At 34.1% G+C, this 57,671-nt stretch carries 37 protein-coding genes and 3 pseudogenes (1 of these 40 cut by a window edge); 25 read left to right on the top strand and 15 right to left on the bottom strand.

The features are described 5' to 3' along the window. Positions 1–1,065: the 5' portion of a single-stranded-DNA-specific exonuclease RecJ gene (gene recJ, locus JBKA6_RS01525; RefSeq protein WP_096685190.1), read on the bottom strand. It extends 636 nt beyond the left edge of the window; 1,065 of the gene's 1,701 nt are visible here — the first part of the coding sequence; the start codon lies at positions 1,063–1,065; the stop codon falls past the left edge of the window. A 126-nt stretch (positions 1,066–1,191) separates the two neighbouring features. Between recJ and JBKA6_RS01520 the strand changes: the two genes are divergently transcribed. The 7 genes from JBKA6_RS01520 (at position 1,192) to JBKA6_RS01490 (ending at position 12,625) form a co-directional block, all read left to right on the top strand. Further along, positions 1,192–3,165: a protein-disulfide reductase DsbD family protein gene (locus JBKA6_RS01520; RefSeq protein WP_096685188.1), complete on the top strand. Its 1,974-nt coding sequence runs from the start codon at positions 1,192–1,194 to the stop codon at positions 3,163–3,165. Between the two features lie 99 nt (positions 3,166–3,264). Next, positions 3,265–5,205, top strand: a complete 1,941-nt coding sequence (gene thrS / locus JBKA6_RS01515; protein WP_096685186.1) for a threonine--tRNA ligase — start codon at positions 3,265–3,267, stop codon at positions 5,203–5,205. A 7-nt stretch (positions 5,206–5,212) separates the two neighbouring features. Next, positions 5,213–5,767, top strand: coding sequence for a translation initiation factor IF-3 (gene infC, locus JBKA6_RS01510; protein ID WP_096685181.1), 555 nt, complete (start codon positions 5,213–5,215; stop codon positions 5,765–5,767). Positions 5,768–5,790: 23 nt separating this feature from the next. Then, the gene (gene rpmI / locus JBKA6_RS01505; protein WP_096685178.1) at positions 5,791–5,988 is read left to right on the top strand and encodes a 50S ribosomal protein L35; all 198 of its coding nucleotides are present in this window, start codon (positions 5,791–5,793) and stop codon (positions 5,986–5,988) included. A gap of 92 nt (positions 5,989–6,080) precedes the next feature. Further along, positions 6,081–6,425 (top strand): 50S ribosomal protein L20, encoded by a 345-nt coding sequence (rplT, locus tag JBKA6_RS01500; RefSeq protein WP_096685176.1) that lies wholly within the window; start codon positions 6,081–6,083, stop codon positions 6,423–6,425. A gap of 142 nt (positions 6,426–6,567) precedes the next feature. Next, the gene (locus JBKA6_RS01495; protein WP_096685174.1) at positions 6,568–7,317 is read left to right on the top strand and encodes a Bax inhibitor-1/YccA family protein; all 750 of its coding nucleotides are present in this window, start codon (positions 6,568–6,570) and stop codon (positions 7,315–7,317) included. Positions 7,318–7,732: 415 nt separating this feature from the next. Next, entirely contained in the window at positions 7,733–12,625 is a 4,893-nt protein-coding gene (locus JBKA6_RS01490; RefSeq protein ID WP_096685172.1) for a hypothetical protein, read from the top strand. 66 nt (positions 12,626–12,691) lie between these two features. On the opposite strand, the pseudogene JBKA6_RS07755 reads toward JBKA6_RS01490, so the two are convergent. Continuing rightward, positions 12,692–12,918, bottom strand: a pseudogene (locus JBKA6_RS07755) (transposase); the annotation flags it as partial. A 231-nt stretch (positions 12,919–13,149) separates the two neighbouring features. On the opposite strand from JBKA6_RS07755, the pseudogene JBKA6_RS01485 reads away from it, so the two are divergent. Beyond that, positions 13,150–13,889, top strand: a pseudogene (locus JBKA6_RS01485) (IS982 family transposase); the annotation flags it as partial. An 85-nt stretch (positions 13,890–13,974) separates the two neighbouring features. On the opposite strand, the gene sov reads toward JBKA6_RS01485, so the two are convergent. From sov to JBKA6_RS01460, 5 genes are read right to left on the bottom strand one after another with little or no spacing between them, the layout of a single operon-like run. After that, a complete protein-coding gene (gene sov, locus JBKA6_RS01480; protein WP_096685170.1) occupies positions 13,975–21,141 on the bottom strand; it encodes a T9SS outer membrane translocon Sov/SprA in 7,167 nt (2,388 codons plus the stop codon). Further along, entirely contained in the window at positions 21,131–21,718 is a 588-nt protein-coding gene (ruvA, locus tag JBKA6_RS01475; protein ID WP_096685167.1) for a Holliday junction branch migration protein RuvA, read from the bottom strand. The genes sov and ruvA overlap by 11 nt, the downstream gene beginning before the upstream one ends. A 19-nt stretch (positions 21,719–21,737) precedes the next feature. Continuing rightward, complete coding sequence (locus JBKA6_RS01470) at positions 21,738–22,691, bottom strand: phosphoribosylaminoimidazolesuccinocarboxamide synthase (RefSeq protein ID WP_096685162.1); 954 nt, start codon at positions 22,689–22,691, stop codon at positions 21,738–21,740. Positions 22,692–22,740: 49 nt separating this feature from the next. Then, positions 22,741–23,991: a cation:proton antiporter gene (locus JBKA6_RS01465; RefSeq protein WP_096685158.1), complete on the bottom strand. Its 1,251-nt coding sequence runs from the start codon at positions 23,989–23,991 to the stop codon at positions 22,741–22,743. 16 nt (positions 23,992–24,007) lie between these two features. Further along, positions 24,008–24,856 carry a universal stress protein gene (locus JBKA6_RS01460; RefSeq protein ID WP_096685155.1) on the bottom strand — a complete coding sequence of 283 codons (849 nt, stop codon included), beginning with the start codon at positions 24,854–24,856 and terminating at the stop codon, positions 24,008–24,010. Positions 24,857–25,007: 151 nt separating this feature from the next. Between JBKA6_RS01460 and lysS the strand changes: the two genes are divergently transcribed. The 10 genes from lysS to JBKA6_RS01410 all read left to right on the top strand — a co-directional run bounded on the left by lysS (position 25,008) and on the right by JBKA6_RS01410 (position 35,039). Next, positions 25,008–26,501 carry a lysine--tRNA ligase gene (gene lysS, locus JBKA6_RS01455; RefSeq protein ID WP_096685153.1) on the top strand — a complete coding sequence of 498 codons (1,494 nt, stop codon included), beginning with the start codon at positions 25,008–25,010 and terminating at the stop codon, positions 26,499–26,501. 58 nt (positions 26,502–26,559) lie between these two features. Then, on the top strand, positions 26,560–27,651 hold the full coding sequence (locus JBKA6_RS01450) for a 3-dehydroquinate synthase (protein WP_096685151.1): 1,092 nt from the start codon (positions 26,560–26,562) through the stop codon (positions 27,649–27,651). 156 nt (positions 27,652–27,807) lie between these two features. Further along, on the top strand, positions 27,808–29,280 hold the full coding sequence (proS, locus tag JBKA6_RS01445) for a proline--tRNA ligase (RefSeq protein WP_096685149.1): 1,473 nt from the start codon (positions 27,808–27,810) through the stop codon (positions 29,278–29,280). A 3-nt stretch (positions 29,281–29,283) separates the two neighbouring features. Next, positions 29,284–29,709: a SufE family protein gene (locus JBKA6_RS01440; protein WP_096685146.1), complete on the top strand. Its 426-nt coding sequence runs from the start codon at positions 29,284–29,286 to the stop codon at positions 29,707–29,709. A 146-nt stretch (positions 29,710–29,855) separates the two neighbouring features. Then, on the top strand, positions 29,856–30,620 hold the full coding sequence (locus tag JBKA6_RS01435; RefSeq protein ID WP_096685143.1) for a ParA family protein: 765 nt from the start codon (positions 29,856–29,858) through the stop codon (positions 30,618–30,620). A gap of 4 nt (positions 30,621–30,624) precedes the next feature. Next, a complete protein-coding gene (locus tag JBKA6_RS01430; RefSeq protein WP_231952067.1) occupies positions 30,625–31,485 on the top strand; it encodes a ParB/RepB/Spo0J family partition protein in 861 nt (286 codons plus the stop codon). Positions 31,486–31,503: 18 nt separating this feature from the next. Further along, complete coding sequence (locus JBKA6_RS01425; RefSeq protein WP_096685137.1) at positions 31,504–32,163, top strand: DUF5683 domain-containing protein; 660 nt, start codon at positions 31,504–31,506, stop codon at positions 32,161–32,163. Positions 32,164–32,166: 3 nt separating this feature from the next. Then, a complete protein-coding gene (gene dapB, locus JBKA6_RS01420) occupies positions 32,167–32,868 on the top strand; it encodes a 4-hydroxy-tetrahydrodipicolinate reductase (RefSeq protein WP_096685133.1) in 702 nt (233 codons plus the stop codon). A 27-nt stretch (positions 32,869–32,895) separates the two neighbouring features. Continuing rightward, the gene (gene lepB, locus JBKA6_RS01415; RefSeq protein WP_096685129.1) at positions 32,896–34,416 is read left to right on the top strand and encodes a signal peptidase I; all 1,521 of its coding nucleotides are present in this window, start codon (positions 32,896–32,898) and stop codon (positions 34,414–34,416) included. Further along, on the top strand, positions 34,413–35,039 hold the full coding sequence (locus tag JBKA6_RS01410; protein ID WP_157776866.1) for a WbqC family protein: 627 nt from the start codon (positions 34,413–34,415) through the stop codon (positions 35,037–35,039). Before lepB ends, JBKA6_RS01410 begins: the two co-directional genes overlap by 4 nt. Positions 35,040–35,095: 56 nt before the next feature. On the opposite strand, the gene ccsA is transcribed toward JBKA6_RS01410, so the two are convergent. From ccsA to bcp, 5 genes are all read right to left on the bottom strand, one after another. Next, positions 35,096–38,230 (bottom strand): cytochrome c biogenesis protein CcsA, encoded by a 3,135-nt coding sequence (gene ccsA / locus JBKA6_RS01405; protein ID WP_096685123.1) that lies wholly within the window; start codon positions 38,228–38,230, stop codon positions 35,096–35,098. Between the two features lie 6 nt (positions 38,231–38,236). Further along, a complete protein-coding gene (locus JBKA6_RS01400) occupies positions 38,237–39,010 on the bottom strand; it encodes a diadenylate cyclase (RefSeq protein WP_096685120.1) in 774 nt (257 codons plus the stop codon). Positions 39,011–39,033: 23 nt separating this feature from the next. After that, positions 39,034–40,221 carry an HD domain-containing protein gene (locus JBKA6_RS01395; RefSeq protein WP_172843089.1) on the bottom strand — a complete coding sequence of 396 codons (1,188 nt, stop codon included), beginning with the start codon at positions 40,219–40,221 and terminating at the stop codon, positions 39,034–39,036. A 77-nt stretch (positions 40,222–40,298) separates the two neighbouring features. Beyond that, complete coding sequence (gene recA, locus JBKA6_RS01390) at positions 40,299–41,318, bottom strand: recombinase RecA (protein ID WP_096685115.1); 1,020 nt, start codon at positions 41,316–41,318, stop codon at positions 40,299–40,301. A gap of 2 nt (positions 41,319–41,320) precedes the next feature. After that, positions 41,321–41,773, bottom strand: coding sequence for a thioredoxin-dependent thiol peroxidase (gene bcp, locus JBKA6_RS01385; RefSeq protein ID WP_096685112.1), 453 nt, complete (start codon positions 41,771–41,773; stop codon positions 41,321–41,323). A 153-nt stretch (positions 41,774–41,926) separates the two neighbouring features. On the opposite strand from bcp, the gene purE reads away from it, so the two are divergent. Next, entirely contained in the window at positions 41,927–42,388 is a 462-nt protein-coding gene (purE, locus tag JBKA6_RS01380) for a 5-(carboxyamino)imidazole ribonucleotide mutase (protein ID WP_172843124.1), read from the top strand. A gap of 11 nt (positions 42,389–42,399) precedes the next feature. On the opposite strand, the gene JBKA6_RS01375 is transcribed toward purE, so the two are convergent. Continuing rightward, the gene (locus JBKA6_RS01375; protein WP_096685109.1) at positions 42,400–45,357 is read right to left on the bottom strand and encodes a UvrD-helicase domain-containing protein; all 2,958 of its coding nucleotides are present in this window, start codon (positions 45,355–45,357) and stop codon (positions 42,400–42,402) included. A gap of 256 nt (positions 45,358–45,613) precedes the next feature. Between JBKA6_RS01375 and JBKA6_RS01370 the strand changes: the two genes are divergently transcribed. From JBKA6_RS01370 to JBKA6_RS01350, 5 genes are all read left to right on the top strand, one after another. Beyond that, positions 45,614–48,352: a 2-oxoglutarate dehydrogenase E1 component gene (locus JBKA6_RS01370; RefSeq protein WP_096687321.1), complete on the top strand. Its 2,739-nt coding sequence runs from the start codon at positions 45,614–45,616 to the stop codon at positions 48,350–48,352. 68 nt (positions 48,353–48,420) lie between these two features. Continuing rightward, positions 48,421–49,617 carry a 2-oxoglutarate dehydrogenase complex dihydrolipoyllysine-residue succinyltransferase gene (gene odhB, locus JBKA6_RS01365; RefSeq protein WP_096685107.1) on the top strand — a complete coding sequence of 399 codons (1,197 nt, stop codon included), beginning with the start codon at positions 48,421–48,423 and terminating at the stop codon, positions 49,615–49,617. Between the two features lie 10 nt (positions 49,618–49,627). Continuing rightward, positions 49,628–51,907, top strand: coding sequence for a ribonucleoside-diphosphate reductase subunit alpha (locus JBKA6_RS01360; protein WP_096685106.1), 2,280 nt, complete (start codon positions 49,628–49,630; stop codon positions 51,905–51,907). Positions 51,908–51,941: 34 nt separating this feature from the next. After that, the gene (locus JBKA6_RS01355; protein ID WP_096685104.1) at positions 51,942–52,928 is read left to right on the top strand and encodes a ribonucleotide-diphosphate reductase subunit beta; all 987 of its coding nucleotides are present in this window, start codon (positions 51,942–51,944) and stop codon (positions 52,926–52,928) included. A gap of 1 nt (position 52,929) precedes the next feature. Further along, positions 52,930–53,229, top strand: a complete 300-nt coding sequence (locus JBKA6_RS01350; RefSeq protein ID WP_157776864.1) for a thioredoxin family protein — start codon at positions 52,930–52,932, stop codon at positions 53,227–53,229. Positions 53,230–53,443: 214 nt separating this feature from the next. Here the strand turns inward: JBKA6_RS01350 and JBKA6_RS08045 are convergent, their stop codons facing one another. Further along, positions 53,444–53,587 carry a BT4734/BF3469 family protein gene (locus tag JBKA6_RS08045; RefSeq protein WP_096685095.1) on the bottom strand — a complete coding sequence of 48 codons (144 nt, stop codon included), beginning with the start codon at positions 53,585–53,587 and terminating at the stop codon, positions 53,444–53,446. Positions 53,588–53,641: 54 nt separating this feature from the next. On the opposite strand from JBKA6_RS08045, the pseudogene JBKA6_RS01340 reads away from it, so the two are divergent. Then, positions 53,642–54,335: pseudogene (locus JBKA6_RS01340) on the top strand (IS1595 family transposase). Positions 54,336–54,349: 14 nt separating this feature from the next. Here JBKA6_RS01340 and mfd read toward each other — a convergent pair. Then, positions 54,350–57,505, bottom strand: coding sequence for a transcription-repair coupling factor (gene mfd, locus JBKA6_RS01335; RefSeq protein ID WP_231952065.1), 3,156 nt, complete (start codon positions 57,503–57,505; stop codon positions 54,350–54,352). Positions 57,506–57,671 lie beyond the last annotated feature (166 nt).

The following is a 57,671-nucleotide window of genomic DNA, read 5'->3' as shown; positions in this document are numbered from 1 at the left end:
GTGCCAAGAAGGACTATACACTACGGTCGTTTTCCTTTGAGGTTCCACCATTTCTAAGGCCTGTTTGGCAGTAGTTTTTTCTAATTCCTTTCTGTATGCATTAAATTCTTCTATAATTTCTATAAGGGTTTTGACTTGATCTTCATCCTTGGATAGCATTAATTCAACAGCTACAGATCCGTGATCTATTCTTCCAGCGGCATTTATTTTTGGGGCTATGCCAAAGACTACATCTTCTACAGTGACCTCTGTTTTATTAAATAATTTTATAAAATAACGAAATCCTAAACGGGGATTTTTGTTTAGTTGTTTTAACCCTAAAAAAGTTAAGACTCTATTTTCTCCAGACATAGATACAATATCTGAAATTATACTAACTGCTACCAAATCTAAATAATTGGTCAATTGTTCAAAATCAAACCCCTTGTCTTGGTTTATGCCTTGTATCAACTTGAAACCTATAGCACAACCACTGAGTTCTTTATAGGGATAATTGCAATCTTTTTGTTTAGGATTTAATATTATAGCATCGGGCAACTTATCACTAGGAGTATGATGATCGCAGATTATAAAATCTATATTTTTTTCTTTAGCATATTCAATTTTATTATTCTCTTTTATACCACAATCTAGAGCTATTATAAGTTCGATATTTTTACTTTTTGCATAATCTATGCCTTTATATGATATCCCATATCCTTCACTGTCTCTATCGGGTATATAAAATTCTATTTCATCTGTAAATTGCTTTAAAAAACTATATGTCAAGGCTACTGCGGAGGTGCCATCTACATCGTAATCACCGTATATTAAGATTCTTTGAGAAGAATCGATAGCACTATTTATCCTGTCTATAGCGTCCTTCATATTTTTCATTAAAAAAGGGGAGTGCAGATGTGAAATATCAGGACAGAAAAAAACTTTAGCTTGATCAAAAGTTTCTATTCCTCTCTGTATCAGGAGTTTACTTATAACTGTGTCTATATTTAATTCTTTGGATAATCTCGTGATTTTGTCTATTGGAGGATCGGGTTTGAAAATCCATTTTGTTTTAGGTTTTTCCATTAATATTTAGGTTGTTTTAAAAGTTTTGCTGAGCAAAGATAATTTGATAAACATTAGTCTATTCTGTTTAGACATTAGCGCAGAAAAAATAATTGATACATTTGCAGATCTTTAAAAAGCTAGACTATGAAAGGTATTTTTAGCACTATTATTTTATTTGCATCATTTCTGTTTTCTACAGCCCAAATTTATGATCCTGTAAAATTTAGCATTTCGGCAACTAGAATATCTGAGGATCAAGTGTGTTTGTCCCTTAGAGCTAAAATCCAAGACGGATGGCATATGTATTCTCAACATTTAGATGAGGGGGGACCTATTCCTACTTCTATTAAATTTTTAAATTCAGATGGAAATTATGAGATTATAGGCAGCACCTTAGAGAGCAAGTCTATTTATAAGCACAGTGAATTATTTTCTATGGATGTGAGATATTTCTCTGGGGAAGCTGTATTTAAACAAAAAATTAAACTGTTGACAAACGAGCCGTTTAAGGTCATAGCCGAGGTTAGGTATATGGCTTGTGACGATACTAACTGCATTCCTCCTCAAAGTGAAGAGCTAGTGTTTAATATAGATGATAGTTTAAAAGGTTCTTGTAAGTTGGATCAAGTGGATAATAATTCTACAAATATCACTTCAGATACAAAAGCTGATACTCACAAATTAAGTTGGTGGATGATATTTATCACGGGTTTTACAGGAGGATTTTTGGCCTTGCTCACTCCATGTGTATTCCCTATGATACCTCTAACGGTGAGTTTTTTCACCAAGCAGAGTGAAAGTAAGGTAAAAGGGATTAGAAATGCCATTGTATACGGAATATCTATAATAGTGATATATGTACTTTTGGGTTATTCTGTCACTGCTGTATTTGGTCCTAATGCTTTGAATGCTCTGTCTACCAATGTTTGGTTTAATCTATTATTTTTCTTGCTGGTAGTAGTATTTGCCATATCATTCTTGGGGGCTTTTGAGATCACCATACCTAGTTCTTGGACTAATAAAGTTGATAAAATCTCAGATAGAGGAGGTCTTATAGGAATATTTTTCATGTCTTTTTCCCTAGCTCTAGTCTCTTTCTCTTGTACTGGCCCTATAATAGGGACTCTATTGGTTGAAACTGCTATATATGGCGGGGTGTCTGGTCCTCTAATAGGGATGTTTGCCTTTTCTTTAGCATTGGCCCTCCCTTTTACTGTTTTTGCTCTTTTTCCAAATTGGCTCAAATCTATGCCTAAGTCTGGCGGGTGGTTAAACTCTGTAAAAGTGATATTAGGGCTTTTAGAGTTGGCTTTAGCTCTGAAGTTTTTATCTAATGCTGATATGGTTCTTCAGTTACATTTATTAGAAAGAGAAGTGTTTTTAGCTATATGGATAGTTATCTTTTCAATAATGGGGTTTTATCTATTGGGAAAGATTCAATTTCCCCACGACACTCCTTTGCAAAAAGTATCTGTGATGAGATTATTTTTTTCTATAGTAGTATTTTCATTTGTAGTATATATGATTCCTGGCTTATGGGGGGCTCCGCTCAAATGGATAAGTGCTTTTCCGCCTCCTCAACACTACAGTGAGTCTCCTATCGGCTTTAGTTCTAATTCAGCATCTGTTGGTAGACCAAGTTGCAATGGTTGTGATAATGCGCAAATGCATCTAGGTCCTAGTGGTATTTATGTATTTCACGATTATCAAAAGGGATTGGATCATGCTATAAAAACTAATAAGCCTATATTGTTAGATTTCACAGGGCATGCTTGTGTAAATTGTAGAAAAATGGAGGCTGAGGTATGGTCTGATAAAAGAGTTAATACATTACTAAGAGATAAATTTGTGGTTATATCTCTATACGTAGACGAACAAAAGGAATTGCCTGAAGATCAAAAGTATATATCCGAGCACACTCAAAAAAAGATAGAGACTGTAGGAGCTAAGTGGAGTGAATTTCAAACTTATAAGTATAAAACTAATGCTCAGCCTTATTATGTTTTATTAAATCATAAATCAGAGAAGTTGAACTCTCCTAGGGCCTACAATACTAATGTTGATGAATATCTAAATTGGATGAAAGAGGGGTTGAAAAACTTCAGATTGCAAAAATGATATTTTACTAGTTATTGTTTTATTAGATTATTTTTATACGCTGAAAAAACACTTTCTAGTGTACCTGTTGGATTTTAATTATAAATTACTGTTATAGAGTTGGTTAAGATTACTTTTTTAGATGGTGCAGTCAAGCAATATCCCAAGGGAATTTCTGTTATCGATGTGGCCAAAGATATAAGCGAAGGCTTATCTAGGAACATACTATCTGCTAAGTTGAACGATAGGGTAGTGGAGGTATCTACTACTATAAATGAGGATTCATCAATATGTTTTTACACTTGGGATGATAAACAAGGCAAGAGAGCCTTTTGGCATTCATCGGCTCACCTTTTGGCTCAAGCTCTAGAGCAGTTGTATCCAGGAATTAAATTAACTATAGGTCCAGCCGTAGATAATGGGTTTTATTACGATGTGGATTTTGGAGAAAATGTTTTTTCTGAAAGTGATTTTGAGAAAGTAGAGAAGCTCATTTTAGATAATGCTAGAAATAAGTCTCCTTTTAAAATTTATCACGTCAGCAAGGCGGAGGCTTTGTCTACATATGAGAATAATTCATATAAAACAGAGTTGATAGATGCATTGACAGATGGAGAGATAACTTTTTGTACTCACGATAATTTCACAGATTTGTGCAGAGGAGGTCATATTCCCAATACAGGACTTGTAAAGTCTGTAAAAATAATGAGTGTAGCTGGAGCTTATTGGCGAGGAGATGAGAAAAATAAGCAGTTGACTAGAGTTTACGGCATCTCTTTTCCAAAGGCTAAGTATATGACAGAGCATCTAAAATTCTTAGAAGAAGCTAAAGCTAGGGACCACAGGAGGTTAGGAAAAGACTTAGAGCTATTTATTTTTTCTAAGAGGATTGGTCAAGGGCTTCCTCTTTGGCTTCCTAAGGGATATGATCTGAGAGAGAGATTAGAGACTTTTTTGAAAAAAATACAAAGGGATTCTGGTTATGAGATGGTGTACACTCCTCATATAGGCAGTAAGGAATTATATATGACATCTGGTCATTACGAAAAATACGGGGAGGACAGTTTTCAGCCTATTAAGACGCCAGTAGAGGATGAGGAGTTTTTATTAAAACCTATGAACTGTCCTCATCACTGTGAGATATTTAAGAGCAAACCTTATTCTTATAGAGATTTGCCAAAGCGATTTGCTGAATTTGGAACTGTCTATCGATATGAGAAAAGTGGAGAGTTACATGGGTTATTTCGCGTGAGAGGTTTTACCCAGGACGACGCTCATATATTCTGTACTACAGAACAACTTAAAGAGGAATTTAAGAAAGTCATAGACATGGTTCTTTACGTTTTCAGATCTTTGGGATTTGGGAATTTTAAAGCTCAAATATCTCTTAGAGATGAGTCTAATCCTCAAAAATATATAGGTAGTGATGAAAATTGGGAAAGAGCTGAAAGCGATATAATAGAAGCCACAAAGGAGAAAGGTTTAGATTATTTTATAGAGTATGGAGAGGCAGCTTTTTACGGTCCTAAATTAGATTTTATGGTAAAGGATGCCATTGGCAGAAGCTGGCAATTGGGCACCATACAGGTAGATTACAATTTACCTGAGCGCTTTGATTTGTCTTATACAGGCACTGATGACAAGCAATACAGGCCTGTTATGATCCACCGTGCTCCTTTGGGTTCTTTGGAGAGATTTATAGCTATTTTAGTAGAGCATACTTCGGGTCATTTACCTCTTTGGCTTATTTCTGTTCAAGCCATTATTTTGGTTATAAGTGATAAATATGAAGATTATGCAAAAAAAGTTTTGCAATTGCTAAAAAATTACGAAATTCGCGCCGAAATAGACTTAAGGGCTGAGAAGATGGGTAAGAAGGTTAGAGATGCTGAAATTGGAAAAATCCCTTTTATGTTGATAGTAGGTGCTCAAGAGCAAGAGGATAATCTCGTGTCTGTTCGAGAACATGGGCAAGGAGATTTGGGTGTTTTTACTGTGGAAGGTTTTTCTAATCTGATAAATGACAGGATAAACTCAGAGTTGAATCCTGAAAAAACGTAATACTGTAGTGCTTAGAAAAAAAACAAAGGATTGGGGTAGACAGCCGAGTAAGAGAAATGAACACAGGATTAATTCTGATATAATATCAGAAAAGGTCAGGTTGGTCGGTGACAATATAGAGGAAATTGGTGTTTATAGTACTTCTAAGGCCATGTCTATGGCTAACAGTATGAGTTTAGATTTGGTTGAGATATCATCTCAGTCGGATCCGCCAGTTTGCAAAATTTTAGATTACGATAAGTTTCTTTATCAAAAGAAGAAAAAGGAGATAAAATCTAAGGTCAGTAGCAAAGTAGTCATTAAAGAGATACGATTTGGCCCTAGGACTGACAGTCATGATTTTGAGTTTAAGAAGAAGCATGCCATAGAGTTTTTAGAGAGTGGTGCCAAGCTTAAGGCTTTTGTCTTTTTTAAGGGTAGGGCTATAATCTATAAAGATCAAGGTGAGATTTTACTCTTAAAGTTGGCTCAAGAATTAGAGGAATATGGCAAGGTAGATAAGTTGCCTAAGTTAGAAGGTAAACGTATGATTATGTTTATGTCTCCTAAGAAAAAAAGTTAAATGTTATAAAATATAGAGTTTATATGCCAAAAATTAAGACTAAATCTAGTGCCAAGAAGAGGTTCAAACTAACCGGTACGGGGAAGATTAAGCGAAAGCATGCTTTTAAGAGTCATATCTTAACTAAGATGTCTACTAAGCGTAAGAGGAATTTGACTTATTCTGGTCTTGTCAGCGCAGCTGATCAGAATAATATTAGGATTCAACTTTGTTTGAAGTAGTTATTGTTTTTTTAATTTAATCGTGTAAAAGAGCTATGAATTAAAATCTCACTTTTTTCAGTGAGTGCCTTTCACAAAAATTTGTTGTAATCATGCCAAGATCGGTAAATGCTGTTGCCTCTAGGAACAGGAGAAAAAAAATAATAAAACAAGCCAAAGGTTATTTTGGTAGACGTAAAAATGTCTATACTGTGGCTAAAAACGCTGTTGAGAAGGCTTTGTCCTATGCTTATAGAGATCGTAGAGCCAAGAAGAGAAGTTTTCGTTCTCTTTGGATAATGAGAATAAACTCTGGAGCTAGGCTCAGTGGACTCTCTTATTCTAAGTTTATGGGTAAGGTTAAGGCTAACGGCATTGCCTTAAATAGAAAAGTCTTAGCAGATTTGGCTATGAATCACCCTGAGGCTTTTAAAGAAATAGTTAAAAAAGTAATCTAGTTCTAAGAGAGAACTGGATTACTTTTTTATTTCGTCCAAATAGACTTTTTTTTGGAAAGGCGGTTGTTCTGCTATTGTGTTTGTAGAGATTTGTGTAGATTTGTGCAGGTAAGTTAGTTGAAAAGTTCAAATAAAATATAAGATGAATATAATTAGAAATACTTCAAATCCAGCATTTTCTGAGAGTTCTTTAAAAGATGTGAATTTCGGTTATAGTGGTGTTGATGGCATTATGACTTTAAACGGCACTGTAAATAAGACTTTTATTTCCTTGTTGATACTTTTGGCCTCTGCTACATTTGTATGGAATAAGAGTTTTGAGGGCGAGGATGTATATATGTACATGATGGGCGGTTTTTTTGTCACTATAGCTTCTTTTTTATTTATCATATTCAACAAGAGGTTAGTGCACATATTTGTTCCTATATATGCCGTAGCTGAAGGTTTATTATTGGGAGGCATTTCATCTCTTATGGAGATGAGGTATCCTGGCATAGCTTTTCAGGCTGTAGGTCTTACAATTGGGACTTTTTTGTTTATGTTATTCGCCTATAAAACAGGGACTATAAGGGCTACTGAAAAGTTTAAATCCATCATGACAGTAGCTATAGGCGGTGTTTGTTTAGTTTACTTTGTTGGTATGATCTTGAGCATGTTTGGTGTCAATATGTTTTTCCATGGCAATTCTATGATTAGTATAGTATTCAGTTTAGTAGTTGTGGTAATAGCTGCATTGAGTTTAATACTAGATTTCAGTAGAGTTGAAGAGAGCGTGAGCAATGGAGCTCCAAAGTATATGGAGTGGTATTGTGCTTTTGGACTTATGGTTACTTTGGTATGGCTATATATGGAAATCCTTAGATTACTTAGCAAGCTGCAGAGTAGAGAATAAAACTCTTCGTATAGCGATTTTTGTAAAATGAGCCCATGTTATTTAGATAGCATGGGCTTACTGTATTTTTTAAGAGATATTATAGTTAAATCTTCTTCAAATTATTTTAGGTGATAGGTAACCTGAGTTGGATTAATAAAAAGCGTTTGAATCCTTTGAATTTATTGGAGTTTAAGATATTACTGGTGTGGTTATTGGAGTCCTTTTATACTTATGAGGCGATTTAGTAGAAACTTGATACTTTTTGGACAAAAACATTCTATTTATAACAAATATAAGCCTCTTAAATCTCAGTTAATTCAAGACTTTAGGGTGTTTTAAGTAAGTAAATTATTAATTGAACCCAGGTTTAATTAGCTACCACGCTAGTATAAATGTAAAAAAAAATCTAATTTTGTTGCTTTAGCTAATATATATGACAATACTTTTAGACCATATAAAAAGAAGACTGGTGTTTTACTTTGGATTTATACTTTTTTCATTTCTAAGTATAGATTCTATTTCTAAGAATTTTCCTGATAAGTTGAGTTATCAGTTAGTGATTAGGAAAGATGATAAATTGTTAAAAGAATCTACAGTTAGTATTCGTATTTCTATATATTTTTTAAATGGAAAGATAGAAGATGTTGTATACTCTGAAGTTCATTGGAATGTTAAAACAGCTAAGAATGGCTTAGCTACTCTAAATATAGGAGAAGGTATTAGATCTGAAGGATTTTCAGATTCAAAATTGTCTGATTTGTCATGGTCTGAGTATTCATATTATATTAAATCAGAGATAGATCTGACTGGTAAAAATGATTATAGCAATGCTCTTATAAAAAAGAGTCAAATGCTTAGTGTCCCTTATGCATTTTATTCTGCAAATAGCCCAAAAACAAATGTTATAGATAATTTGAGATCTAGAGTTGTATCAGCTGCTCTATCTGCTAGTCAAGGAAGGGTTTTAGAAGAGAAAAAATTAGACAAAATAGATATTGCTGATAATTTAGATGGAGGGGTTGGTAAAGTTTTATCAGCGCATCAAGGATATCTGCTTAAGCAGATGATAGACATAAAGGCAGAAAGAGGTCCCCAAGGTGAAAGAGGTGAAAGAGGTGAAAGAGGTGAAAGAGGTGAAAGAGGTGAAAGAGGTGAAAGAGGTGAAAGAGGTGAAAGAGGTGAAAGAGGTGAAAGAGGTGAAAGAGGAGCCCCAGGGGCAGAAGGAAAACAGGGCGAGCCTGGTAAAGATGGTAATCCAGGCCCTGCAGGAGAAAAGGGACCAGCAGGACCAAGAGGAGACACTGGTGCTCAAGGTAATACAGGTCCTCAAGGGCTAAAAGGTGAAGATGGAGCACCAGGTAGAGATGGAGTAGGAGGGGAAACCGGCCCGGCGGGCCCCCCAGGCGCTACAGGTCCAGCAGGTGCGGCTGGTAAAGCTGGCATTAACGGGAAAGACGGCATCCAAGGTCTTCAAGGACCAGCAGGACCCCCTGGAGCTAAAGGAGACCAAGGTGAAAGAGGACCAGCAGGACCCGTCGGGCCTGCTGGTAAAGATGGTGTAAATGGCAAGGATGGTGAACAAGGTTTACAAGGACCAGCGGGTCCAATAGGAGAAAGAGGCGAAAGAGGAGAGCGAGGTGAAACAGGTGCAGCAGGTCCAACAGGGGCGCCAGGTGAAAAAGGTGATCCTGGTAAACAAGGTCCTGCTGGTAGAGATGGAGCAGATGGAGCAGCAGGTAAAGAAGGAAAACAAGGCCCACCAGGGCTAACAGGGCTTCGGGGTGAAACAGGGCCAGCAGGTGCAGCAGGGCCTCAAGGGGCAGTAGGTCCAGCAGGTCCTACTGGTAAAGCTGGCATTAACGGGAAAGACGGCATCCAAGGTCTTCAAGGACCAGCAGGAACCCCTGGAGCTAAAGGAGACCAAGGTGAAAGAGGAGCAGAAGGACCCGTCGGGCCTGCAGGTAAAGATGGAGCGCAAGGACTACAAGGTCCAATAGGACCAGCAGGAGCAAAGGGTGAAACAGGAGCGCAAGGAGATCAAGGGCCTCGAGGGGAAAAAGGAGACAGAGGTCCAGCAGGTCCAGCGGGGCCTACTGGTGTTCAAGGGCCAAAAGGTAAAGATGGCGCTACAGGTGCAGCAGGGCCTCAAGGGGCAGTAGGTCCAGCAGGTCCTACTGGTAAAGCTGGCATTAACGGGGAAGACGGCATCCAAGGTCTTCAAGGACCAGCAGGACCCCCTGGAGCTAAAGGAGACCAAGGTGAAAGAGGACCAGCAGGACTCGTCGGGCCTGCTGGTAAAGATGGTGTAAATGGCAAGGATGGTGAACAAGGTTTACAAGGACCAGCGGGTCCAATAGGAGAAAGAGGCGAAAGAGGAGAGCGAGGTGAAACAGGTGCAGCAGGTCCAACAGGGGCGCCAGGTGAAAAAGGTGATCCTGGTAAACAAGGTCCTGCTGGTAGAGATGGAGCAGATGGAGCAGCAGGTAAAGAAGGAAAACAAGGCCCACCAGGGCTAACAGGGCTTCGGGGTGAAACAGGTCCAGTAGGGTCTCAAGGGCCAGCAGGTCCTACTGGTAAAGCTGGCATTAACGGGAAAGACGGCATCCAAGGTCCAATAGGACCAGCAGGTCCTCGAGGGGAAAAAGGAGACACAGGAAACACAGGGGCAGTAGGTCCAGCAGGTCCTCAAGGTAACCAAGGTATTCCTGGTGCTAAAGGAGAGCAAGGTCCAGCAGGACCAAAAGGAGACAGAGGACAAATTGGTCCGCAAGGCTCTCCAGGGCCTCCTGGCAAGCCAGGACCAGAAAAAATTATTGATAGTTTAGACTCTGATGATGACAAAAGTGCCTTATCAGCTAATCAGGGGAAAATCCTAGATGAAAAAATAAAAGAAGCACATACGCTTATAAAAATAGGTACTAATAATATTATAACTAAATGGTCTGGTAACGGCAATAACGGAACTTCTGCAGGCAGTGGAAGTGGTGGTAATACTTTTTTAGGTATAGGGTCTGGTGGAGTAGTAGGTAAAGCAAATAACAACACAGCTGTTGGTTGGGAATCCCTAAAAAATATCACCTCTGCACATAGGAACACTTCTTTTGGCGCATGGTCTCTTAGATATAATACTACTGGCAGCTGTAATGTTTCAGTTGGCTCGAATTCTCTCCAAAAAAATACTACTGGCAGCTATAATATTTCAGTTGGCGATGCTTCTCTCCTAAATAATACTACAGGTAATAATAATGTTTCAGTTGGCGATAGTTCTCTCGAAGAAAATACTACAGGCTATAGTAATGTTTCAGTTGGCAGATACTCTCTTAAAAAAAATACTATTGGCAATTTTAATACTTCAGTTGGTGTGGGTTCTCTCCAAGATAATACTACTGGCAGCTATAATGTTTCAGTTGGTCTGAGTTCTCTCCAAGATAATACTACTGGCATCAACAATACATCAGTTGGCATAAAATCTCTCTACTTTAATACAACTGGCAACGAGAATACTTCGGTAGGTTCATATTCTTTAAATAGGATAAAAGATGGAGATAAAAATGTAGCTATAGGATCTGTTGCTGGTTCTATAACAGCTGATGGTGTAGTAAATCTCAAGAAGTCAAATAATTCTATTTTCATAGGAGCTAATTCTAAAGCTAAAACAGATACCAGCCTCAATGAGATAGTTATAGGGACTTACGCGTTAGGAAAAGGAGATAGTACTGTAGTCATAGGTAAGGAAGGTAGTATTATATCTACTCATTTAGGAGGTTTATTGCACAGTGGAGGTTTTAACAAAAGAAGTAAAATGATAGGCGTTACTTATGAAGTTAGCGATGTAGTTATTTACGATGGGATTTTTTATAAGAGAACAGGATCTTCTATCACTATCCCTGTCACTGGCCCTAACCCTATCCCACCTTCTGATCCTAATTGGGAAGATATTAGTTCTTATAACCTACGAAAAGTAGGGACTAATAATCTCATAACTAAATGGTCAGGAAATGGCAGTAATGGAACTAGTGGAGGTACAGGTACTGGTGGAAGTAATATTTTTTTAGGCGTAGAATCTGGTAACGCAATAACTACTGGCTATTCTAATACTTCAGTTGGCAATAGTTCTTTCAAAAATAATACTACTGGCAACCGTAATGTCTCAATTGGCAATGTTTCTCTAGAAAAGAATACCACTGGCTATTATAATACTTCAGTTGGCCATAGTTCTCTCAAAGAAAATACTGATGGCAATAACAATACTTCGGTAGGTTCATATTCTTTAAGTAATATAGTTAGAGGAAATAAAAATATAGCTATAGGAAGTAGCGCTGGTTATTATATTGCTAATGGATCAACAGCTCTCACTGAATCAAATAATTCTATTTTCATAGGAACTGATGCTAAAGCGAAACAGAATGTCAGCCTCAATGAGATAGTTATAGGTTATGGAGCAATAGGGAAAGGAAATAATACAGTATTTATTGGGGGTATAGGTACTCAAAGAACATATTTAAAAGGTCAAGTTATTCTAGAGGGATTTTTATCCGAGTCAAAAAATGGAACATATCTTGAAAACAACGCTTCGCGTACATTAGATGGGATTTTGAAAAGTGCAAATCAAGACATTTCTCTATATGCCAAGTATAGTATTGTAACAGAGAAAAAATTTTTAGCTACATCAGATAAACGTATCAAGAGTATAAAAGGTATCTCGAATAGAAGAGAAGATTTAAAGAAACTCTTGGATATAGAGATTACAGATTATACTATGATAGATAGTATAGAAAGTGGAGTTAGACCATTTAAAAAAGTAATAGCTCAGCAGATAGAAAGTATAGTTCCAGAAGTTATAGATATAAATAAAGGTATTATCCCTAATGTATACGAATTAGCTAAATCAATAAGCTTTTCTAATGAAGGAAGTACTATTACAACAAACAAGGTTCACAATTTTTCTATTGGAGATATTGTTAAGATTATAATAGAAAGTGAAGGAACCAAAGAGGTAAAAGTAAAAGCCGTTATAGATCCTAATACATTTTTAATAGAAGAAGTTTTAGATTCTAATAATAAGGTTTTTGTTTATGGTAAAGAAGTAGACGACATGCGATCAGTAGATTACGATGGACTTACCACTTTAAATATTTCAGCTACTCAAGCTGTTTATGAAGAGCTTCTTTATACTAAGAAAAAACTTTCTGTTACAAATGAAAAGCTTTCTGCTACTGAGGAAAAGCTTTCTAGTGCCCAACAGAAATTAGATATTTTAATTAAAGTATTAAGTAAATCAGATGTCCTTAGTAAGGAAGATATCAAAGTTTTGATAAAAGAATAGATATTCATTATAGACCCTATCGATTAAAATGTGTAAATAAAAAATAACATATTTTTTTGTTTTCATTCATAGTCGAACTCTTTTGTCAAGAAGAGTTAGAAATTGATTCAGTGTTATTCCCCAATTCAGTATCGGTTTTGAACATTTTTTTTAGCCTCCCCAAGAGCTAAAAAAATAGATTTTATAACAACAGCAGCAGTTGGAAATCATAGTTCGTTTTTGGTGTATTTTATGATTTTTACATTGAGATTTTCAATCAAATTTGTCGTGTAAATAAAACTCCTGATTTCTAAATTGAGGTTTTTGTTTTAGGCATCCTATCGCTGTTGGTTCTTCATGATTGGGGATTTCATAATTATTAACCTGAGTTGGATTAATAAAAACACTTGAACTTTTTGAATTTGTTGGAGTCTAGGAACCTGAGTTCGATTAATAATTAGGTGTAAAATAGTCAATAAAAACAATGGACTTAGAGTAAATTAACGCTCTAAAATTCAACGTTTTAATTCTAAAAAAAAACAGGCATGATAACTTGCTCGAAAATCACAGAAATATTTTGTTTAGTTGATGAATTCTGTAAAAAATATTCTCAAGTTATTGATAAAGCCCTTTTGGGGAGTAAATCAAAACGCCCATGCAGAATGAGCTCTAGACAAATAATGACCATAATGATTATTTTTCAACACAGTAGCATGAGAAATTTCAAGCATTTTTATTTGAATTATTTACAAAAATACATGACTAAAGAATTCCCTAAAACCGTATCATACAACAGATTTGTGGAATTAATGCAACAAAATTTATTGCCTCTTACCTTTTTTTTAAAGACATTCTGTTTAGGAAAATGTACTGGAATTTCATTTGTAGATTCCACTACAATTCGTGTTTGTAAACAATAAAAGAATAAGTAGAAATAAGGTATTCAAAGGCATTGCTAATGTAGGAAAATCAACGATGGGCTGGTTTTATGGATTTAAACTTCATATCATCATAAACGACCGAGGAGAAATACTAAATTTTCGCATCACAAGAGCTAATGAAGATGATAGAACGCCATTAAAAAACGAGCGTTTTTTGACTAAAATATTTGGAAAACTCTTTGGTGATAAAGGATATAAGCAAAAATTTAAGAAAAAATCTCTTTGAAAAAGGTGTAGAATTGATTACCTCAGTTAAAAACAATATGAAAAATGCCCTCATGCCAATGATTGATAAACTATTACTCAGAAAGAGATCAATCATAGAAACCATCAATGATCAGCTGACACTATCCTGAAAAGTGTAGCGATAAATACCAAAAATTAAAAAACCACCTCCTTTAATTAAGGAGGCAGCTTTTTTTTTTGTTATTAATTATCTAAGATGTAAATAGCCTTTATGCCAAATCTAGACATAATTGTAGGGTAAGCCGTAGATACTATATAACTATTTGCATTGTAATCGAAATAGAGCTCTAACTTAAGCCTATCTGTAAGAGAATAATCAACAGAAGAGGTAAAACCATAAATTATACTTCCTCCTGTAATATCTTCATAGTTATTATTAATATTTCTCATAGTGGTATAATTCTCCCTGATAGATAGATTAAACTTTATCTTCAAATCACTTTTGAATTTTAAAAATCTCTTCTTTGTCTTTACATCAAAAGCTAGATTTCGTATTGTGTACCCCCCCCCAAATATCAATTCTTTAGAAGATACCTCATTTAACATATAACTCTTTAAACTCAGAACTAAGGCTCTACTCTTTTTCATTTCTATTTTAAGAGAGATGTCATTTTTGGTTTTTATATCTATTCCTATTAAAGGATTAAAACGTTCGTTTAAAGCTATATTTAAAACATTAATGGGCTGTATGAAATCATTATTCTTATTCAATTTATTAGGATTACTCTCGTCGTATAACGGATTATTTTGATATTGATTTATGCTGTATGCCGATTCGTAAGCATGAGATATATTAAAAGTCCTCAAATAATCTTTAACCCAAACTATATCTCTTAAACCAGAATAAGTCGCTCTCCAATTTGGTATGGGAATATCCCTAAAGAAACTCAAAGAAGGATTATTTATATCCTCATCCAAATAAGTATGCAAAAAAGACAATAAGATTACTTTTTCACTGTTAGAACTAAATCCAGAAGGATATCCATTTATAGAAGGATAACTATTAGAACGATAATGTTCTGCGGCTAGCTCATTAGCTATTATTTTTCTGTTTTCTAAAAATTTATTAAAAATATCTTTAGAGTTGGTCATAGAAGAACCTATAGATATTATAGAATTGCTAAAATTACCTTTTTCAGTATACGATTGTTTAGCGAATATAGGATCAGCTTCAGTGCCTATATTCCTGAGTATGCTGCCCCTATCATTAGATGATACCTGATCAGCTGAGAGCTTAATTCTCAGTTTTGGAAAAGGAACTATATCTACCATATAATTTATTTTACGAACAAAGGTGTTTTTACTAGGAGTATTGAATTTGGTATATGTGGTCAGCAGATTATCACTCACAAGCATTTCTCTTATATCATCTTGAAAACCTAGTAGAAACTTCCAATCTGGAGCTGATACCCCTTTGTGATTTCCTATTCCAAAAAAGCCTGTGGAAGGTAAAAAACCAGGTAATAGAGTCCCTTGGGTTACATTAATAGATAAATTTAAATCCTTCACCCCAGTAAGAGCATATATTATGTAATCAGCTATACTCTGCCAGAATCCAAGGCTTTCAGCATTATTTAATAATCTATCTGAACTATTAATTATAAAGTCGAAGCTATCGTACAGAGTATTCATAGTTAATTTTCCATTAATCTGATGAGATATAGAATTCTGTATTGTATTCCCCAGTTTGTCTTGTAGTTTTATCACAGGATAAGTATCCCAGCTATAAGTAGTGTTTAGAGAATAATTAGCACTTAGCCACTGTAAAAAGGGTATCTTTGAAATGCTTGGATTATAGTTGAGCTCAAAGCCGTGTTTATACTTTTGAGGCTCACCAAACGATAATATATTATTCCACATATAATCGCTTTTTTCATTATCGGTATAGAGAATTCCAGTTTGAGGGTTTATTTCAGTTTCTTCATATTCGTGTACTATAGCCTGATTTAAGGCTTCGTATTTCACATTTAAATTATCAGTGATTTTATGTGTGAGAAAACCCTTCCAGTTCATACGGAAGTTTTTGCTGTATATGGGTTCAAATAGCAGATGTTCATTTCCTAAAGATCTGTTTTTTTCACTGATGTATTCCTTGTGAAAATCCGTTTCTAGACTTAAAGACGAAGGTAGTAATCGAAGATTTATATCAGAGAGTACTTTCACGTAATCATCCATATAGGGAATGTAATAAAACGGTCTGAAACTTAGATCGGGAACATTATAATTATATGTTATCTTACCCTTATTTTCTATTTCATTATAATATTCTAAGTCAATTTTTCTTTTAAACATGTGATTCCTATGGTAGGATACAGAGAAGTTTTCTATATCCCAAGGAAAAGATAGACTCTCTTCTGATCTGCCTTTTTTTACATCTGTAAAACTTATGCTCGTCACTTTTTGGTAATCTTGAATGAGACTCAAAATAGAATCTCTATTCTCTTTTTCTGGGATTGAATTCTCTAATTTTAAATCGTTTTTGGTAGGGTTGTACATAGGTGTTTTAAAGGTCTCTGCAATGGAGTAGTATATAGGGAGTTTTATTTTCCAATCCTCTGGTAATAATTTGCCTGTATTTAGACTAGTTGTGAAGTTGTATTTTTTTATTCCGTGATTATTTAGATCTACATTTTTTTCATTCAACGCTCCAAAGTTAGAAGTGACAATACTTCCGTCTAGATACAAATCGGCCAAGTCAGCTAGATTTAGTTTTACACTGGCATTACTACCCCATCCTCCTTGTTTATTTATATCTGTAAGTCGCAATTCGTTTAACCATACCTCTACACACTTATCTCCATTATTAGAATTTTCAGGGTTGCGGATTCCCATCATAATTACTTTCACATCGGCTAATGAAGGATTCCCCTTTACCGTTATAGTGTTATTACCTTTAAAACTTCTATAAGCTTTAGAATAAGATGGATGTTTATTAGAAACTATAGCTTCATTTCTAGATATTTTAGCCCTTGTCAATATCTCTGTTTCAAGGTCTAATTCATTATCTTTTGGCCATATATAATTTGGATCTCTCTCTCCACTGGGCGTTATCTTCAAGGGAATTTCATATTCGTAATAATTAGATGTTTGATCCGATCCCAAACGAATAAAAAACTTTAATTCATCATCTTTTAGAAATTTATCTGCACTTACAGCCTCAGCATGTATAAACATCTTTATCCTAGAATATCTTCTCAAATCCATGTTCATACCCTTGTAAATAGCTCTTGAATCCCCCTCTTTTATATTGCAAATATCCAGTAAAATAGATTGTTCATTTTGTCTTATTACTCTAGTGTTATCGTGTTGTTTCTCTCTTTGTACCCCAGGAGGTAATGTGTATGGAATAGGTGTTCTGTTTTCATTTTCTTCTAAGTTTATAGCTCTTACATCAAAAGAAGTATAATCGCTATTGATGATCATATCACTGTCTTCATCTTTTAAATCTTTTTTGAACCTCCTCCATTCTCCACGCATAAAATCCATTTTAGCAAACCTGAAAACTATAGGCTTTCTAAACTTTTTGAAAATCATTCTGACATATCTCACCGATCTGAAATCGGAAAAACCACCTATTTTTTCAGAGGGGTTTTGCAGTGGAATCTTAAATTGATACCAAGTGCTTTTTTGTACACTTCGGTCGGGCATGGTGACAGTCGTAACTTTTTTGTCGACCAAATACTTATGATTGCCTATACTCATATTTGCCTTTATTCCCACTTTGTATTGGGCATAGCTCTCTAATTCATCTAGAGTTTTATTTCTATCTATGTCTTCAGTGTCGGGGTAGACCTTAGAGGAGGTCATATAAGATTCTTTAGACAGTCCTAGAGTAGGCGAGTTGCCCTCTGTTCCACTAAAGTTTTTATACCTCTCTATTATCCCTGAGTTATTCTCATCGTGATGACTACCTCTAAAGAATTCGAAATTATCACCTGCTGGATCATCTATAAATTTACTCCTAGCAGAACTCGGTATATTGTTTAAAAAATCTCTGTATATGTCGATGTTTTTTTCTTCTTCATCGGAAAAGCCATCTAGCCCTACATCTTGATTTCTTCTCGAGGAATCGTCATTGTCAAAACTATAAGACAGTATTTGTACAGAAGGAACTTTAGCTACTCCTGTATTAATTGTTCCTTGATCACCACCCAAGGCTGGCAGTCCATTTTCGACACTCTTTCTCTTATCTTTTAAGATATCTTCTGATACGTTACCTATGTGAAAATATATCTCCCCACTCTCATCAGCTCCCATATCTTGAGAGAAAGTATCTAATAACCAAAATTGCAAATACTCTATATTGCTCTGTTCAAAATTTGATGTTTTAAAAGGTCTCATGATACCTCCCCATCTCTCTTCGGGTTTTTTTAACTTACCATTATCGTCTATGGCCTTTGCATTAGTATTATAAGGACCTCTTTCATCTGGGAAAAAAGCTATGTCGAATGTGGATATGAGGTTTATACTACCAGTTGATATATCCTTGTTGGGGAACAGTTCTGTGCTATTTACTTGTCGAGTCTTATGTGTTGAAATAAAAGACTTATCATTCCTTATATTGGGAGGCGTAGAACTGATATTAGCATAAAATAATGGATCTATTGTATAGAAAGACAATTTAGCTCTATTGTCTTGATTGGTCTTTCCCATTTCTCTTCCCTTAGGGAAGTTTATAGGAGTACTAGCTAAGCTCCATTGGTTTGCTGTTTTGATATTTATATTAGATATACTGCTTTCAAAATCATCTATATAGGCACTATCCCCACTGTTGTCATTAGTGCCTGGAAAAAAATAAGCAAATTCATTCTTGATACTAATACTAGAAGGAGTATTTGTCTCTGAAGGGGTGATGCTATTGACAAAACTAGTTAGCCATGGGAGCTCTTTATTGTATTTGAGATTAAATCCTGTCAATGTGTTTTTTATAAGCTCTTGATTGTAGCTTACCTTTTGTCCAGAATATCTCTCACTTAAATTCATAACTGTGGCCTCCAACAATAGATTATCACTAAATTGATATCCTAGATTTATCCCCATAAAGGTCTTTGTCTGAAAGTTAAACATAGAATTTTTCTCTACGTTGATACTCACAGGAGAGTTAGATTGTATTATATCTTGATTTATTATCTTGACCAATCCCATTTTGTAATCCACTGTATAGTCTACTCCTTCGGTCAGTGTTCGTCCCATAGAGCTCACCTTTACCGACCCTTTTTGAACATTAATAGCCCCCAAGGGAATGCCTCCATCGGAAAACTTAGATTTATATTCTCCAGATATTAAAAATCTGTTGTATTTCATGTTTTGTTCTGCTTCTGACTTAGTGGTGTTATAAAGCTGTTTAAACACGTATTTTTCAGATGACACGTCGTTTATCTTTTGCTCTAGATATTCTCCAAAGGGTTCAGCTACAGGAAATATTATTCTTCCATTTTTGCTATCGATGGTAATCCCCTCTAAAAAATCAAAATATCCATCTGATACACTTTTGTATGCTTTGTTTACAACGTCTAATTTGAAAACCTTTAACAGAGGTACTCTCTTTATATTTCCATCTTTTATATAATTGACAGGAATTCCGATTTGATCATCTTTATACAGTATGTTTAGTTTGAAATCCTCTTTATTTATTTTTGCAGATCCTATTGAATAAATATTTTTCATCATCAATTTCCAAGTGGGGTGATTTACATCTATAATTTTACTTTTTAATAGCTTAACCACTAAATTTTCAGAGTTGTTGATTCCCTGATGAGATAATTCACCTACTTGATATACTTTTCCATTGTAATTATACTGAAAGGCTACTGCTAAGACTTGGTCATCGTTTAATTTTCTATTCAATGAGATATATCCTAATTCTTTATTAAATGTGTACTCATTTGAATTTAGTTTCTTGGCATTTTCTAACTGTATAAAATCTAAATCTTGTCTTAAGCCTTTAGATAAAAGCAGTGAAGAGGCCTTGCTAAAATCTCTAACATCTCTAGACATGTTTTCAGGGTTTAAATCTGCATTGATGCCATTTTCAGGTAGAATTTCTTTTGATGAAGAATTATTCTCACCCAAATCTGAGATAGCTATAATATTTCTAGTGTCTTGTTTGGAGTTAGCCGTTGAGGATTTATTAGTGATCCATACCTCTATATCTACTATTGTTATTCCAGATGATATGAAAGGAATTTCACTTAAAAAATCATCGTAATTATGATAGAAATATTGGGATAAGAAAAAGTGCTTATTATTCTCGTATTTATCTGTGCTTATCTCGAATTTGTTTACCACATCTCCTCCTTGAGTATCTATTTTTTCACTATTAGACCTCTGTTGAGAAAAGACTGAAGAGATGGTCCAATCTCCAAATTGTAAAACGCTTTTGACTCCAAACAGACTCTGAGCTCCACGTATAAGTGAATTGTTGACTGTCATACTGACATCGCCTATGTTGAGGTTTTTTACAATATCGTCTTCTTCTCCAGAATAGTTTATTTTCAACAGGTTTTGAAAATCGAACATAGCCTTGGTGTCTTGCCCTATGTCAAACTTAAATTTCGTCCCTATTTTAGCCGTCGCATTAAATTGTATCTTCTGATCGAAATCTAAATTCAGAGTACCTCGGTTGGCCTCTGTTATTTTAGGATTATCTACATGGTTATATAGCAGTCCTAATTGAACACTTATAGACCCCTTAGGGACTATTTCTATAGTATTACCTCCAAATATATTTTCAAACCATTTCCCAGGAACTTGGAAAGGAGGTAATAGAGATGCTCTCTTTTTCTTTGTGTTTTTTTCTTCTCTTAAGAAACCGTAGCTCTTACTCCTGAAATAATCATTTATTTTTTTTTGTAGAATGATGTCATGATAGTCTTTTACGCTAATAGTTACACTATTTGGCGAGAGGTAATCACCTATTTTTTTTCTTATGGTAACTTCCCTTTTATGAGGATTGTATATTATGCTATCGGAAAAAAAACTGGGATTATTTAGATACAAGCCTCCCACCTCCTCTTTAAAAGGATATGGCAATGTATCACTATCACTTCTATCTTGTGTTTCATCTTGATCATCATCAGCCTGTTCTCCTTGAAAGGTAGCCTCATCTTGATCTTGTGTTTCATCTTGATCATCAGCTTGTTCTCCTTGAAAGGTAGCCTCATCTTGATCTTGTGTTTCATCTTGATCATCAGCTTCTTCCACTTGGAAGGCATCCTCATCTTGATCTTGTGTTTCATATTGATCACGATCAGCTTCTTCTACTTGAGATACAGCTTCTTTGCATATAAATACAGATAGAAAACAAAATATAATACATACACGATTTTTTCTTAAGAAATCACATATCACTTAACACTTCTTTTATTAAGTTTTCGACAGTTATATCAGGGTTGTTTTTCAATTTCTTATTTAGTACTACTTCCACGGCTTTTCTAGAGAACCCCAATATTTCTAATGCTGTCAATGCTTCATTTTTAGTTATCCCCTTAGTGCCATTGGCATTATCAAATTCATTTAAACCAAAAGTGTTTTGGATTTTGTTTTTTAATTCTAAGATTATACGTTGAGCTGCCTTATTACCTATACCCTTAGCTCTCTCTAAGGCAGAGGCGTCTTCAGATATGACGGCTTGCTGTATCTCTTCTACCTTTAGTGAAGAGAGCATAACTATAGCTTTAGTTGCACCTATACCTGAAACAGATATCAACAATTTGAAAATCTCTCTCTCTAATTTATCTGCAAATCCATACAAAATATGAGCATCTTCTCTTATGTGCAAATGAGTTAATAATTTAACTTCCTTAGCACTGCCTAGCTTTTCGCTAGTGTTTAGAGAAACATTCAACTCATAACCTATTCCTCCGCATTTTACCACCAACTGAGTCGGATATTTCTCTAACAATTCTCCTTCTATTTGAGTTATCATTGTCTTGTATTTTGGAGGTTTAAATCGTTTTCAAAAAATTGTCTACATTCTCTTTTATACGGGTTAAAGGATCATTAGAATCTTCTTTGGAAAATACTTCACCAGTAATCTTTTCATATAACTCTATATATCGTTGTGATATAATTTGTATAAAATCATCGCTCATATCGGGAATACTTTGCTTGTCTAAACCTTGAAAGCCTTTAGATATAAGCCACTGTCTTACGAATTCTTTGGATAGTTGCCTTTGCTCTCCTCCTTTGCTCTGTGTGATATCATATTCATCTTTGTAGAAATATCTAGCAGAATCAGCAGTGTGCAACTCATCTATAAGTAGTATTTTACCATCTTTGTTCTTTCCAAATTCATATTTGGTATCTACCAATATAAGATTTTTATTATCTGCTATCTCAGATCCTTTTTCAAAAAGAGAATAAGTATACTCTTGGAGAATATCCCATTCTTTTGGTGAAACTATATTGTTTTTGATTATATCTTCTTTAGTTATGTCTTGGTCATGTTGGCCTATATCAGCTTTGATTGTAGGAGTTATTATGGGATGGGGTAATTTTTCATTTTCTTTTAATCCCTCTGGGAGTACTACTCCACATAATTTACGGATTCCAGATTTATATACACGCCAAGCATGACCAGATAGATAACCCCTTATGACCATCTCTATTTTAAAAGGATCACACAAATGCCCAACTATAACATTGGGATCTGGAGAATGGATTATCCAATTAGGTACTATGTTCTCGGTTTGCTCCATAAACTTTATAGCTATGGAATTTAAAACCTGTCCCTTGTAAGGGATCCCCTTTGGTAAGATTACATCAAAAGCAGATAGTCTGTCGGTAACTACCATTACTAATACATCATCGTTTATGTTGTATACATCTCTGACTTTACCTTTATACACAGATCTTTGACCTAAAAAATTAAAATCTGTACTCGTAATAGTGTTTTTCATTTTCTTTATCTGTAACTGAGTTTAGTGTCTTTTTAAGACCTCAAAAGTGTTACTCTATCTTCTTTGGCAAGAAAGCCTTTAGCAGAGGAACGGTAGTTATAATACTTAAAATAACGGTGATGACAATGGCTACTAATAATTGACTATTTATCAATCCTGCTTCTAAAGCCAAAGTAGCGAGGATTATTTCCAAAGCGCCATGAGTATTCATAGCCATAGCGATGGCCCATCCTTCCTTGCCTCTTATCCCGCCTACTGAAGATCCTATCTTAGACCCTAATATCTTACTCAAGTAAGATATAATCAGAATAATGCATATTAGTTTTATGTCGAAGTTTTCTATGAAATTGACATATAAGCCTATAGAAACAAAGAATATAGGAGCAAATACATTGTTTATAAATTGATGTATTATCTCATTTGTTTTATTTTTGAGATTAACCGAATCCCCTATTGTAATCCCCATAATGAATGCTCCTAAAACAGAGTGCACCCCTATAGACTCAGTAAATGCTGAAGCTAGAAAACAAGAACCCAAAGAAAGAGATAATACTCCTCCTGGCCAAGAGAATTTAGATTGCACCCAAGGCAACCCACTGTTTACAATCTTGGTTCCTACAGTTAGCATAATGCTTCCAAAAGAGATTATAGAGATTACGGTTTGCCAAATAGATTTCTTCTCTGCAGAACTATCTATAACAGATAGTATTACCGAAAAAATCAGCCAGCCGAGCAAATCTATAACCATAGCAGATGCTATTATAGTCATCCCCATTCGCGTTTTGAATATATTCATATCCATCATTATTCTAGCAATGACAGGAAGAGCCGTTATAGAGAGCACTATCCCTATAAAAAGACTATATGTGTTTTTATCAAAACTGTCGTTTATAACGAACATATCAGGCAGAGACCACACTACTGCATAACCAGCACAAATGGGAATGAGCATTCCAAAAAAGGTAATTATCAAAGCGTTTTTACCTCTTTCTATTACCATTGGCAACTGAACTTCCAAACCAGCTACAAACAACAACATAACTAAGGAAATAGATATAATAGAATCCATAGCTATAGATACAGAGTTGTAGGCTTCTGGATAATTTACGAAAGGGAATAATAAATCAAATGTATTTGGGAAAAAATATCCCAATATTGTTGGCCCTAAAATTATACCTGCCACTATCTCGCCTACAACAGATGGCATTTTTATGAGTTTGAAAATTTCTGCTAAAAGCCTAGAAAAGATCAATATGACTCCTAGACTGAGAAAAAAATAAGTGATATCCTTGTGATCCATGACATATGCAATAAGGTTATTTTACTATAAGTAGATTACAAGGTATATCTGATAATATGTACTCCACATCGTGGGGAAAAACTCTATTTAAGAAAAAAAACTTTTTACTAGGAGAGTTAATAACTAATAGATCGGCATTTCTAAACCTAGAAAAATTAGATATAGAATATCCTTTTTTCCCTATTATCACCTTTATTTTTAAAGGGATGTTTATCCCTATTTTCTTTATGTACTCACTACAAGATTTGTATGCTTTATCTATATACTTAAACCTGATATTTTTTTTCTCCTTTTCATTAGTGTTTCCCAATGTGTCGATAAATGCAGAGGCATAGACTTCTCTGACCACGTATAGCTCTTTGGCTTTTTCGACTTCAGATATGTACGCTGCTGTAGAGATAGTTCTCGGTGTTTTTGGATCTTCTGATCCAGACACCACTATTTTATTAAAAGGCTTTTGAGTATTACTGAAATTAACGACCATCAAAAGAGAGCAATCCACCTTTCTAGATAAGTTTCTAGCCACAGAGCCCAAATAATGTTTCAAAAAACTCTCTCTCTCCAAAGCTCCTATAATCAATAAATCTAGATTGTATTTTTTAGTATTTTTCAAAATCACTTTCTCTACATCGCCAGTATCCCATACTATAGTTACATTGTTCATGTCAATGTCCAATTCTTCTGCAATAGAATTTATTTTGCTGACTTTCCCTTGAGTTTCCTCTCCCACGTGTATGAGTATCATCTCTGCACCGTATAGTTTAGATATTCTGCAAGCCTGTGCTAAAACTGCTTTCATAGTAGGAGAAAACCCTAACGCAGTACCTATTCTTTTAAAATGGCAGCTTTTTTTATCAAATGACATAATAGCTATTATAGATATTCTTAGTAATTGAGGTGCTAAAGTATGGGTTTATTTTTAATTTTTTTAAACAAAAAACTACATACAAATACAAGAGTATTCCAAATTATTTTAGCGTAATTTTGCTGCTTTTCATCCATTAAAAGAGAAGGTAATGCAACGGTCTGAACAAGAAATAGAAAGGATAAAATCTCTACAAGAGCTAGTAGGATTAGGAATAGATCCATATCCAGCTAAAGAGTTTAAGGTAGACTCTACTGCAAGGGATATACTCGACAAATTTGACGGAGAAAAAATGACGGTTTCCCTAGCTGGCAGAATTATGAGTCGTAGAATAATGGGTAAGGCCTCCTTTGTAGAATTAAAGGACTCTTCTGGTAGAATACAGTTGTATATAACTAGAGACAACATATCAGGAGACGGAGAGTATTATAATAATGTCTTCAAAAGGCTATTAGACATAGGCGACATCATATGGGTAAGGGGATTTGTATTTAAAACGAAAGTAGGCGAAATTACAGTCAACGTAGAAGAGCTGACTCTAGTATCTAAGTCTATAAAACCTATCCCTATAGTCAAAACAGATGCCGATGGTACTAGTCACGATGTGTTTTGCGATACAGAACTTCGTTATAGACAACGATATGTAGATCTGATAGTAAATGACAATGTAAAAGATACTTTTATCAAAAGAGTAAAAATTATAGATTCCATAAGAACCTTTTTAAATGAAAGGGATTATATAGAGGTGGAAACGCCTGTTTTACAGCCTATACCAGGAGGAGCTATAGCACGACCTTTTATAACTCATCACAACGCTTTAGACATCCCTCTGTATCTAAGAATATCTAATGAGCTGTACTTAAAGAGACTTATAGTAGGTGGCTTTGATGGGGTATACGAATTTTCCAAAGATTTTCGCAATGAGGGGATGGATAAAAAACACAATCCAGAATTTACCGTAATGGAGCTCTATGTGGCTTACAAGGACTATAACTGGATGATGAATCTAACCGAGGAGTTACTAGAAAAGATCACGTTTGCTATACACGGAAAGACCAAAATACAGGTAGGGAAAAATGAAATAGAATTTTCCAAACCGTATAAGCGTATTTCTATAATAGATAGCATAGAGCAACACACTGGAGTAAATATATCTGGTATGGATGAAAAACAATTGCATAAAGTCTGTAAAAAATTGGGGATACAAGTAGATGAAAATCTAGGTAAAGGGAAAATCATAGATGAGATTTTTGGAGAAAAATGTGAGAAGAATATCATACAACCTACTTTTATCACAGACTACCCTATAGAGATGAGTCCTCTTTCTAAGAGGCATAGAGAAAACTCTGATTTGACTGAACGTTTCGAATTGATAGTAAATGGACAAGAAATAGCTAACGCTTATTCAGAGTTGAATGATCCTATAGAACAAGAAGAACGTTTTAAGGCTCAATTAGAGTTGTCTAAAAAGGGAGATGATGAGGCAATGTTCATAGACAAGGATTTTATACGAGCTCTAGAATATGGAATGCCTCCAACGGCGGGAATAGGAATAGGAATAGATAGATTGGTCATGATGATGACTAACAACGACTCCATACAAGAGGTGCTGTTTTTCCCTCAGATGAGACCTGAAAAATCTTAAAAAAGTATTCCACTCAAAGGGTCTAAACTGTGTCATTGATCACTAAAATTATTTTTTGATGTCTAATGCGCTATCTGAGTTTTCTCTAGATGAAAATAGAATTTTTTATGGCAGAGATTCTCTGTTGCGTTTAGATAAATTTCTAAAAGAAGGCTTCTACTCGAAGATATTTGTTTTGGTAGATAACAATACCCATAAATACTGTTTGCCTCATTTACTTTCTAATATCACATTAAGCGATCATAATCTGATAAAAATTCCTTTTGGAGAAGAGAATAAAACCATAGAGACCTGTATTTATATATGGCAAAAGATGACTGAATTGGGTGCAGATCGAAAGAGCTTGGTGATAAATTTAGGCGGAGGTGTTTTGACCGATATGGGATCTTTTGCTTGTTCTTGTTTTAAAAGAGGAGTTCGATTTGTAAATATCCCAACGAATCTGTTGAGTATGGTAGACGCTTGTTTTGGAGGCAAAACAGGAATAGATTTTAGAGGGTTAAAGAATCACATAGGTCTATTTTCACATCCTGTCAAGGTGGCTATAGATGTCACTTTCCTAGAGTCCTTAAGTGCAAAACAGTTGCGCTCAGGATTTTCTGAAGTGATAAAACACGCACTTATATATGATGAAAAAATGTGGGAAGAGATACGATCTATAAGACACATAAGTCCTAAGAATATAGAGAAGTTTATTCCAAAATCCATAGATATAAAAAGCTGTATAGTAAGGGTCGACCCAAGGGAAAAGGGACCCAGAAAAGCACTTAATTTTGGACACACCATAGGTCATGCTATAGAATCGTTGTATTTGAACGATCCGAATAAAAAAACACTATTACACGGAGAAGCAATAGCTATTGGGATGATTGCAGAGGCTTATATCTCTCATATAAAATTAGGATTACCCATTTGCAGTGTTCAAGAGATAGAAGAATATATTTTCTCTGTACATGAGTTAGTATATATAGATAAGTTTGATTTTTCTAGCGTTATAGAACTCATAAAGTACGATAAGAAAAATGAATTGGGGACAAATAGTTTTTCTCTACTCTGTCAGATAGGAAAATGTCAGACGGATATTTCTGTAGAAGCAGATATTATATCGCAATCTTTATTGTATTACAACCGTAAAAGATCATCGATCTAGTATTAACTATTAATCGAACTCAGGTTTAAAAGGACAATGCTCTTTTAAACGATTTTTTTAAAAATAATGTGATCGATAAGAGGCTAAAAAAAACGTATTAAAAAAATACATTTCACTACCTTAGCTGCCCTTATATCAGGGCTTATAAATTGTAATATGCAAAACTATTTATCAAAAAAAGAAGAGGATTATTCCAAGTGGTATAACGAGTTGGTAGTAAAAGCTGGTCTAGCTGAAAACTCAGGCGTAAAGGGATGTATGGTCGTAAAGCCTTATGGATATGCTATTTGGGAGAAGATCCAGGCAGAACTGGATAAAAGGTTCAAAGATACAGGGCATGTAAATGCTTATTTTCCAATTTTCATTCCCAAATCTCATATGAATAAAGAAGCAAAACACGTAGATGGTTTTGCTAAGGAATGTGCTGTAGTCACACATTACAGATTAAAGAATGATGAAAATGGAAATTTAGTAGTAGATGAAAATGCAAAATTAGAAGAAGAGCTCATAGTCAGGCCCACTTCAGAAACCATCATATGGGATACTTATAGAAAGTGGATACAGTCGTACAGAGATTTACCTATTTTGATAAATCAATGGGCGAACGTAGTGAGATGGGAGATGAGAACTAGATTTTTTCTCAGAACCACAGAGTTCTTATGGCAAGAAGGACATACCGCTCATGCCACAAGAGAAGAAGCCATAGAAGAGGCTAAGACAATATTAGATTTATATTCTGATTTTGTTCAAGATTTTATGGCTATTCCTGTCATAAAAGGAATTAAAACCGACAGTGAAAGGTTCGCTGGAGCAGATGAGACATTCTGCATAGAAGCACTTATGCAAGATGGAAAGGCTTTGCAAGCTGGAACTTCTCATTTCTTAGGTCAGAACTTCGCTAAGGCTTTCGACGTTAAATTTTCCGATGAAAAAGGAGACACCAATTTTGTATGGGCCACATCTTGGGGTGTTTCCACCAGGCTAATGGGAGCTCTAATCATGACGCACTCGGATAATAAAGGACTTGTATTACCACCTAAGCTAGCGCCTCTACAAGTAGTCATAATCCCTATATATAGAGATGCGAAAGAGTTAAAAGAGATATCAAATAGGGTTGAAGAAATAAAAAAATCTATAGATGCAAAAGGCATATCTGTGAGATATGACGACAATGACAATAAAAAGCCAGGATGGAAATTCAATGAATACGAATTAAAAGGAGTGCCTGTGAGAATCAGTATTGGGATGAAAGAATTAAAAGAAAATACTGTAGAGTTAGTTCGTAGAGACACTCTAGTTAAAGAGGTAATATCCCAAGATATATTAAGCGAAAAAATAGAAATCACATTAGAAGACATGCAGTTTGATCTATTAAAAAAGGCTGAGGAATTTAGAGCAAAAAATACTGTAGAGGTCAACTCTTATGAAGAATTCAAAGAAGTTTTAAAGCAAAAAGGTGGATTTATATCAGCTCATTGGGACGGAACTTCCCATACCGAAGAAGCGATAAAAAAGGAAACTCAGGCATCGATAAGATGTATATTATTAGATTCCAAACAAGAGGAAGGAAAATGCATCTACTCTGGTGAGCCTTCTAATAGAAGAGTTATCTTCGCTAAGGCTTATTGATCTATGACAATAGAGGAGATACAAAAAGAAATAATAGAGGAGTTCTCCCTTTTCGACAATTGGTTAGATAAGTATGAACATCTCATAGAGATAGGTAAATCGATGTCTGTGATGAGTCAAGAGCACAAAACAGATGACAATATCATAAAGGGATGCCAATCTAGAGTGTGGCTTTACGCTCATATAAAAGATGACAAAGTATATTTTTCTGCCGATAGTGATACGGTTATCACCAAAGGGTTAATAGCTCTTATGTTGAGGGTATTCAATGGCCAAGACCCATTGCTAATAGCTCAATCTAACACTGATTTTATAGATGAAATAGGCTTAAAAGAACACTTGACTCCTACACGATCTAACGGCTTATTAGTTATGATAAAACAAATAAAATTTTACGCTATAGCCCTAAAGACCAAAATGAAAAACTGATAGTCAGATCATATGAACTTTTTCAACTAAAAATAGTTATTCAATGTTGATTTACACTTCTCTTTTTATCAGAAGGATTTAATATACATTTGGGGTAAATAAAGATTTAATATTTTTGTTGTAATCAATATAGCGTTATACTAAATATGACTAAAATAATAGCCATAGCTAATCAGAAGGGGGGGGTGGGCAAAACGACCACATCTGTCAATTTATCTGCCGCATTAGGAGTTTTAGAAAAAAAAGTATTACTCATAGATGCCGACCCACAAGCCAATGCTACTTCAGGATTGGGAGTCGATGCCATAAGTTATAATAAGGGTACCTATCAATGTTTAGGACATGAGTTCCCTGCAAGAGAATGCATAATATCTACGAGTACTCCAAATGTAGATCTAATGCCTTCTCATATTGACTTAGTAGCCACCGAGATAGAATTAGTCAATATAGAAAATAGGGAATACATGTTGAGAGATGCAGTATATCCCATATGTGATAATTACGACTATATCATTATAGATTGTGCTCCATCTCTAGGTCTGTTGACTCTGAATGCTCTCACTCTCGCCAGATCTATTATAATCCCCATACAGTGCGAGTACTATGCCCTTGAAGGTTTGGGAAAACTTCTAAACACCATAAAAAGCGTACAAAACACTCATAATAAAGAATTAAATATAGAAGGTATTTTGCTGACTATGTACGACCCGAGACTTAGACTGTCAAATCAAGTGTTGAACGATGTGACAAAACATTTCGAGCACATAGTGTTTAAAACTATTATACACAGAAATATTCGTTTGAGTGAAGCTCCTAGTTTTGGCCAAAACATAATGGAATACGATATTGAAAGTAAAGGTGCTATTAACTATATGAATTTAGCCAGTGAAATCATAGAGAAAAATAATTGAAACTATGGCAAAGAAAGTATTAGGTAAAGGATTATCTGCCCTTCTAGGGCAACCTTCTCTGGGAGATAAAGAAATAAAAGAAGTAGTCAATACAATTATAGAGATAGATATAGATAAAATATCTCCTAACCCTTTCCAACCTAGAACAAATTTTAATTCTGAACATATTAAAGAACTGTCAGAATCTATTGAGCAATTAGGTGTAGTACAGCCTATTACTGTAACCATTTTAGAAAATGGTAAATTCCAATTACTGGCAGGAGAACGAAGATTAAGGGCTAGTAAATTAGCTGGCATAAAAACTATTCCAGCCTACATAAGAGTATCTGACGACCAAGAAATGCTAGAGATAGCACTGGTCGAAAATATACACAGACAAGACTTAGACGCTATAGAAATAGCTCTATCATATAGAAGGCTCATAGACGAATGTAACCTTACTCAAGAAGAGATGAGTCAAAGAGTGAGCAAGGATCGTTCTACCATTACCAATTACCTCCGACTTCTAAAACTAGATCCCATAATACAAAGCGGTATACGAGATAAAATTATAAGTATGGCACATGGTAGAGCCCTCATTAATATTGAAGACCACAATATACAAATGGACCTCTACAAAGAGATAGTAGCAAAAAATTTATCAGTGAGGAAAACCGAGGAACTAGTAAGAAATTATCATCATAAAAAAGTAGCGCCAACGATTATTCCTCTGTCTGAAAAATACAAAGCCGATGAAAAAAAATTGTCTTCCCTCTTGGAAAGCAATGTGGAATTAAAAGTAAACAAAGCTGGCAAAGGAAAAATTATAATTCACTTTAACAACGATATAGATCTCAATAGAATAAAGGGAATATTAAACAATTAATTGTATTACTAGGGTAGTATGAAATTGAAAAAAATACACTTGTTAATAATATTAATATTTCCTATTTACTCTTGTTTTGCTCAAATAGATGAGCTAGACAATGATAAAGAGTCTGATGATAAAATAGAACAAAACAGTAATGAAAATTCTGTCGATCAGATAGAAAGTAACAATATTGAAAGTTCTGCCGTTGAACTAAAAGATAGTGACTATCAAATTAAAAAACTTTTAAATACTGTATATAAATCACCTTCAAAGGCTACTTTTTATTCTTCGGTCCTACCAGGATTAGGACAAGTTTACAATGAAGATTATTGGAAAATACCAGTTATATATGCAGCCATGAGTCTCTGTGCATACTATGGAGTAATATACGATTTGAAATACGAACAATTTAGAAAAGCCTATTTCATAAGACAAAAAGGCGAAAAAGATGAATTCTATGACACTTACAGCAATGAAAACACTTTATTAAGGGGGCAGGACATATACCTTAGATTGAGAAATGTATCACTAATTGTATTAACGGGAGTATATGTACTCAATATAATAGATGCTTTAGTTTATGCTCATCTATACAGCTTCAATACCGACATTGCTCTATCTATAAAGCCGAATCTGATATTAGATAGGAATGATATACACTCTGTGGGATTAAAAATAGCATATGATTTTTAAATTATGAATATAGCTCTTTTAGGATATGGTAAAATGGGTAAGGCTATTGAAAAAACCGCTGTTGAAAAAGGATATAAAATAGTCGCCAGAATAGAAAAAAAGCAGAGTAATATAAATTTTAACAATGCAGATATAGCAATAGAATTTAGCACTCCATCAGGCGCTTTTGAAAATATTAAACAGTGTATAGAAAATAAGATTCCTGTCATATCTGGCACTACTGGATGGTTAGATAATTACCCCCAAATAGTAGAATTATGTACAAAACACGAAGGCACATTTTTGTATTCTTCTAATTTTAGTATAGGAGTAAATATATTTTTCGAAATAATAAAAAAGACTTCTAAGATTATGAGTAAATTCAAAAATTACTCTGTAGGCATAGAAGAAATTCATCACACAGAAAAAAAAGACAGCCCTAGTGGAACGGCTATTAAAATTGCTGAGGAAATAATAAATCAAACAGATAAGACACGATGGATTTTAAACCATTCTCAAAGGCCTGAAGATATACCTATAGTGGCAAAGAGAGTGGATAATACAACGGGAACACACACGGTTTTATATAAGTCTGATATAGACGATATAGAAATAAAACACACTGCCCATAGCAGAGAGGGATTTGTAATGGGAGTAATGTTAGCCTCAGAATGGATTTTGGGGAAAAAAGGAGTCTTCTCTTTTAGAGATATTCTAGAGCTGTAAGGCGCACTAAATTTTTAATAAAAAAACATGAATAACTTTATATTACTACTCATCGTAGGTCATATATATCTCTTTTTTAGAAATTGTAATCTCTTTAAAAGGGCGGGTTATTCTCCATGGAAATCAGCAATACCAATATATAATACAATCATCATTCTAAAAATTATACAACGCCCTTGGTGGTGGGTATTTTTAGTTTGGTGCCCTGCTGTCAATGTAGTCATGTTGCCAGTAATATGGGTAGAGCTAATAGATCGTTTTGGAAAGAGAAGTAGAAATGAAAAAATATTCGTGGTGCTGAGCTTGAGCACTTATATACTTTATATTAATTATTTCGACAAGAGCCCTTACAACAAACAAAGTATAAAAAAGAAAGACAATACTTTTTTTGGATCGCTTTTATTTGCTGTTGTAGGAGCTAGCATCATACGAATATTTACTTTCGAAGCATATACCATTCCTACATCTTCTATGGAGAAATCTATGTTAGTGGGAGACTTTTTATTTGTAAATAAATTGATATACGGTGTACGAATCCCCATGACATTTTTTTCTTTACCATTAATTCACGACAAGATACCATTTATCAATATTCCCTCTTATATAAAAGAAATACAGCTCCCTTATTTTAGAATGCCAAAAATAGCAGATATCGAAAATAATGACATTGTCGTGTTCAATTGGCCAGCAGATACTCTAGATGAAAGGCAAAACACAGTAATCAAGCCAATAGACAAAAAGATAAATTACATAAAGAGATGTGTAGCTATCAGTGGTGATTCATTAGAGATAAAATCTGGAACTCTATTTGTAAATGCAAAACAAGAATCTGAAACCGATAGAAAAAAAATACAATTTTTATATACTGTTATGACAGATGGCACGAAATTGAACACAAAAATATTAAGTGAGAAATTTAATATTACCGAGAAAATAAGTGAATTATACAACAATAAATACCTTTTGTTTCTAACAGGAGATAGTGCAAAAAAAATTGCTGATATAAAAGGTGTTATATCAGTTGAGAGACATATTTATCCAAAACAAGTTGCTGATCCTAGTATTTTCCCAAAGGGAGAAAAGTGGAACGCAGATAATTACGGCCCCATTCTCATACCCGAAAAGGGATCTACTGTGGAGTTAAATACGGATAATTTACCCCTTTATGAAAGGTTGATTTCCGTATATGAAAATAACACTTTACAAGTAAGAGGAAATGATATTTTCATAAATGATCAAATAGCGTCGACTTATACTTTCAAACAGAATTACTATTGGATGATGGGAGATAATCGTCATAATTCCTTAGACTCTCGTTTTTTTGGCTTTGTTCCTGAAGATCATATAGTAGGTAAACCCGTTCTTATTTGGATGAGTTGGGACTCTACAAAAGAAGGTCTGGAAAAAATCAGATGGGAACGCCTAATAAGTGTAATACACGGAGAGGGTAAACTCAAATCTTATTTAATACCATTTCTAATAATCATAACGATTTTATATTCGGGAACGAAATTATATAGGATGAGAAGAAACAAAAAATCTGCGTGAAAAAAGGATTGTTTTGCCTAAGTTATTTTCCTCCTATAGAATATTATTTTAGATGGATAAATCACTTACCAATACTCGAGTGGGAAGAACATTTTCAGAAACAATCTTATAGAAATAGATTCTGTATTTTCGGAGCAAACGGAAAATTATGCTTGAGTATTCCAATAATCCACACAGGTGACAATAACCAAAAGATAAGAGATGTAAAAATATCTTATGATCACCTTTGGCAATCTCATCATTGGAACTCTATATATTCAGCCTATAGATCATCACCTTATTTTGAATTCTATGAAGAAGAAATTAAACTGATCTTTGAGAAAAAAGAACAATTCTTAGTAGACCTAAATATTAAAATACACGAGGTCATTTCTAATATCCTAGAGATAAAGCCCTTTTATGAAAAAACAAATACTTATAAATCACAAATAGATTCTGACACTGTAGATTTTAGAAAAATTCACCCCAAAATAAAAAGTGAATTGACATTCCCTCCTTATACACAGGTCTTCTCAGATAAACACGGATTTTTAGCCAATCTGAGTATTTTAGATTTAATCTTCTCGGAAGGACCTAACGCCTCTCAATACCTAGAATTATTACTAACTGAAAACTCTTTTTAGAAAGAGATTCTCACTTGCTTTGTCTTGTGTTTATAACTTCTTAAATAGCCTCTTGACTATATATTCAAACGCCTTTTTCTAAAAAAAGACACAATACCTATAAAAATTATACTCACTATTATGTAATATATAAAATCAGGTATTGGCAAGGGATCGCCTTTTGCATAAGAGTGCATTCCTCCTAAATAATAATTAACCCCAAAATAGGTCATTATTATAGAGCCTAATCCCAATATCGAAGCCATATTAAATTGAAAAACACCCTTTAAAAAAGGAACTAACCTCATATGAAGTATCAGAGAGTACACGAAAATACTTATGAAAGCCCATGTCTCTTTAGGGTCCCATCCCCAATATCTACCCCAGGATTCATTCGCCCAAACACCTCCCAAAAATGTGCCTATGGTCAACATAAATAGCCCTATTGTTATGGTCATCTCATTTATATAGGTCAATTCTTTTATAGTCAACACTATCCTATCTGTATTTTTTTTGCTTGAAAAAATCATTATGATCAAAACTAATAATCCCAACAGAGCTCCTAAAGCTAGAAAGCCATAACTAGCCACAATGACAGATACGTGAATAGACAACCAATAGGATTTTAAAACTGGTTGTAAATTGGTTATCTCTGGATCTAGCCAATTCAGACTGGCAACCCACAGTATCAACGAAGCTAAAATAGCAGTAGAAGAAAGAGTTATAGGAGATTTTTTACAGAATATTATCCCCGATAAAATAGTGGCCCAACCTACATAAATCATACTCTCATATCCGTTACTCCAAGGGGCATTTCCAGAGATGTACCACCTTAAAATCAAACCTAAAGTATGAGCTATAAAACACAGTACAGTAAGGCCTCCTAAAAAAAATAAAGAATAGTTTAATACTCTAGAACGATTGATAAATATAGTGGCAAAACAAACCATCAGCATAGATATGCCCAACAAGAGATAGTATTTGAACAACCTGTTGAAAATATCTACTTTGTTATAAAATATCTCGGCCTCTATTTTACTGTCAGATGGAATTATCTCCCAACCGTATTTCCTCTGGAATTTACTTATGTATTCTATTTTTTTATCTGCATCTTTCCAATTTCCTGTCTCTTTAGCTTTTTTTAACTCTTCTAGATACCAACCAAAGACATTTGTTATAAATAGGGAATCTTTCTTTTGGAACATACTGATATCACCCACAGGGGAATACCATTTATTATCACTGTCATTTGGAAGTGGAAATATCTCTAAAAAACCTTTGTGTAAAAGAGAATATAAAATATTTATTCTCTCGTCTAGGGCCATAATAGCCTTGTCGTATTCAGTTCGTGCCAAAGGCTTTTTTTTATACGATTTAGAGACTTCATCTCTCAATAGATAAGTGCCTTTTTCGTCGAAAGCATCTAGAAAAGCTATATACTTTTTTGCTTCAAATTTGTTTCGTAAATCCTTATTACTGACATATATAAAAGGGATATGTTGCCAAGACATAGGATTAGACATCATAGATATAAACACCTGATTAGCACTGTAATTCTCAAAGTGATTTTCCCTGTGTATCTTCCTCAGAATCTTAGAAGCCAATGTGTTGATAGGTTCTATTCGGCCCTTGTTTTGAACCAAGAGATATCCCACCTTTTCAGAGTGCTGCTTATCTATGGCAATAGTTTTCTTTATAGAGTCTACATCTATACTCTTATTATTTACTTCATTAATTTGAGCATTTGAGTTAAGAAAAGGCACAGATAATAAAAAGAGCAAAATTTGTTTTTTCTCACTTATGATATCTATCTTTTTCTTCAGCTTTGAGAACCTAGATTTTTTACTAAAAAGAGTCCAGGACATTCCTATTAGCAATAACATATAACCTATATAGCTGACTGTGGTACCTAAAAAATCGTGATTTACAGAAAAAACTGAACCCTTCTCATCTGAATCAAAAGAAGATTGAAAAAATCTATACCCTCTGTAATCCAAGACGTTATTCATAAAAATCCTATAAGGAATAATCACATCATTTTGTTGGTCTATGACTGTAACCTCACTAGCAAAGGAAGAATAACTACTTATAGTTCCAGGATACTTTTCAGCATTAAACTTATCTAACCTAATAGCAAATGGCAAATCTATTTTTTTAGCACCATACCTAATATTTACATTTAATCCGCCTATTTCTATTTCTTTCATCTTGTTAAAAGAGCCTTTGCCCCCTTTTAATTCGACCTTTTTACTCTCATGGTTTAGACAGACATCTAGAATTAAAACATCTTCAGCATTATCCTCTTTATCACCTTTTATCCACTTAAAACTAAGACTGTCAAAAACCTCTTTGAGAACTATTTTGACTCCTGAAAAATCATATAAGGTAGCTTGGTTAAAGCTATGGGTCATATCCTTTTCTAAAGATCCTTCGTGTTTATCTGACATGCGCATAAAAGTGGTGGGAAAAGGAGAGTTAAAGTACAATTCTCCATCTTTTAAAAAGATATTTACAGCTCCTTTTTGCTCATTGTTCAAAGTGAAGACCAAATTGTTAATCAATTTAGTTTCTAAATCTTGTATATATATATTATCTCGGCCATTATCCGAAGTGCTTACTAAGTGTAAAGTATACTTGCCTCCAGGAGATTGGATTAGATCTCTTTTGGCGTTGGGGATAAAATCTACATATTTCAAGAATATTTCTCGGTCTAAAAAATCGTACTTATGTTCGAAATATCGGTTGCCTATTTCCGATAGATTTTTTCTTTTTGGAGCATATACTTTTTGCTGATTATCATTATCTATCCTAACTTGCAAGTAATTATTATAAGACAAAATATAATCGCTTTGTTCTCCCTCTCTAATATGCATAATGCCCTCAAAACTGATATACCTAGTAATTGCACCTCCTAGCAGGATTACTATAAAAGCTATATGAAAAGTTAGAAGAGAATACTTTTTTCTCTCGATTAGCTTATACTTAAATATATGACCTATAAAATTTATAGCTAACAAAACCTGTATTACTTCAAACCACAGAGCTTCATATATAATATTTTTTGCTGCAGGAGTGCCGTAATCATTTTCTATAAAAGTGCCAAGAGCCATAGATACAGCATATGTTAGTATTAATATCAACGCCAGCTTGGTAGAAAATAATACTCTTTCTATACTATTGGTTATTTTAATATTAGTCTTTTTGTTTTCCATAAATTATTATGCCATCTCTTTCTTTATCTTATCGAATAACTCCTTGACAGATTCATTTCTGACGATTGCTCCACGAGTCACATAGGAAATTTCACCACTCTCTTCTGAAACTATTATAACCAAAGAATCAGTGTCTTCTGTAATCCCTACGGCCGCTCTGTGTCTGAGTCCCATATTTCTAGGTATGTGTTTTTTTTCGGACACTGGTAACACTGCCCTCACTGCTATGATTTTATTCCCCCTAACTATGATAGCTCCATCGTGCAAAGGGCTATTTTTAAAAAATATACTCTCTAAAATAGCTGAATTCAACTCTACATTCATATCGATTTTGGTCTGAATAATATCGTCCAAATTATTATTGCGTTCTAATACTATGAGAGCCCCAGTCTTGGTAGAAGAAAATAGCTGACAGGCATCCATTACTGCTTTTAAGTCTATCTTCAAATCTAAAACCATATTATCGCTGAAGAAACGATTCATAATAAAAGGGATATTAGTGAACTTGCTCGTACCTATCATCAACAAAAAAGTCCGTATCTCTTGTTGAAATACAACTACCAAAATTAATACACCAACGCTTACTATCTTGTCTAAAATCTCATTTAGAAGCACCAAATCTAGCATCCCTACCAACTTCCAAACAACTATAACTATTAATGCTCCAATAAAGATATTAAGAGTTACTTTCCTCTTTAAAAATATATAACCTTGATAGATCAGTATAGCTACTAATATAATATCTATTATGTCTAATACCCCGAAGTCTATATAATTCACAACGTATTATATTTGTGACAAACTTAGAAAATATCTATAATAGGTAAAAAATCCTTGGGGAAGTACAGAATGTATTTTACCTCATCGGTAGAATTGCATATGAATTTGTAGTGTTGCGATACATCACACATATTAATTAAATTATTATTCTCATCCAAGAATTTTATACTATCCTTTATATTACATGTGTTTCTAGCTTCTATCTGACCTATGAAGTACGAACTCTGTTCTAAGGTGATTCCGTATTTATCACCTATTCTTTTTTTTACATCTTCTATCTTTTCAAGATCAAATGGGGTCGATGATATCTTGGTTTTAAATAATTTTCTATTTATCAACATAGAACTCAACTTAGACAATATCAAATCTTCTGCGTATTGCCATTTCTTTACCAAACACATTATATCGGAATCATCTATATGACTAAATGCCTCTAATGTGTTTTGTTTGTTTTCATCTAGAAAGGCTTTATCATTATTATTTCTCAGGAAAAATCCTATTCCATCAGATGGTAAATCAAACCCCTCTTTAACTAATTCCTTGGCTCTTCTAAATATGTTTTTTAGTATGACCTCTGTAGAGGTACTCGTCTTGTGTAAGTAGACCTGCCAATACATAAATCTCCTGGCAAAAATGAATTTCTCAACCGAGTATATTCCCTTTATATCTATTACTAACTCATCCTCGACTATGTCTAGCATAGAGAGTAATCTCAAAGAATTTATATCTCCTTCTATCACACCTGTATTGAAACTATCTCTCTTTAAATAATCTAGTCTATCCATATCAAATTGACTAGATACTAACTGATGTAAAAATTTCTTTTGATAATCACCTTTAAAGATTTCTATAGCCATAGACAGTTTCCCTTGAAATTGATCGTTTAGAATAGTCATAAACTCTAAAGACAATTTTTCGTGATGCACTTCTAAGATTATATTTTCCAATGCATGAGAATAAGGACCATGCCCTATATCGTGTAATAGTATAGCTATCAAAGCTGCTTGCTTTTCTTGTTGGGTTATGACATTCCCCTTAGATATTAAGGTATCTAAAGCAATATTCATAAGATACATAGCTCCTATGGCATGACTAAACCTAGTGTGATGCGCACTCGGATATACCATATGCGTTAAGCCTAGCTGATTTATTCTCCTCATCCTCTGCAAATACCTAGTCTCTATTAACTCGAGTATGAGAGGGTCCTTCATATTTATGGGACCATAAATAGGATCGTTAAACGCAATGTTTTTTTCTAATGGTATTTTTTTCAAGGTAAAATTCTCATCTATTGATCTACTTCCCCAATCTTCTCTTTTACCACTGCCTTTAACTCTTCTAATAAAACAGGGTCTTCTTTCAGAATACTCTTTACATTTTCTCTGCCTTGAGCTAACTTTTTATCTTTATAACTAAACCAAGATCCGCTCTTTTTCAAAACGTCGAAATCAACAGCTAAGTTTAGGATTTCACCTATTTGAGAGATGCCTTCACCATATATGATATCGAATTCTGCAGTCTTAAATGGAGGAGCTACTTTGTTTTTTACTACCTTGACCTTTGTGGGATTTCCAATGACCTTATCTCCATCTTTTATAGCTGGTTTCTTTCTGATATCCAATCTAATAGTAGAGTAAAATTTCAATGCATTACCTCCTGTGGTGGTCTCAGGATTGCCGTATATAACACCTATTTTATCTCTTAGCTGATTTATAAAAATCATAGTGCACTTAGTCTTACTAATAGAAGAGGTTAGCTTTCTCAAGGCTTGAGACATCAGCCTGGCGTGAATTCCCATTTTTGAATCTCCCATCTCTCCATCTATCTCACTCTTTGGAGTGAGTGCAGCCACAGAGTCTATCACTATTATATCTATAGCCCCTGATCTGATTAAGTTATCTGCTATCTCAAGAGCCTGCTCTCCATTATCTGGTTGAGAAATAATGAGTTCTTCTATATTTATACCTAATTTCTTGGCGTAAAACATATCGAAAGCGTGTTCGGCATCTATAAAGGCTGCTGTGCCATTTAATTTTTGAGCCTCATTTATAGCGTGTAGCGTTAAGGTCGTTTTTCCAGAAGACTCAGGACCGTATATCTCTATTATTCTCCCACGAGGATAACCCCCTACTCCCAAAGCTAAATCCAAGCCTAAAGACCCTGTAGGAATAACATCTATCTCTCTTATAGGCGCATCGCCCATCCTCATTACGGTTCCCTTGCCATAAGATTTATCTAGTTTATCTAAAACTAGATCTAAAGCTTTTCGCTTTTCTTCCCTTTGTTTGTCTGATTGTTTGTCCGACATTTTTATTTCAATATTTGATTTGTGTGATCTTTGGTCTTAACATCAGTAATTACTTCTTCTATAATGCCGTTTTCATCTATTATAAAAGTAGTTCTAAAAATACCGTTATATGATTTTCCCATAAATTTTTTTTCTCCAAAAACCCCATAAGCTTCAACTACTTTTTGATCCGTATCAGACAAAAGAGAATAAGGCAATTCTTTTTTTTCCTTGAAACTGAGTTGCTTGCTTTGTGTATCGCAACTAACACCTAAAACCTGATAATTATTTTCTTCTAATTTTGAATAATTGTCTCTTAGGTTACAAGCCTCTGCAGTACATCCTGGGGTGTTAGCTCTTGGATAAAAAAATAAGACCAATTTTTTCCCTTTAAAATCCGAAAGAGATACGGTTTGACCGTCTTGATCTTTTGATGTGAAATGTGGGGCTACATCACCTTTTTTTAAATGAGTCATAAAACTAATATTTTTTGGAACGGAACTTCTAAGTGTTGAAACAAAAGTAATATTAATGTGCAAAATCTATTAACTAACTTTTAATATTTCATTTTATTTACTTTTGTCAGCGTCTAAAAAAACCTATAAATAAAGCACATCAATAGCAAATCAATTATGAAAGTAGGTATAATCATGGGAAGCAAAAGCGACTTACCTGTCATGGAAGAAGCAAATCAATTTCTAAAAAATATGGATATAGAGACCGAAGTCAGAATTGTCTCAGCTCATAGAACCCCAGAAAAAATGTTTGAATACGCTTATTCTGCACACAATAGGGATATCAAAGTTATCATAGCAGGAGCAGGAGGGGCAGCTCATTTACCTGGAATGGTAGCCTCCCTATCTCCTCTTCCTGTAATAGGAGTCCCAATAAAATCTCGTAATTCTATAGATGGATGGGATTCTATACTGTCCATATTACAGATGCCCTCTGGAGTGCCCGTGGCTACTGTAGCCCTAAACGGAGCCACAAATGCTGCTATATTAGCAGCTCAAATAATAGGCGTTCACAATGAAGATGTTAAAAATAAAGTAATAGAATTTAAAAAGTCTCTTGCAGAAAAAGTTGGATAACCTTTAGTTCCCTATAGTGCCTCTTCGACTTGTATTCCATTTTTGGTGTATACTAAAAAGGCTTTTATACTTTCCAATCGCTCTAGCCTTTTTAAAGTTGATATATATTGTTTTATCTGAATTTTATCTTCGTCTTTTTTTTCACCTGTTTTAAAATCTAAAATGCCTATAGATTTATCTGGAAATACAACTACTCTATCGGGGCGCAGCACTTTTCCATCTTCCAATACAATGTCTCTTTCATTTATTGTATAAACATCACTTGAAAAGAAAGGTTTTATTTTTTTGTGATTTACAATACCCTCTATCAATCTGTGTAACTGATTTTTTTCTTTATAATTTATAATTCCCTCGTTTAGGGTGTTGATCAATACTTTTTTTAGATCTTTCTCTGATTCTATTTTAGATAAGATATCGTGTATTGTGTTTCCAAATAGCGTTTTAGGATTATCTATCCATCTCTTCTGAGCTTGTACCTCTATGGATAACTGATCTCTTTTTCTCCAGTTGTTAAACACTATATTCTCTACAGTATATGTCGACTTATGATCATTTTTCTTGTTTGAAAAACACTTTTGCACTCCCAACTCATAACTAGATCTGCCCTTTAGAAATAGTTCCATTATATGGCTGACATCAGATATATCATCTATGTTTTTTTTCTTAGTCGTATTGGTAAATAAATACAAGTGTTCTTGAGCTCGGGTAAATGCTACGTATAATAAATTTAGGTTGTCAAAAAAAACATTTTGTTTTATCATTTGATGATTTTCAGAATATTTGGCAGATATATCAAAAGATATTCCGTTTATATCAATAGAGTCTATCTCTTTGGAGAGATTTATCTTCCAATTTAAAAAAGGGATTATCACTATTGGAAATTCAAGGCCTTTAGATTTGTGTATGGTCAGTATTTTTACTCCATTATTCGATTGTGATGATATTGAAGCTCTGTCTTTTCTTCTAGTGTCCCAATACTCTAAAAATTTGTGTAAGTCGTCTATATTTCTACTTGTAAAATGTAATATCTCATCATATAAATTTTGTATGTAAACATTACTTTTATACTCCTCATCTAGGAACTTAAAAGCTAAAAATTCTGTTAATTCGTAAATGGATAGTTGATTTATAAAATCCAATTTTATGTCGTGTCTTTTAAAAAAACCCAAAATATCTACATCTTTAGATATAAAATCCATTTCCCCTAAAAAAATCAATATATGGGCCAAATATTTTTTATCCAAAGGGTTGGCTAAGGCTTTTAAAATACTGATTAAAAAATTTATTTCAGAGTGATTTTTCAACAACAGCCCTTCCGAAGAGATTACTTCTATATTGTTAGATATTAAATATTCTGCTATTAGTTTAATTTCACTATTATTTCGAACTATTACAGCTATATCACCTTTTAGATATCCTTTGCTTAGGCATTGCTCTATTTTGATTTTAATCTCTGATAAAACAGTTTCTTGATCTTTTTCCAGAGTACTTATTTGCACAAACCCCTCATTATGTAAATTCTGAGCGCCTACCTTTTGCTGACTATCGTAAACTTTAATATTTTCTTTATCCTCTAAGATATTTTTTACAGAAGAGAAAAACACATTGTTGAATTCTACTATTTTTCCAGCGCTTCGGAAATTGTATTCTAGTGTCTTTTGAAAGTTATTAGGGTCAGAAGAAAGATCTAAGAATTGTTTTACATTTCCATTTCTCCATCTATAGATGGCTTGTTTCCCATCTCCTACCAAGGTAACATCACCGCCTTGGGATGTAGAATTTTCTAAAAGAGGTAAAAAATTATGCCACTGCATAGACGAAGTATCTTGGAATTCATCTATAAAATAGTGTTTGTATTTTTCTCCTATTTTCTCATATATATACCGAGCTGGTAGATTTTTTATTCTCTTTGATATGAGTTTGTTAAAATCTGAAATGAAGATGATATTATTTTCCTTTTTTATATTTTCTATCTTCTCATTTACTTTGTGTAAAAGTATAGTGGGATAAAGTTTTTTTTGTGCGTTTTTATATCTCTCTATTTCTTCTGTTTTCTCAACAGAAAAATTAATAAAAGAGATAATATCACTTTCCATAGACAGTACTGTGTCTTCATCTGAGGCTCTGCTTTTTGGACACCAAGTCGACTCTCCATTAATGCACTTTATAAGTGTAGATTGAACTTTTGTTGAATCTCCATTTTCAATTTTGCTGAGATAGTTAGGGAGACAACCGCGTCTAAAACTGTTTTCTAGATCTTTGTCTTTTATTTTATTTAAAAGAGCTCTTGCATTTTCTCTTAAAACTGTTCCATCTGTTTTCTCAGAAAATATTTGTAATAATTCATCTACATCGCTTTTTTTTATTCTCTTTAATTTAGGTAGTCTATCATAAAAAGATTCCCTCTCTATGCTTTTAGATATTTTTATCAAGTCTTTTCTGACATCCCATTTTTCATCTGTATTTATCTTTTGCAAAGCGAATTTTGTTAGAAATGAGGTGGTGTCTTCATCTACATTTATATCTTCCATAAGGCTCTCTACACCTCTTTTTGAGTATGTGCTCATATCTGTTTCTAAACTGAAATTGTTTTGCAGTTTCATTTCCACGGCAAAGACCCTTACGAGCTGATGAAAGAATTTATCTATTGTGCAAATGGGAAAATCTGAATAATTGTGGAGTATATTAGATAATAATTCTACAGCTTTTTTTCTGACAGTATTTTCATCTTCATTTAACTCCTTTGCTATGGAGAGTAATTTTTCATCTTGAGGATTAGATTTTATTTTGATTAAATCACCTATGATCCTCTCACGCATTTCTTGGGCAGCTTTATTTGTGAAAGTCACGGCTAATATATTTTTAAAAGCATAGGGATTCTTATCCAAACATAGTTTTAGATATTCTCTAGTTACAGTATAGGTTTTTCCAGATCCAGCCGAGGCGTTATAGATTATAAAATTTGACATTTTCTAGGGTTATACTCTGTTAAAAGATGTCTTTTTCACACACGATACAAATGTAAACTACTTAGATAATTTGAACTTTCTAAAATGTTCATTATAAATTATTTGACTAGAGTTATTAATAGAGCTCAGGTTAGTGTATAATTTTAGTATATTGTGTTTCTTTAAGAGGATTTAAAGTGAAATTTAAAATAAAATTTATGCTAAAAACATTAATTTTGCCTCTTGTTTTTTAGCTTTGATGCATGTCATAAAAACTATGGATAATTTTTCTTTTTTGAGTGCTCTTAATGCACAGTTTATAGAGGATATGTACTATGATTATACACGTAATCCAGATGGTATAGATCCCTCTTGGAGATCTTTTTTTCAAGGATATGATTTTGGGAAAAAGACTTATGGACAAAATCATAGGCAAGACCATGTGTCAGTCGCTGAAATCCCAGAGGATGTAAAAAAAGAATTTGACGTAATTTCTCTAATAGAAGATTATTCTAAGAGGGGGCATCTATTTACAAGGACTAATCCAGTCAGAAAACGCAGAAAGTACAGACCTAAATTAGATATTGAAAATTATGGGTTGTCCGACCAAGACTTAGAAAAAGAATTCCAAGCTGGTACGACCGTAGGTCTTGGGAGAGCTAAATTAAAAGATATAATATCTCATTTAAAATCGGTCTATTGCAGTTCCATAGGCATAGAATACAAATATATTAGAGATCCCCAACAGGTAGAATGGATAAAAACTAGAATCCATCACAGGGGCAATAAACCAGATTTTAAAGTAGAACAAAAACGACGTATTCTTCACAAATTAAGTCAAGCTGTTGCTTTTGAAAATTTTTTACACTCAAACTTTATAGGACAGAAGAGGTTTTCTATTGAAGGAGGTGAATCTGTCATTCCAGCTCTAGACGCTATGATAGAGAGAGGGGTTAAGTCAAATGTTCAAGAGATTGTAGTTGGAATGTCACACAGAGGCAGGTTAAATGTGTTGGCCAATATTTTCGGGAAGACTTACGATGCTATCTTCAACGAATTTGAAGGGAAAGATTTTGAAGAAGATATTCTATTCGATGGAGATGTAAAATATCATTTGGGCTGGTCTTCTACATATCCAACTCAACAGGGTAAAAATGTAAAGATGACTCTAGCCCCTAACCCTTCTCATTTGGAGTCAGTTGGTTGTGTGGTAGAGGGAATCAGTCGTGCTAAGATAGATAATGAATACAATGGTGATAGTGACAAATTAATTCCTGTAATCATACATGGAGACGCCGCCATAGCAGGTCAGGGGGTTGTCTATGAGATCACTCAAATGGTTAATCTAGACGGATATAAAACAGGAGGGACCATACATTTAGTAATAAACAATCAAATAGGATTTACTACTAATTACATAGATGGACGTTCTAGTACTTATTGTACCGATGTGGGGAAAGTAACTTTATCGCCTGTCATACACGTCAATGGAGATGATGTGGAATCTGTAGTTCACTCTATAGAATTTGCCGTAAATTACAGAATGGCATTTAAAAAAGATATCTTTATAGATCTCTTGTGTTATAGAAAATACGGACACAATGAGGGAGATGAACCAAAATTCACACAGCCTAAGTTGTACGATATAATAGCCAAACATCCAAATCCAAGAGAGATTTACAAAGCTAGATTACTTCAGGAGGGAGTAGCAGGTGAAGATATAGTAATAGAAGAAGAATTAGAGTTTAAAAAGCTTTTGCAGGATAGATTCGACAAATCTAAGGAAAGCAAAAGAAGTGTTATAACGCCATTTATGGAAGAAGAATGGATCGATTATACAATTCCTAGTTCTACCGATGATATATATAAGGATATTGACACTGGATATCCGTTAGAAAAAATAAAACAAATCACCGATGCCATAACTACTATTCCTAAGGATAACTGTTTTATAAAAAAGATAGAAAAGTTATTGTCTAGTAGGAGAGATATGGTCAACAAGACAGACAAAATAGACTGGGGAATGACCGAATTACTGGCTTACGGTTCTCTTTTAGAAGAAGGATTTAATGTGAGGTTATCTGGTCAGGATGTAGAAAGGGGAACTTTTTCACACAGACACGCCATAATAAGAGATATAGATTCAGAAGACAGGGTAAACCTATTAAATAGTATAAGTAAAACTCAGGGCAATATGAGTGTGTTCAACTCTAATTTGTCAGAATATGCAGTTATGGGCTTCGACTATGGTTATGCTATGGCTTCACCTAAAACCCTTACTATATGGGAGGCTCAATTTGGTGATTTCAGCAATGGAGCTCAAATAATAATAGATCAGTATTTGTCCTCAGCTGAGGATAAATGGAAGATCCAAAACGGTTTAGTAGTGCTTTTGCCTCACGGTTATGAAGGGCAAGGAGCTGAACACTCTTCAGCTAGAATGGAGAGGTATTTACAACTGTGCGCTCAAAACAATATGAGAATAGCCAATTGCTCTACTCCATCTAATTTCTTTCATCTCTTGAGAGAACAAATGCACAGGGATTTTAGAAAACCTCTGATAGTATTTACTCCTAAGAGTTTGTTGCGCCATCCCTTATGTACTTCTTCAGTGGAAGAATTAACAAGCGGAAAATTTCAAAAGGTCATAGATGACGATTCTAATGATAAATCTATAGATAAATTAGTCTTTTGTTCAGGTAAATTATACTATGAATTATTATCAGAGAGAGAGAGGTTAAATAGAAAGGATATAGCTCTAGTAAGAGTAGAACAGCTCTATCCTTTTCCTGAAGAAGAAATTATTTCTCTCATAGAGAAGTACAATGCAAAAAAGGTTTTCTGGGTTCAAGAAGAGCCTAAAAACATGGGGGCTTGGTCTCATATTTTATTGAGAGCTAGGCATATCCCTTTTGAATTAATCTCTAGGGATGAAAGCGCTTCTCCTTCATCAGGCTCTATAGTTAGAGCTCTTTACAGGCAGAAGAAGGTAATAGATAGTGTGTTTGAAAAATAAATTTTTACTTAGCTAAAAGTATTAATTTAATACAGTTAGTTGTAAATATCCTAAAATAAAATTGTAGTATGGTAGAAATTAAGATACCTAGTCCAGGTGAGTCAATATCGGAAGTAGAAATAGCATCTTGGCTAGTTCAAAATGGAGATTATGTAGAAAAAGAGCAAACCATAGCTGAGATAGATTCAGATAAAGCTACTTTAGAGCTACCTGCTGAATGTAGTGGTGTGATTCACATAAAAGTGGAGGAAGGAAATACTGTAAAAGTTGGAGAAGTGGTTTGTCATATAGACACCACAGCTTCAAAACCAGACAAAGCAGAATCAGTTAAAAACACAAAACCAACAGTAGAGACTCCTGTAATGGAATGTAATTCTCCTAAAAAAGAATCTTATGCTACGGGAACACCTTCTCCATCTGCTAAAAAAATGATGGAAGAGGTGGGAGTGTCAAAAGTAGATGGATCTGGAAGAGATGGCAGAATAATAAAAGAAGACGTCGTAAAAGCCGTAGCTGCTATGGGATCAAACCCTATTGGCAACAGAGGGGCATCTAGAAAGAAAATGTCTCTGCTCAGGAAAAAGATATCTCAAAGGCTCGTGTCAGTAAAAAACGAGACTGCTATGCTGTCTACTTTCAATGAAGTAGATATGAGCGCTGTGATGTCTCTAAGAGAAAAATACAAAGATAGATTCAATGAAAAACACGGTGTGAAGTTGGGCTTTATGTCTTTTTTCACCAAGGCTGTTGTGAGGAGTTTAGGGTTATATCCTGATGTTGGATCTATGATAGATGGCGATGAACAGATAACTTATGCTTATTCAGATATAAGTATAGCCGTATCAACTCCTAAGGGATTGATGGTTCCTGTCTTAAGGAATGCCGAAACTATGTCTTTTAAAGCTATAGAGTTAGAAATAAAGAAATTATCTATAAAGGCTAGAGAAGGAAAATTGTCTTTGGACGATATGATAGGAGGTAATTTTTCAATTACAAACGGCGGGGTATTTGGATCTATGTTATCCACTCCTATTATAAATCCTCCTCAAAGCGCTATTTTGGGTATGCATAATATAGTCGATCGTCCAGTAGTTGTAAATGGAAATATAGAGATTCGTCCTATAATGTATGTAGCACTATCTTATGATCACAGAATTATAGATGGAAGTCAGTCTGTCAGTTTCTTAGTCGAGCTTAAGAAAGCTATAGAAAACCCTACAGAGCTACTTATGGATGGCAGAGAAGAATTATCCTTAGAATTATAAATTCCCACTTATGTATGTAATAAAAAGAGATGGCAGAAAAGAGAAGGCTTCTTTAGATAAGACAACAGCGAGGATAGAGGAGTTATCATCAGATTTAAATGTAGATCCTATAATGGTGGCACAGAAAGTAGTGGCTGGATTATACGATGGCATATACACCTCTGAGATAGATAATTTTTTGGCTGAAACAGCAGCTATGATGATTATAGATCATCCCGACTATTCTATTTTAGCCTCTAGAATAGCTATAAGTTCTCTACACAAAGAGACCAAAGGTTTTTTAGACTCCACAGAGAAGTTATACCAACAGGGAACGCTATCTAAATCTTATTACGACTTAGTAAAGGCTAATGGTAAAGCATACGAATCTCTTATAGATTACAAGAGAGATTTTGATTTTGAATATTTTGGATTTAAGACCTTAGAGCGTTCATATTTAATTAAATACAAAGGCTTTTCGTATGAGAGGCCACAGGATATGTATTTGCGAGTGGCTATAACTGTAGCTGGCGACGATTCCATAGAAAAAGTTAAAGAGATCTATGATTTGATGTCTCAAGGGTATTACACACATGCTACTCCTACATTATTCAATTCTGGCACTACTCTTCAACAGCTCAGCTCTTGCTTTCTCTTAGGTATAGAAGACGACTCCATAGAGGGGATTTTCAACACTTTGAAAGAAACTGCTATCATAAGCAAAACAGCTGGAGGCATAGGAATACACGTACATAATGTAAGAGCTACTGGATCCCCTATAAAGGGGACCAATGGCATTTCCAATGGAATCATCCCTATGCTCAAAGTATTTAACGAAACGGCCAGGTATGTAGATCAAGGTGGAGGCAAGAGGAAAGGAAGTTTTGCAGTATATATAGAACCTTGGCATTTTGATATAGAGGCTTTTTTAGATTTGAAGAAAAATCATGGAAAAGAAGAGTTTAGAGCGAGGGATTTATTCTTAGCCCTATGGGTTCCCGATCTCTTTATGAAAAGGGTAGAAGAAGGAGGAGACTGGACATTGATGAGTGAATCAGATTGCCCTGGTTTGTCTGATGTCTACGGAGATGATTTTGAAAAATTATACACGAGATATGAATTAGAGGGAAAAGGGAAAAAAGTCATCCCTGCTCAACATCTTATGACTAAGATTATAGAATCTCAATCTGAGACGGGGGTTCCTTATATGTTGTATAAAGACGCTTGTAATTCAAAGTCTAATCAAAAGAATATAGGAACCATAAAATCGTCTAATCTATGTGCCGAGGTAATAGAGTATTCCGACGGCAATGAAACAGCTGTATGTAATCTGGCTAGTATAGCTCTCCCTATGTTTGTAGACGGCGATAAATACGATTTTGAAAGTTTACACAGAGTTGCAAAAGTAGTAACCAAAAACTTGGATAAAATTATAGATAAGAATTTTTATCCAACAGAAAAGACATATCGCTCTAACAATAATAATAGGCCTATTGGAGTTGGTGTACAGGGGCTAGCAGATGTGTTTTTCAAACTTAGATTACCGTATGATTCTCAAGAGGCTAGAGCCTTAAACAAAGAGATTTTTGAAACTATATATCACGCGGGCATGGAAGCTTCCATGGAGATTTCAAGAGAAAAAGGTCCTTATAGAAACTTTGAAGGATCTCCTATCTCACAAGGAATATTTCAATTTCAGATGTGGGGAGTCGAGCCGTCTAAGCGATACGACTGGGATAAATTGAGAAAAGATATAAAGGAATACGGCGTTAGAAATTCACTGATTACCTCTTTAATGCCTACGGCTTCTACAGCACAGATATTAGGCAATACAGAAGCTTTTGAAATACAGACTTCAAATATTTACAAGAGACAGACTCTCTCTGGAGAATTTTTGATGGTAAATAAATATCTCATAAGAGAACTAAAAAATATAGGTATTTGGAGCAATGATATGAGGGCCAAGATAATTATTAATAATGGTTCTGTTCAGAGTATTAACGAGATTCCCGATGACATAAAAGAGATATATAAAACGGTATGGGAGATGTCTCAAAGAGTAGTTATAGATATGAGTGCCGATAGAGCTCCTTTTATATGTCAGAGTCAGAGTATGAATCTATGGTTGTCATCTCCTTCTTTAAAACAGGTGTACTCCATGCATATGTACGCTTGGAAAAAAGGTCTTAAAACTGGCATGTATTACCTCAGGACAAAACCATCTGTAAACGCTGTTAAGGTAACTCTGAAAGATGAAAGTGTTTTGAGAAATGTCGAAGATGTTGAAGATTGCATTATGTGCGGTTCTTAAAATTAATGTTTGAAAGTGTTAGCAACAAGATTAAATGATTGTAAAAAATAAATTCAGTTTATTTCCTATAAAGGAGACAGAGATATGGGATAGATATAAATCGCATGAGAGTGCTTTTTGGACCACAGAGGAATTAGATTTTTCTCAAGATATGAAAGATTTTGAGAAACTCTCTGAAGGAGAAAAGCATTTTATAAAGCATGTATTGGCTTTTTTTGCTCAGTCCGAAGGTATGATAAATGAGAATCTACTCACTCGTTTTTATGGAGAGATACACATTGCTGAAGCTAGATGTTTTTTGGCATTACAGGCTTTTAATGAGGTCATACATGCTGAAACATACGCCTTGCAATTAGAGACTTATATTCCCGACATGCAAGAGAGAGAACTTCTTTTTAACGCCATTGAAACGGTTCCAACGGTAAAAAAAAAAGCAGAATGGGTGAAAAAGTGGATAGCCTCTGATAGTCCTTTACCTATACGTTTAGTAGCCTTTGGATTAGTGGAAGGCTTGTTTTTTGCAGGCAGTTTTTGCGCCATATATTACTTTAGAAAAAAGGGTCTTTTACCTGGTCTAGCCGCGAGTAATGACCTTATAGCAAGGGATGAAGGATTGCATTTTAGTTTTTCGGCATTGATGTTTGAGACTATAAATAATTACAAAAACCAAGGTGTATGGGAAGGTATAGTCCGTGAACCTGAGTTAATAGATCAGACAGTATCTCAAGGTCTATTTGAAGAAATAGTTACAGAAGCTGTGCTTTTAGAACAGGAGTTTGTAAACGAGGCTTTGCCCGTATCCCTAATAGGTATGAATGCTAAGTTGATGTCAGAATACATAGAGTCTACAGCGGATCTCATAGCTGAACTGTTTGGATTTGAAAAAGTTTTCAACACAAAAAATCCATTTGACTTTATGAGACTACTTGATGTAGAAGGCAAGACTAACTTTTTCGAAAAAAGAGTTACAGAATATAAAAGGATATCAGATAGAGAAATAATGTTTACCGATGATTTCTAAAATGTCAGAATACACAGTATATGAATTTTACGCAGATTGGTGCTCTCCTTGCAAACAATTTGAGCCAATATTTAAAAATGTAATGGATAAGAGCTTTACAGATATCCCTTATAAGACTATAGATATTAGCAAAAATGAAGATTTAATTGAGAAATTTAACATAAAAAAGATTCCTACTGTAGTAATAACAAAAGGTGAAGAAGAAATAAATAGATGTGGTATAAAATCTGCAATAGATTTTGAACTTTGGCTGAATGAAAATATTCCTACTTCAAGTATAGATAATGTAGTTAATTTTTAAAATTGGTTCTCATTTTTTTTAGGATAAGAGTTACTGTACAACAAATTAAAGATACTACCTGAGTTGGATTAATAATTTTAGTTAAAACATGTGTTATCAATGGTTAGGAAATTGCTGTAGTCATTACGGAGATGCTCTTGTTCTGTTATAACCTGTAAAATTAAAAGCCAAGTATTCCGTTTTTATGCTCTTTCAAAATTGACATTACATTTTTTTACCCATATTTTGAGGATATAAACCAAACTATAATTTTTAATACTCTACCACTTAGACTAATAAAGCACAACAAAACATAAGGGGTTTTGGTAATCTTTTCCTTTAATGCTTTTGCATTTTCCAAATTGTCAAGATCTAAAATTAAAAGATTAGGTTCAAGACAACTTAAGGTAAATTTACATGCGTGTAACCCCTTATGTTATCTATGAAAAATAAGTATATAATTCGTTCAAGAATTTCTGAGGCAAAATTCAGGTCTATTTTGCGGTTATTTTGCATAGATATTGAAGCGAAAAAAGTTAGTAAATTGACTAATGTAAGTCGTTATACTATCAACAAAATTTTTGACAAATTACGTTTGTTAATTGCTCAAAAATGCGAAGAAGAAAGTCCTTTTAATCAAGGGGAAATAGAATTAGATGAGAGTTATTTTGGAGCTAAACGAGTTAGGGGAAAAAAGGGGACGAGGATCAGGGGGAAAAGTTCCAGTATTTGGTATGTTAAAGAGAGAGGGTAAAGTTTATACACAAATTGTAAAAAACTGCTCATCATCAGTAATAATACCTATTGTAGAGAGCAGAGCAAGTAAAGAAAGTACAATTTATACTGATGGGTTTAAGTCTTATGACGGCTTGGTAAACTATGGTTATAAGAGGCATTATAGAGTAAAACATAGTGAAAATGAATTTGCTAGAGGAGTAAATCACATTAATGGAATTGAGAATTTTTGGGGACTATGTAAAGTTCGATTATCTAGGTTTAGAGGAGTCCATAAGCACAAGTTTTATTATCATCTAAAAGAGTGTGAATGGAGGTTTAATTATCGAAATGAAAATTTGTATTTTTGTCTGTTAAAATGGCTAAGAAAAAATCCCCTTAAGTTGTCTTGAACCTTACTTAATATCTAGTTTATAGATCGACATTCTAGTTCTTCCATAACTGTGAAGGCCTCATCTATATTTTTTATGCCAGATATAGACATTGTCAAAACAGTTGAATCACTTTTAGATTTTAACTCTTTCATAGAAGAGCGATGGTGATTTCTTTGTAAAAAGAGTAATATGTCATTGAAAGTTTCAGACTTGAAAAAAGGTGAATTTTCATCTGATATGAAATAACCTACCATCTTCTGGTTTTTCAATATTATTTTCTCTAAACCCAATTTTTTGGCTTTCCACTTTATCCTCATGGAATTTAATAACCCCTTTGTTTCAATAGGAATATCTCCAAACCTGTCGACTATTCTCTTTGAAAAGGAATTCAATTCTTCTTCATGTCTCATCTTACTCAATTCTTCATAAAGTGATAGCCGTTCATCTACATTACTGATATAGTCACTTGGAAATAGTATTTCAAAATCTGTGTCTATATGACATTCTTTAGAAGCAATAAATATGTTATTTTCAGTATCCTCTGTATATAAATTTTTAAATTCTTTTTTCTTTAATTCCTCTATAGTTTCGTTTAATATCTTTTGATATGTATCAAATCCTATATCGTTTATAAAACCTGTTTGCTCCCCTCCTAAAATATCACCAGCTCCTCTCATTTCCAAATCTTTAGCAGCTATTTTAAACCCAGATCCCAAATTGGAAAACTCCTCTAAAATCTGTAATCTCTTTCTAGATTCTTCGCTCATAGAAATATGAGGAGGAGCTAAGAAATAACAAAAAGCTTTCTTATTAGATCTACCCACTCTTCCTCTCATCTGATGCAGATCGGACAAACCAAAATTATTCGCATTATTTACGATCAGAGTATTAGCATTTGGTATATCTAATCCGTTTTCTATTATAGTGGTAGATATTAGAATATCAAACTCTCCTCTCATAAAAGATAGTATTAATTCCTCTAGTTGTTTACCATCCATCTGACCATGACCTATTCCTATTTTAGCCTCAGGCACTATATTTTGTATAGTGCTCTTTATCCCTTTAATATCACTTATTCTATTATGAATAAAGAAAACCTGCCCTCCTCTAGATATTTCATAAGAAATAGCATCTCCTATGATCTGCTCGTCAAAAGTGATGACTTGAGTTTCTATAGGTTGCCTGTTTGGAGGTGGAGTATTCAATGTAGATAGATCTCTAGCCCCCATAAGCGAAAATTGTAAAGTCCTAGGAATAGGCGTAGCCGTAAGAGTTAAGGTATCTACATTCTTTTTTAAGTTTTTCAATTTATCTTTTACTCCTACTCCGAACTTCTGTTCTTCATCTATAATTAATAGACCTAAATCTTTAAACTCTGCATTGATCAACATATGAGTGCCTATTATTATATCTATTTCACCTTTTTTTAATTTGTTTAAAATCTCTGTTTTCTGCTTTGCAGTTTTAAATCTATTTAAACACTCTACATTACTTGGAAAGTCTTCTAATCTCTTATTAAAAGAGTTCTTGTGTTGAAATGTCAATACCGTTGTAGGGACTAATACAGCTACTTGTTTATTATCGGCTACTGCCTTAAAAGCAGCACGAATAGCTATTTCAGTTTTTCCAAAACCCACATCTCCACATATTAGTCTATCCATAGGAATATCTCGTTCCATATCTTCTTTAACAACTTTGATAGCTGTTATTTGATCTGGAGTTTCTTCATAGATAAAAGAAGCTTCTAATTCTTGTTGTAAATATGTATCTGGACTGAAAGCAAATCCTTTTTTTTGTTTTCTCTCGGCGTATAGTTTGATTAGATCAAAGGCAATATCTTTTATCTTGCTCTTTGTCTTTTTCTTGATTTTACTCCAACTTCCCGATCCTAGCCTAGTCAACTTAGGAGTAGTGCCCTCTTTAGAGTTGAATTTAGATATTTTATGTAAAGAGTGGATACTTATGTATAGAGTGTCATTATCCTTGTATACTAACTTTATGACCTCTTGTCTTTTCCCGTCATTTTCTAATTTCTGTAATCCTCCAAATCTACCTATACCGTAATCTATGTGGGTTACTAAATCTCCTCTCTTTAAGGAGTTTATCTCTTTTAATGTCAGAGAATGTCTTTTGTTATAGTTGTTTTTTAAGTAGAATCGTTGATAACGATCGAATATCTGATGATCGCTATAACAAGCCACTTTATTACCTCTATCTACAAAACCTCTGTGAATAGGATATTGTATCGTGCTGAATTTTATACGAAAATTCACACTTTCAAATATTTCTATGAGTCTACTGGCTTGTTTTTCCCCACTACAGCAAATTATATTTTCTATCCCCTCTTTGGTATTGTTTAGAAGATTATTCCCCAACAACTCGAATTGTTTACTAAAAGAAGGTTGAGGTTCACAAGAAAAGGATACTGTATTATCCACTGAGAAAAATGGCTTGGAAAACTCTATTACAGATAATTTTTTTAATTCTTCGACTATTTCACTATCGCTTAAAAATAGTTTTTCAAGATTTGTGTTTTTCTCTTTTGAGTTATCAAATATTAATTTAATATCCCTTAAAATCACCTGTAGATCATCAGTTATCACTACGGTATCTTCGGGCATATAATCGAAAATACTACTATTTTGTCTAGCTGTTTTGTGTTTACCAGATATATCTTTCAAGATGTCTATACCCTCTACCTCCTGTACTGATAGCTGAGTTGATTCATCAAATAACCTAATGCTATTTATCGTTTGGTCAAAAAAATCAATCCTATAAGGATTTTCATTAGAAAATGAAAATATATCGAAAATACTTCCTCTAATAGAAAATTGCCCAGGAGTAGTAACAAAATCTACCCTATCAAAATTAAAGACTTCTAGTTTACTCTCTAAAGAATCTAAGGATATTGTGTCGCCTACAGAAAGGTGAAATACGTCTTTAATAAACTCCTCTTTGCTGATTAACTTTTCAGAGATAGCATCGGTAAAGGATACTACGATAAAAGGTCTGTTTTGCTTATTTATAGTGTTTATTGCCTCGGTTTGGAATAGAGTTTTAGAGATGCTCCTATCAGCTGTCTCATCGAGATTATTGTAAGAGTTAGAAAAAAAAAGAACTTTGCAATCCTCTTCTAATTTCTCTAATTCATTGAAACAATAGGCTGCGGATTCTTTATCTTTCAACAAAAATAAAAAAGGACTTTTCTTTTCTCTAAAGATGCTATGGGAAAATATTGACAATAGAGATCCTACACTGCCATTTATCCCTATTTTTTTTTTTTTGATTTAAGTATACTTGTGATTTCTTTTATCTGAGTGGACTCTTTATATACTTTTATCAGGTCATTTATTT

The organism is Ichthyobacterium seriolicida, assembly GCF_002369955.1.
Lineage (GTDB): Bacteria > Bacteroidota > Bacteroidia > Flavobacteriales > Ichthyobacteriaceae > Ichthyobacterium > Ichthyobacterium seriolicida.
Note: the sequence above shows the minus strand (reverse complement) of the source record. Positions and strands in the feature narration are given on the sequence as shown.

Excerpts from the sequence above, each read along its gene's own strand:
- JBKA6_RS01520 (WP_096685188.1), top strand. The coding sequence starts at position 1,192 with ATGAAAGGTATTTTTAGCACTATTATTTTATTTGCATCATTTCTGTTT.
- rpmI (WP_096685178.1), top strand. The coding sequence starts at position 5,791 with ATGCCAAAAATTAAGACTAAATCTAGTGCCAAGAAGAGGTTCAAACTA.
- rplT (WP_096685176.1), top strand. The coding sequence starts at position 6,081 with ATGCCAAGATCGGTAAATGCTGTTGCCTCTAGGAACAGGAGAAAAAAA.
- JBKA6_RS01495 (WP_096685174.1), top strand. The coding sequence starts at position 6,568 with ATGAATATAATTAGAAATACTTCAAATCCAGCATTTTCTGAGAGTTCT.
- JBKA6_RS01490 (WP_096685172.1), top strand. The coding sequence starts at position 7,733 with ATGACAATACTTTTAGACCATATAAAAAGAAGACTGGTGTTTTACTTT.
- ruvA (WP_096685167.1), bottom strand. The coding sequence starts at position 21,718 with ATGATAACTCAAATAGAAGGAGAATTGTTAGAGAAATATCCGACTCAG.
- JBKA6_RS01470 (WP_096685162.1), bottom strand. The coding sequence starts at position 22,691 with ATGAAAAACACTATTACGAGTACAGATTTTAATTTTTTAGGTCAAAGA.
- JBKA6_RS01465 (WP_096685158.1), bottom strand. The coding sequence starts at position 23,991 with ATGGATCACAAGGATATCACTTATTTTTTTCTCAGTCTAGGAGTCATA.
- JBKA6_RS01460 (WP_096685155.1), bottom strand. The coding sequence starts at position 24,856 with ATGTCATTTGATAAAAAAAGCTGCCATTTTAAAAGAATAGGTACTGCG.
- lysS (WP_096685153.1), top strand. The coding sequence starts at position 25,008 with ATGCAACGGTCTGAACAAGAAATAGAAAGGATAAAATCTCTACAAGAG.
- JBKA6_RS01450 (WP_096685151.1), top strand. The coding sequence starts at position 26,560 with ATGTCTAATGCGCTATCTGAGTTTTCTCTAGATGAAAATAGAATTTTT.
- proS (WP_096685149.1), top strand. The coding sequence starts at position 27,808 with ATGCAAAACTATTTATCAAAAAAAGAAGAGGATTATTCCAAGTGGTAT.
- JBKA6_RS01440 (WP_096685146.1), top strand. The coding sequence starts at position 29,284 with ATGACAATAGAGGAGATACAAAAAGAAATAATAGAGGAGTTCTCCCTT.
- JBKA6_RS01435 (WP_096685143.1), top strand. The coding sequence starts at position 29,856 with ATGACTAAAATAATAGCCATAGCTAATCAGAAGGGGGGGGTGGGCAAA.
- JBKA6_RS01430 (WP_231952067.1), top strand. The coding sequence starts at position 30,625 with ATGGCAAAGAAAGTATTAGGTAAAGGATTATCTGCCCTTCTAGGGCAA.
- JBKA6_RS01425 (WP_096685137.1), top strand. The coding sequence starts at position 31,504 with ATGAAATTGAAAAAAATACACTTGTTAATAATATTAATATTTCCTATT.
- dapB (WP_096685133.1), top strand. The coding sequence starts at position 32,167 with ATGAATATAGCTCTTTTAGGATATGGTAAAATGGGTAAGGCTATTGAA.
- lepB (WP_096685129.1), top strand. The coding sequence starts at position 32,896 with ATGAATAACTTTATATTACTACTCATCGTAGGTCATATATATCTCTTT.
- ccsA (WP_096685123.1), bottom strand. The coding sequence starts at position 38,230 with ATGGAAAACAAAAAGACTAATATTAAAATAACCAATAGTATAGAAAGA.
- JBKA6_RS01395 (WP_172843089.1), bottom strand. The coding sequence starts at position 40,221 with ATGAAGGACCCTCTCATACTCGAGTTAATAGAGACTAGGTATTTGCAG.
- recA (WP_096685115.1), bottom strand. The coding sequence starts at position 41,318 with ATGTCGGACAAACAATCAGACAAACAAAGGGAAGAAAAGCGAAAAGCT.
- bcp (WP_096685112.1), bottom strand. The coding sequence starts at position 41,773 with ATGACTCATTTAAAAAAAGGTGATGTAGCCCCACATTTCACATCAAAA.
- JBKA6_RS01375 (WP_096685109.1), bottom strand. The coding sequence starts at position 45,357 with ATGTCAAATTTTATAATCTATAACGCCTCGGCTGGATCTGGAAAAACC.
- JBKA6_RS01370 (WP_096687321.1), top strand. The coding sequence starts at position 45,614 with ATGGATAATTTTTCTTTTTTGAGTGCTCTTAATGCACAGTTTATAGAG.
- odhB (WP_096685107.1), top strand. The coding sequence starts at position 48,421 with ATGGTAGAAATTAAGATACCTAGTCCAGGTGAGTCAATATCGGAAGTA.
- JBKA6_RS01360 (WP_096685106.1), top strand. The coding sequence starts at position 49,628 with ATGTATGTAATAAAAAGAGATGGCAGAAAAGAGAAGGCTTCTTTAGAT.
- JBKA6_RS01355 (WP_096685104.1), top strand. The coding sequence starts at position 51,942 with ATGATTGTAAAAAATAAATTCAGTTTATTTCCTATAAAGGAGACAGAG.
- JBKA6_RS01350 (WP_157776864.1), top strand. The coding sequence starts at position 52,930 with ATGTCAGAATACACAGTATATGAATTTTACGCAGATTGGTGCTCTCCT.